This is a genomic window from Caballeronia sp. LZ062 (assembly GCF_031450785.1).
Classification (GTDB): domain Bacteria; phylum Pseudomonadota; class Gammaproteobacteria; order Burkholderiales; family Burkholderiaceae; genus Caballeronia.
Genome location: NZ_JARTWB010000002.1, coordinates 2,166,392 through 2,223,280 on the forward strand (window position 1 = coordinate 2,166,392; position 56,889 = coordinate 2,223,280).

Annotated in this window: 53 protein-coding genes and 1 other RNA gene (2 of these 54 only partly in view); 16 read left to right on the forward strand and 38 right to left on the reverse strand. The window is 64.0% G+C overall.

Features of this window, described 5'->3' with window-relative positions:
• The 10 genes from P9239_RS16110 to P9239_RS16155 all read left to right on the forward strand — a co-directional run.
• On the forward strand, positions 1 to 955 hold the 3' portion of the coding sequence (locus tag P9239_RS16110; protein ID WP_309752586.1) for a class I SAM-dependent RNA methyltransferase. 347 nt of this gene lie to the left of the window's left edge; the window shows 955 of its 1,302 coding nt (coding positions 348–1,302); its start codon lies off the left edge, out of view; it ends in the stop codon at positions 953 to 955.
• A gap of 116 nt (positions 956 to 1,071) precedes the next feature.
• The gene (locus tag P9239_RS16115) at positions 1,072 to 2,469 is read left to right on the forward strand and encodes an aminopeptidase P N-terminal domain-containing protein (protein WP_309752588.1); all 1,398 of its coding nucleotides are present in this window, start codon (positions 1,072 to 1,074) and stop codon (positions 2,467 to 2,469) included.
• A 10-nt stretch (positions 2,470 to 2,479) separates the two neighbouring features.
• Positions 2,480 to 3,679 (forward strand): UbiH/UbiF/VisC/COQ6 family ubiquinone biosynthesis hydroxylase, encoded by a 1,200-nt coding sequence (locus P9239_RS16120; RefSeq protein ID WP_309752590.1) that lies wholly within the window; start codon positions 2,480 to 2,482, stop codon positions 3,677 to 3,679.
• A 197-nt stretch (positions 3,680 to 3,876) separates the two neighbouring features.
• Positions 3,877 to 4,968, forward strand: a complete 1,092-nt coding sequence (gene dusB / locus P9239_RS16125) for a tRNA dihydrouridine synthase DusB (protein ID WP_309752592.1) — start codon at positions 3,877 to 3,879, stop codon at positions 4,966 to 4,968.
• Positions 4,965 to 5,198 (forward strand): Fis family transcriptional regulator, encoded by a 234-nt coding sequence (locus tag P9239_RS16130; protein ID WP_087643302.1) that lies wholly within the window; start codon positions 4,965 to 4,967, stop codon positions 5,196 to 5,198. Before dusB ends, P9239_RS16130 begins: the two co-directional genes overlap by 4 nt.
• Positions 5,199 to 5,261: 63 nt before the next feature.
• Positions 5,262 to 6,827 (forward strand): bifunctional phosphoribosylaminoimidazolecarboxamide formyltransferase/IMP cyclohydrolase, encoded by a 1,566-nt coding sequence (purH, locus tag P9239_RS16135; protein WP_309752595.1) that lies wholly within the window; start codon positions 5,262 to 5,264, stop codon positions 6,825 to 6,827.
• Between the two features lie 89 nt (positions 6,828 to 6,916).
• On the forward strand, positions 6,917 to 7,459 hold the full coding sequence (gene ruvC, locus P9239_RS16140; RefSeq protein WP_175939451.1) for a crossover junction endodeoxyribonuclease RuvC: 543 nt from the start codon (positions 6,917 to 6,919) through the stop codon (positions 7,457 to 7,459).
• A 24-nt stretch (positions 7,460 to 7,483) separates the two neighbouring features.
• Positions 7,484 to 8,065, forward strand: coding sequence for a Holliday junction branch migration protein RuvA (gene ruvA, locus P9239_RS16145; RefSeq protein ID WP_309752598.1), 582 nt, complete (start codon positions 7,484 to 7,486; stop codon positions 8,063 to 8,065).
• Positions 8,066 to 8,145: 80 nt separating this feature from the next.
• Positions 8,146 to 9,207 carry a Holliday junction branch migration DNA helicase RuvB gene (gene ruvB / locus P9239_RS16150; RefSeq protein ID WP_175939449.1) on the forward strand — a complete coding sequence of 354 codons (1,062 nt, stop codon included), beginning with the start codon at positions 8,146 to 8,148 and terminating at the stop codon, positions 9,205 to 9,207.
• Positions 9,208 to 9,210: 3 nt separating this feature from the next.
• Complete coding sequence (locus tag P9239_RS16155; protein ID WP_309752601.1) at positions 9,211 to 10,113, forward strand: oxygenase MpaB family protein; 903 nt, start codon at positions 9,211 to 9,213, stop codon at positions 10,111 to 10,113.
• Here the strand turns inward: P9239_RS16155 and P9239_RS16160 are convergent.
• The 3 genes from P9239_RS16160 to tyrS are packed head-to-tail and all read right to left on the reverse strand — an operon-like array spanning position 10,110 to position 12,473.
• On the reverse strand, positions 10,110 to 10,757 hold the full coding sequence (locus tag P9239_RS16160) for a histidine phosphatase family protein (protein WP_309752603.1): 648 nt from the start codon (positions 10,755 to 10,757) through the stop codon (positions 10,110 to 10,112). The genes P9239_RS16155 and P9239_RS16160 overlap by 4 nt on opposite strands.
• On the reverse strand, positions 10,754 to 11,212 hold the full coding sequence (gene dtd, locus P9239_RS16165; RefSeq protein WP_309752605.1) for a D-aminoacyl-tRNA deacylase: 459 nt from the start codon (positions 11,210 to 11,212) through the stop codon (positions 10,754 to 10,756). Before dtd ends, P9239_RS16160 begins: the two co-directional genes overlap by 4 nt.
• 4 nt (positions 11,213 to 11,216) lie before the next feature.
• Complete coding sequence (gene tyrS / locus P9239_RS16170; protein ID WP_309752607.1) at positions 11,217 to 12,473, reverse strand: tyrosine--tRNA ligase; 1,257 nt, start codon at positions 12,471 to 12,473, stop codon at positions 11,217 to 11,219.
• A 261-nt stretch (positions 12,474 to 12,734) separates the two neighbouring features.
• On the opposite strand from tyrS, the gene P9239_RS16175 reads away from it, so the two are divergent.
• Positions 12,735 to 13,865 carry an anhydro-N-acetylmuramic acid kinase gene (locus P9239_RS16175; protein WP_309754098.1) on the forward strand — a complete coding sequence of 377 codons (1,131 nt, stop codon included), beginning with the start codon at positions 12,735 to 12,737 and terminating at the stop codon, positions 13,863 to 13,865.
• 69 nt (positions 13,866 to 13,934) lie between these two features.
• Here the strand turns inward: P9239_RS16175 and erpA are convergent, their stop codons facing one another.
• The 3 genes from erpA to rplM form a co-directional block, all read right to left on the reverse strand.
• The gene (erpA, locus tag P9239_RS16180; protein WP_175939444.1) at positions 13,935 to 14,300 is read right to left on the reverse strand and encodes an iron-sulfur cluster insertion protein ErpA; all 366 of its coding nucleotides are present in this window, start codon (positions 14,298 to 14,300) and stop codon (positions 13,935 to 13,937) included.
• 198 nt (positions 14,301 to 14,498) lie between these two features.
• Positions 14,499 to 14,891, reverse strand: a complete 393-nt coding sequence (gene rpsI, locus P9239_RS16185) for a 30S ribosomal protein S9 (RefSeq protein WP_008351569.1) — start codon at positions 14,889 to 14,891, stop codon at positions 14,499 to 14,501.
• A gap of 10 nt (positions 14,892 to 14,901) precedes the next feature.
• Complete coding sequence (gene rplM, locus P9239_RS16190; protein ID WP_159835229.1) at positions 14,902 to 15,330, reverse strand: 50S ribosomal protein L13; 429 nt, start codon at positions 15,328 to 15,330, stop codon at positions 14,902 to 14,904.
• Between the two features lie 583 nt (positions 15,331 to 15,913).
• Here rplM and P9239_RS16195 point away from each other — a divergent pair.
• Positions 15,914 to 16,336 carry an OsmC family protein gene (locus tag P9239_RS16195; RefSeq protein WP_159835228.1) on the forward strand — a complete coding sequence of 141 codons (423 nt, stop codon included), beginning with the start codon at positions 15,914 to 15,916 and terminating at the stop codon, positions 16,334 to 16,336.
• Between the two features lie 59 nt (positions 16,337 to 16,395).
• On the opposite strand, the gene rnpB is transcribed toward P9239_RS16195, so the two are convergent.
• The 3 genes from rnpB to pyrC form a co-directional block, all read right to left on the reverse strand.
• Positions 16,396 to 16,808: RNase P RNA component class A (gene rnpB / locus P9239_RS16200), an RNA gene on the reverse strand.
• Positions 16,809 to 16,820: 12 nt separating this feature from the next.
• Positions 16,821 to 17,660, reverse strand: a complete 840-nt coding sequence (locus P9239_RS16205; protein WP_309752620.1) for a DUF3025 domain-containing protein — start codon at positions 17,658 to 17,660, stop codon at positions 16,821 to 16,823.
• An 11-nt stretch (positions 17,661 to 17,671) separates the two neighbouring features.
• Entirely contained in the window at positions 17,672 to 18,754 is a 1,083-nt protein-coding gene (gene pyrC / locus P9239_RS16210) for a dihydroorotase (protein WP_309752622.1), read from the reverse strand.
• Between the two features lie 214 nt (positions 18,755 to 18,968).
• Between pyrC and P9239_RS16215 the strand changes: the two genes are divergently transcribed.
• Positions 18,969 to 19,871, forward strand: a complete 903-nt coding sequence (locus tag P9239_RS16215; RefSeq protein ID WP_309752624.1) for a class II glutamine amidotransferase — start codon at positions 18,969 to 18,971, stop codon at positions 19,869 to 19,871.
• Between the two features lie 54 nt (positions 19,872 to 19,925).
• Here P9239_RS16215 and P9239_RS16220 read toward each other — a convergent pair whose 3' ends face one another.
• The 6 genes from P9239_RS16220 to P9239_RS16245 form a co-directional block, all read right to left on the reverse strand.
• The gene (locus P9239_RS16220) at positions 19,926 to 20,651 is read right to left on the reverse strand and encodes an amino acid ABC transporter ATP-binding protein (protein WP_309752626.1); all 726 of its coding nucleotides are present in this window, start codon (positions 20,649 to 20,651) and stop codon (positions 19,926 to 19,928) included.
• Entirely contained in the window at positions 20,648 to 21,325 is a 678-nt protein-coding gene (gene gltK, locus P9239_RS16225) for a glutamate/aspartate ABC transporter permease GltK (protein ID WP_309752628.1), read from the reverse strand. The genes P9239_RS16220 and gltK overlap by 4 nt, the downstream gene beginning before the upstream one ends.
• Positions 21,325 to 22,065, reverse strand: a complete 741-nt coding sequence (locus tag P9239_RS16230; RefSeq protein ID WP_309752630.1) for an amino acid ABC transporter permease — start codon at positions 22,063 to 22,065, stop codon at positions 21,325 to 21,327. The genes gltK and P9239_RS16230 overlap by 1 nt, the downstream gene beginning before the upstream one ends.
• A 69-nt stretch (positions 22,066 to 22,134) precedes the next feature.
• Positions 22,135 to 23,028 (reverse strand): glutamate/aspartate ABC transporter substrate-binding protein, encoded by an 894-nt coding sequence (locus tag P9239_RS16235; protein WP_309752632.1) that lies wholly within the window; start codon positions 23,026 to 23,028, stop codon positions 22,135 to 22,137.
• A 261-nt stretch (positions 23,029 to 23,289) separates the two neighbouring features.
• Positions 23,290 to 24,582 (reverse strand): Glu/Leu/Phe/Val dehydrogenase, encoded by a 1,293-nt coding sequence (locus P9239_RS16240; RefSeq protein ID WP_309752634.1) that lies wholly within the window; start codon positions 24,580 to 24,582, stop codon positions 23,290 to 23,292.
• A 109-nt stretch (positions 24,583 to 24,691) separates the two neighbouring features.
• Positions 24,692 to 25,663, reverse strand: coding sequence for a LysR substrate-binding domain-containing protein (locus P9239_RS16245; protein WP_250471245.1), 972 nt, complete (start codon positions 25,661 to 25,663; stop codon positions 24,692 to 24,694).
• A 281-nt stretch (positions 25,664 to 25,944) separates the two neighbouring features.
• On the opposite strand from P9239_RS16245, the gene P9239_RS16250 reads away from it, so the two are divergent.
• Entirely contained in the window at positions 25,945 to 27,333 is a 1,389-nt protein-coding gene (locus P9239_RS16250; protein ID WP_309752639.1) for an MFS transporter, read from the forward strand.
• 9 nt (positions 27,334 to 27,342) lie between these two features.
• Here the strand turns inward: P9239_RS16250 and P9239_RS16255 are convergent, their stop codons facing one another.
• Both P9239_RS16255 and P9239_RS16260 read right to left on the reverse strand, forming a co-directional pair.
• On the reverse strand, positions 27,343 to 27,546 hold the full coding sequence (locus P9239_RS16255) for a hypothetical protein (protein WP_309752641.1): 204 nt from the start codon (positions 27,544 to 27,546) through the stop codon (positions 27,343 to 27,345).
• Positions 27,547 to 27,668: 122 nt separating this feature from the next.
• Entirely contained in the window at positions 27,669 to 29,546 is a 1,878-nt protein-coding gene (locus P9239_RS16260; RefSeq protein ID WP_309752642.1) for an ABC transporter ATP-binding protein/permease, read from the reverse strand.
• A 214-nt stretch (positions 29,547 to 29,760) separates the two neighbouring features.
• Between P9239_RS16260 and P9239_RS16265 the strand changes: the two genes are divergently transcribed.
• A complete protein-coding gene (locus P9239_RS16265; RefSeq protein WP_309752644.1) occupies positions 29,761 to 30,156 on the forward strand; it encodes an acyl-CoA thioesterase in 396 nt (131 codons plus the stop codon).
• 20 nt (positions 30,157 to 30,176) lie between these two features.
• On the opposite strand, the gene P9239_RS16270 is transcribed toward P9239_RS16265, so the two are convergent.
• Positions 30,177 to 33,299 carry an EAL domain-containing protein gene (locus P9239_RS16270; protein WP_309752645.1) on the reverse strand — a complete coding sequence of 1,041 codons (3,123 nt, stop codon included), beginning with the start codon at positions 33,297 to 33,299 and terminating at the stop codon, positions 30,177 to 30,179.
• Between the two features lie 179 nt (positions 33,300 to 33,478).
• Positions 33,479 to 33,958, reverse strand: coding sequence for a nitrate reductase associated protein (locus tag P9239_RS16275; RefSeq protein ID WP_309752647.1), 480 nt, complete (start codon positions 33,956 to 33,958; stop codon positions 33,479 to 33,481).
• Positions 33,959 to 34,107: 149 nt separating this feature from the next.
• Here P9239_RS16275 and fdhD point away from each other — a divergent pair, with 149 nt between their 5' ends.
• Positions 34,108 to 34,935, forward strand: coding sequence for a formate dehydrogenase accessory sulfurtransferase FdhD (gene fdhD, locus P9239_RS16280; protein WP_309752648.1), 828 nt, complete (start codon positions 34,108 to 34,110; stop codon positions 34,933 to 34,935).
• A gap of 7 nt (positions 34,936 to 34,942) precedes the next feature.
• Here the strand turns inward: fdhD and P9239_RS16285 are convergent, their stop codons facing one another.
• The 19 genes from P9239_RS16285 to P9239_RS16375 form a co-directional block, all read right to left on the reverse strand.
• Positions 34,943 to 35,341: a lysozyme inhibitor LprI family protein gene (locus P9239_RS16285; RefSeq protein WP_309752651.1), complete on the reverse strand. Its 399-nt coding sequence runs from the start codon at positions 35,339 to 35,341 to the stop codon at positions 34,943 to 34,945.
• Positions 35,342 to 35,402: 61 nt separating this feature from the next.
• Entirely contained in the window at positions 35,403 to 36,164 is a 762-nt protein-coding gene (locus tag P9239_RS16290; protein ID WP_309752654.1) for an enoyl-CoA hydratase, read from the reverse strand.
• Between the two features lie 53 nt (positions 36,165 to 36,217).
• Positions 36,218 to 37,417 (reverse strand): acetyl-CoA C-acyltransferase, encoded by a 1,200-nt coding sequence (locus tag P9239_RS16295; protein WP_309752656.1) that lies wholly within the window; start codon positions 37,415 to 37,417, stop codon positions 36,218 to 36,220.
• Between the two features lie 24 nt (positions 37,418 to 37,441).
• Complete coding sequence (locus tag P9239_RS16300) at positions 37,442 to 39,871, reverse strand: 3-hydroxyacyl-CoA dehydrogenase/enoyl-CoA hydratase family protein (RefSeq protein ID WP_309752658.1); 2,430 nt, start codon at positions 39,869 to 39,871, stop codon at positions 37,442 to 37,444.
• Between the two features lie 120 nt (positions 39,872 to 39,991).
• Positions 39,992 to 41,779 (reverse strand): acyl-CoA dehydrogenase C-terminal domain-containing protein, encoded by a 1,788-nt coding sequence (locus P9239_RS16305; RefSeq protein ID WP_309752659.1) that lies wholly within the window; start codon positions 41,777 to 41,779, stop codon positions 39,992 to 39,994.
• A gap of 69 nt (positions 41,780 to 41,848) precedes the next feature.
• Positions 41,849 to 42,544 (reverse strand): TetR/AcrR family transcriptional regulator, encoded by a 696-nt coding sequence (locus P9239_RS16310; protein ID WP_309752661.1) that lies wholly within the window; start codon positions 42,542 to 42,544, stop codon positions 41,849 to 41,851.
• A 257-nt stretch (positions 42,545 to 42,801) separates the two neighbouring features.
• Entirely contained in the window at positions 42,802 to 44,079 is a 1,278-nt protein-coding gene (locus P9239_RS16315) for a phospholipase D-like domain-containing protein (RefSeq protein WP_404980086.1), read from the reverse strand.
• The gene (gene nudB / locus P9239_RS16320; protein ID WP_309752664.1) at positions 44,079 to 44,555 is read right to left on the reverse strand and encodes a dihydroneopterin triphosphate diphosphatase; all 477 of its coding nucleotides are present in this window, start codon (positions 44,553 to 44,555) and stop codon (positions 44,079 to 44,081) included. Before nudB ends, P9239_RS16315 begins: the two co-directional genes overlap by 1 nt.
• Before the next feature lie 102 nt (positions 44,556 to 44,657).
• The gene (gene aspS / locus P9239_RS16325; protein ID WP_309752666.1) at positions 44,658 to 46,460 is read right to left on the reverse strand and encodes an aspartate--tRNA ligase; all 1,803 of its coding nucleotides are present in this window, start codon (positions 46,458 to 46,460) and stop codon (positions 44,658 to 44,660) included.
• A gap of 88 nt (positions 46,461 to 46,548) precedes the next feature.
• Complete coding sequence (locus P9239_RS16330) at positions 46,549 to 47,211, reverse strand: DUF502 domain-containing protein (RefSeq protein ID WP_309752668.1); 663 nt, start codon at positions 47,209 to 47,211, stop codon at positions 46,549 to 46,551.
• 129 nt (positions 47,212 to 47,340) lie between these two features.
• On the reverse strand, positions 47,341 to 47,712 hold the full coding sequence (locus P9239_RS16335) for an FmdB family zinc ribbon protein (RefSeq protein WP_309752670.1): 372 nt from the start codon (positions 47,710 to 47,712) through the stop codon (positions 47,341 to 47,343).
• Positions 47,713 to 47,846: 134 nt separating this feature from the next.
• Positions 47,847 to 48,473, reverse strand: a complete 627-nt coding sequence (locus P9239_RS16340) for a methyltransferase domain-containing protein (protein ID WP_309752672.1) — start codon at positions 48,471 to 48,473, stop codon at positions 47,847 to 47,849.
• A gap of 43 nt (positions 48,474 to 48,516) precedes the next feature.
• Positions 48,517 to 50,091: a ubiquinone biosynthesis regulatory protein kinase UbiB gene (gene ubiB / locus P9239_RS16345; protein WP_309752675.1), complete on the reverse strand. Its 1,575-nt coding sequence runs from the start codon at positions 50,089 to 50,091 to the stop codon at positions 48,517 to 48,519.
• 22 nt (positions 50,092 to 50,113) lie between these two features.
• Positions 50,114 to 50,806 carry an SCP2 sterol-binding domain-containing protein gene (locus tag P9239_RS16350; RefSeq protein ID WP_309752676.1) on the reverse strand — a complete coding sequence of 231 codons (693 nt, stop codon included), beginning with the start codon at positions 50,804 to 50,806 and terminating at the stop codon, positions 50,114 to 50,116.
• Positions 50,807 to 50,963: 157 nt separating this feature from the next.
• Positions 50,964 to 51,956, reverse strand: coding sequence for a TIM44-like domain-containing protein (locus tag P9239_RS16355; protein ID WP_309752679.1), 993 nt, complete (start codon positions 51,954 to 51,956; stop codon positions 50,964 to 50,966).
• A 25-nt stretch (positions 51,957 to 51,981) separates the two neighbouring features.
• A complete protein-coding gene (gene ubiE, locus P9239_RS16360) occupies positions 51,982 to 52,713 on the reverse strand; it encodes a bifunctional demethylmenaquinone methyltransferase/2-methoxy-6-polyprenyl-1,4-benzoquinol methylase UbiE (protein ID WP_309752680.1) in 732 nt (243 codons plus the stop codon).
• Between the two features lie 82 nt (positions 52,714 to 52,795).
• Positions 52,796 to 53,206: a DUF971 domain-containing protein gene (locus tag P9239_RS16365; RefSeq protein ID WP_309752682.1), complete on the reverse strand. Its 411-nt coding sequence runs from the start codon at positions 53,204 to 53,206 to the stop codon at positions 52,796 to 52,798.
• A 20-nt stretch (positions 53,207 to 53,226) separates the two neighbouring features.
• Positions 53,227 to 53,661, reverse strand: a complete 435-nt coding sequence (locus P9239_RS16370) for an HIT family protein (protein ID WP_309752683.1) — start codon at positions 53,659 to 53,661, stop codon at positions 53,227 to 53,229.
• Between the two features lie 37 nt (positions 53,662 to 53,698).
• Positions 53,699 to 56,889, reverse strand: the 3' portion of a protein-coding gene (locus P9239_RS16375) for an FAD/FMN-binding oxidoreductase (protein WP_309752684.1). It continues 904 nt past the right edge of the window; 3,191 of the gene's 4,095 nt are visible here — the last part of the coding sequence; its start codon lies beyond the right edge, outside the window; its stop codon occupies positions 53,699 to 53,701.

Sequence of the window (56,889 nt, forward strand, 5' to 3'; positions counted from 1 at the left end):
CAAATCGCCGCTCAAGAGTCTCGAATTCACGACGCTGCGCGTGAAAGACGCCGTGTGCGACCGCCTGCGCGACCTGAGCGGCGCGCGCCCGAGCATCGACACGGCGCAGCCCGACGTGCGCGTCTTCGCGTTCCTCACGTTGAACGAGTGCACGCTTTATCTCGACACCTCCGGCGAACCGCTCTTCAAGCGCGGCTGGCGGCTCGACAAGGGTGCCGCCCCCCTGCGCGAGAACCTTGCCGCGGGCATTTTGCGCTTGACCGGATGGACGCCCGGCACGCCGCTCTTCGATCCGATGTGCGGCAGCGGCACGTTCCTCGCCGAGGCCGCGCAGACCGCGCTCAACATCGCGCCGGGCAGCGAGCGGCGTTTCGGCTTCGAAAAGCTCAAGCCGTTCCATCCGGGCATGTGGCAGAAGCTCAAGAACGCCGCGATCGAAGCAAAGCGCGCAGGTCGCGCGAACGCCGCGAACATCAATATCTTCGGCAGCGACATTTCCGGCGACATGCTCGGCAAGGCGCGTGCGAACCTGAGCCGCGCGGGTGTGCCGGAACTGTCGCTCAAGCAGGTCGATGCCCGCAACATGACGCCGCCCACCGACGCGCCCGGCATTCTCGTCGCGAATCCGCCGTATGGCGAACGCATCGAAGTGCGCGGACGCGGCCCGCGCGGCGAGATCCGCGACACGGCCCGTTCGCGCCGCGAGGACGACGACGCTTTCGCCCGCGCGCAGCCCGATCCCGCCGACACCGAATTCTTCGTCTCGTTCGGCAACGCGCTCAAGCAACGCTTTCCCGGCTGGCGCGCTTACGTGCTTACGTCCGACCGCAAGCTGCCCGGCATGCTGCGGCTGCGCGAATCGACCAAGACGCCGCTTTTCAACGGCGCGCTCGAATGCCGGCTGTTCCGCTTCGACCTCGTGGCGGGCAGCGTGCGCAACCGGGCAGATGACTAGACGCTGCGCAGGACGCTCCACTGCTTTCGGGCGAGTATGCCCCGCCTTTTGACGTCCGCCTACTAGGCCGAACGGCCTATTCGCGCGGCGTGTAGGCCGGCGCTACAATCGGGCGCATGAACTCAATCACCGAACTGGGCAGCCCGATTGCCGTCGATGTCTACCGCAGCCGCCGCGAGCGCGTGCTTGCGCAGTTGCGGGCGCAGGGCGGCGGCGTCGCCGTCCTCTCGACCGCGCCGGAAGTCATGCGCAACCGCGACACGGACTATGCGTTTCGTCACGACAGCTACTTCTATTACCTGACGGGCTTCAGCGAACCCGAGGCGACGCTCGTGCTGAACGCGAGCGCGCAGGACGGCGAGCCAGCGTCCATCCTGTTCTGTCGCGAGAAGAATGCCGAGCGGGAGACCTGGGAAGGCTTTCGCTACGGACCGGAGGCGGCCGCCGACGCATTCGGTTTCGATGCCGCCTTCGCCATCGGCGCGCTCGACGACCACATCCCGCGCCTTCTCGCGGACCAGCCCGCGCTGTTCTACGCGCTCGGCACATCGGCCGAACTCGACGCCACGGTCCGCCGCTGGCTCGACACCGTGCGCGCGCAGAGCCGCAGCGGCGTGCGCGCGCCGACGCGGGCGCAGCATCTGCTGCCGATCATCGACGAAATGCGGCTCGTGAAGGACGCGCACGAGATCGCGCTCATGCGCCGCGCCGCATCGATTTCCGCCGAGGCGCACTGCCGCGCGATGCGCGCTTGCCGCCCCGGCATGCGCGAGTACGAACTCGAAGCCGAGCTGCTTTACACGTTCCGGCGGCGCGGCGCGCAAGCGCCTGCGTATGGCTCCATCGTGGCCGCGGGCGCGAATGCTTGCGTGCTGCATTACCCGGCGGGCAATGCGATTCTGCGCGACGGCGATCTCATTCTGATCGACGCCGCCTGCGAACTGGACGGCTACGCATCCGACATCACGCGCACGTTTCCGGCAAACGGCCGTTTCACGCCGGCGCAGCGCGAGCTCTATGACATCGTGCTCGCCGCGCAATCCGCCGCCATCGACGCGACGCGCGCAGGCGTGGGTTTCGACGCACCGCATCAGGCGGCGGTCCACGTACTGTCGCAGGGTCTGCTCGACACCGGCATTCTCGACAAGACGAAGTACGGCAGCGCCGAGAACGTCATCGCGGAACGGGCCTATGCGCGCTTTTACATGCACCGCACGGGCCATTGGCTCGGCATGGACGTGCACGACGCGGGCGAGTATCGCGAGGCCGACGGTCCGCGCGATGAGCAAGGCGCGCGGCCTTGGCGCACGCTCGCCGCCGGCAACGTGCTGACTATCGAGCCGGGCCTGTACGTGCGCGCGGCCGAAGACGTGCCCGAGCGTTACTGGAACACAGGCATCCGTATCGAAGACGACGCGCTCGTCACGCCCGGCGGCTGCGAGCTGCTCACGCGCGAAGTTCCCGTCGCCGCCGACGAGATCGAGGCGCTCATGCGCGAATCCATCAGCCATTGAACCTCACGACATGAGCGACACCACCACGCAACCGCATTACGACTACGACATCGCCATCGTCGGCGCGGGGCCGGTCGGGCTTGCGCTCGCCGGGTGGCTCGCGCGACGCAGCGCGACCTCGCGGCTCTCCATCGCGCTGATCGACGCGCGCACGCCCGAAGCCGCCGCGAACGATCCGCGCTCGCTCGCGCTTTCGCACGGCAGCCGCGTGATGCTCCAGCCGCTCGGCTTTCCCGCCGACGTGACGCCGATCCGTCGTATTCATGTCTCCCAGCGCGGACATTTCGGACGCACGCTGATCGAGCACGACGAGCACGACTTGCCCGAGCTGGGTTACGTGGTGCGCTACGGCTCGCTCGTCGGCGCGCTCGCGAAGGCCGTGCGTGCGACTAAAGTCGATTGGCTCACCGATACGTCCGCCCTGCCGCCCTTGCAGGACAACGAAAGCGTGACATTGCCGCTGCAATCGGGCGGTGTCGAGCGCACGATCCGGGTGCGCGTGCTGGTCAACGCCGAAGGCGGGCTCTATCAGCAAGGTCCGCGCGATGTCGCAATCTCCACGCAGCGCCGGGCGCGCGATTACGGCCAGACCGCCATCGTCGGCACGGTGAGCGTGTCGGACCCGCAAGCCAATGTCGCGTGGGAACGCTTCACGAACCAGGGGCCGATCGCGCTTCTGCCCTGCGGTGGCCAGCGTCACGCGGATTACTCGCTCGTCTGGTGCTGCTCGCCCGATGAAGCCGCGCGACGCATGCAACTCGGCGACGACGCGTTGCTCGCCGAACTCGGCGTCGCGTTCGGCTCGCGTATGGGGCGCTTCACGCGCATCGTCGGGCGGGCTGCTTATCCGCTCGGGCTGACCGCACTCAACGCGCTGGTCGACCGGCGCACGGTCGCCATCGGCAATGCAGCGCAGACGCTGCATCCGGTGGCAGGTCAGGGCCTGAATCTCGGGCTTCGCGACGCGCAGGCGCTCTGCGACGCCCTCTCCGTCGACGGACCGCGCCCGCTCGCGCTCGCGCATTTCGCACAGCGGCGCGCGCTCGACCGGCGCTTCACCATCGGCGCAACGGATACGCTCGCTCGCATCTTCACGATCGATTTCGCGCCGCTCGCGGCCGCGCGCGGGCTGGCGTTGACCGCGCTCGAATTTCTGCCGCCGCTAAAAACGGCGCTCGCGCGGCAGATGATGTTCGGCCAGCGGCGCTAAATATCGGTGGCCGACGCGCGACTTATCCTCTATGGCCGCGTCGGCTTTCATAGAAGATTTAAACACTTGCACGCGATTGCTCTTAATTTCAGCACTCGCTTAGCGTTAAAATACGCGTTTCCCTTCCGCATTTCTGCATCCGTCTGACGCGACACGGCGCTTATTGCCGACCTTCGCCCGCTCGGTGCCTCCACGTCATGCCCACTATCGGTCCACACGTTCTGCGCAATAACCTGTTCGTCGCTCCGATGGCAGGCGTCACCGACCGGCCCTTCCGCCAGCTGTGCAAGCGCATGGGCGCGGGCTACGCGGTGTCGGAGATGGTCGCGTCGAACGCACAGTTGTGGAAGAGCGAAAAGACCATGCGCCGCGCGAACCACGCGGGCGAGGTCGAGCCAATCGCCGTGCAGATTGCGGGCGCGGACCCGCAGATGCTCGCCGAAGCCGCGCGTCACAACGTCGCGAACGGCGCGCAGATCATCGACATCAACATGGGCTGCCCGGCCAAGAAGGTGTGCAACGTCGCGGCGGGATCGGCGCTCTTGCAGAACGAACCGCTGGTCGCGCGCATCGTCGAGGCGGTGGTGCAGGCGGTCGGCGTCGGCCCGGACGCGGTGCCGGTCACGCTCAAGATTCGCACGGGGTGGAATCGCGAGAACAAGAATGCGCTGACCATTGCGCGGATCGCGCAAGACGCCGGCATCTCCATGCTCACCGTTCACGGACGCACGCGCGCCGATCTGTACAAAGGCGACGCGGAATACGAGACCATCGCAGCCGTTAAGGCGTCGGTGAGAATTCCGGTCGTCGCGAACGGCGATATCACGACGCCCGAGAAAGCGCGCCACGTGCTCGCGGCAACCGGCGCCGACGCCATCATGATCGGCCGCGCGGCGCAGGGCCGGCCGTGGCTTTTCCGCGAGATCGAGCACTTCCTTGCGACGGGCGAGCGCATGCCGCCGCCGCGCATCGACGAGATCCAGCAGGTCATGAACGAACACCTCGAAGACCACTACGCGTTCTACGGGGAGTTCACCGGCGTTCGGACTGCGCGCAAGCACATCGGCTGGTACACTCGCGGCCTTTCCGGCGCCAACACCTTTCGGCACCGGATGAATACGCTCGACACGACCAAAGAACAATTGTTCGCTGTCAACGAATTCTTCGACGCGCAAAAGGCGCTGTCAGACCGCCTCGTTTATGTCGACGAGGCCGGGGACGCCGACGAAGCGGCCGATGAAGAATCGTGCGGCGGACAGAACAACACAGACCGACTACTTGCCGCATGAGCAGACATAACATCGAACAATGCGTCCGCCAGAGCCTCGACAGCTATTTTCAGGACCTGGACGGCTCCAACCCGCACGACGTGTACGACATGGTGATCTCGTGCGTGGAAAAACCGATGCTCGAAGTGGTGCTCGAGCAGGCGGGCGGCAATCAGTCGCTCGCGGCCGAATATCTCGGCATCAACCGCAACACGCTACGCAAGAAGCTCCAGCAGCACGGATTGATTTGATTCTTCGGACCGGGCGCGCGCCTGGTTCCGGCCTGGTTATCCTTTCTGGTTTCAGTGTTCATCATGATCAAGCAAGCGCTCATCTCGGTTTCCGACAAGTCCGGCATCGTCGAATTCGCCCAATCGCTCTCGCAGCTGGGCGTCCGGCTTCTCTCGACCGGCGGCACGGCGAAACTGCTCGCGGACGCGGGTCTGCCCGTGACCGAAGTCGCCGACTACACCGGCTTTCCGGAAATGCTGGATGGGCGCGTGAAGACGCTGCATCCCAAGGTGCACGGCGGCATTCTCGCGCGCCGCGATCTGCCGGAGCACATGGCGGCGCTTGAAAAGCACGAGATTCCGACGATCGACCTGCTCGTCGTCAACCTGTATCCGTTCGTGCAGACGGTCGCCAAGGAACAGTGCTCGCTGGAAGACGCGATCGAGAACATCGATATCGGCGGGCCGACCATGCTGCGCTCGGCGGCGAAGAATCATCGTGATGTGACCGTCATCGTCGATCCGGCTGACTACGCCGCCGTGCTCAACGAAATGCGCGCGAACAACAACAGCGTCGGCTACGCGACGAACTTCCGGCTCGCGACCAAAGTCTTCGCGCACACCGCGCAGTACGACGGCGCGATCACCAACTATCTGACAAGCCTCACCGAAACGCTTCAGCACAGCGAGCGCAACACGTACCCCGCCACGTTCAATCTGGCGTTCGAGAAAGTGCAAGATCTGCGCTACGGCGAAAACCCGCATCAAAGCGCGGCGTTCTACCGCGATCTTTCGGTGCCCGCCGGCGCGCTCGCCAATTACGAGCAACTGCAGGGCAAGGAACTCTCGTACAACAACATCGCGGATTCGGACGCCGCGTGGGAATGCGTGAAGACGTTCGACGCGCCGGCGTGCGTCATCATCAAGCACGCGAATCCGTGCGGTGTCGCCGTCGGCGCGAACGCGCACGAGGCGTACTCGAAGGCGTTCCAGACCGATCCGACCTCGGCGTTCGGCGGCATCATCGCGTTCAATCGCGAAGTGGACGAAGCGGCGGCGCAGGCCGTGGCGAAGCAGTTCGTCGAAGTGCTGATCGCGCCTTCGTTCAGCGAAGCCGCGCGCGCCGTGTTCGCCGCGAAGCAGAACGTGCGCTTGCTGCAAATCGCGCTCGGCGACGGTCACAACGCGTTCGACCTCAAGCGCGTGGGCGGCGGCCTGCTGGTCCAGTCGCTCGATTCGAAGAATGTGCAGCCGCATGAACTGCGCGTGGTGACCAAGCGCCATCCGACGCCGAAGGAAATGGACGATCTGATGTTCGCCTGGCGCGTGGCGAAGTTCGTGAAGTCGAACGCCATCGTGTTCTGCGGCGGCGGCATGACGCTCGGCGTCGGCGCGGGCCAGATGAGCCGCGTGGATTCGGCGCGCATCGCGGGCATCAAGGCGCAGAACGCAGGACTCTCGCTCAACGGCTCGGCGGTCGCATCGGATGCGTTTTTCCCGTTCCGCGACGGCCTCGACGTCGTAGTGAACGCGGGCGCGACCTGCGTGATCCAGCCGGGCGGCTCCATGCGCGACGACGAAGTGGTCGCCGCCGCCGACGAGCACAACGTCGCGATGCTCCTCACCGGCACGCGCCATTTCCGCCATTAATCGCGCCGAGTTCATTTAGTATTGGCCTGTTTGCGCTCAGAGTCGCGCAAGCAGGCCATTTCAATTTGGACGAGCCGCATCGCGAACGAATGAGAATCCTAGGCATCGACCCCGGCCTGCGCGTGACGGGCTTCGGCATCATCGACATGGCGGGGCACTCGCTCAACTATGTGACGAGCGGCGTCATCAAGACCGCCGACGCCGATTTGCCTTCGCGCCTGAACACCATCTTCGACGGCATTTCGACGCTGATCCGCCAGCACAACCCGGATCAGGCGGCTATCGAAAAAGTCTTCGTCAACGTCAATCCTCAGTCGACGCTGCTGCTCGGGCAGGCGCGCGGCGCGGCCATTTGCGGGCTCGTCGCGAGCGGCGTGCCGGTCGCCGAATACACCGCGCTGCAATTGAAGCAGGCTGTTGTCGGCTACGGCCGCGCGACGAAGGAGCAGATGCAGCAGATGGTCGTGCGCCTGCTGAACCTTTCGGGCGTGCCGAGCACCGACGCCGCCGATGCCCTCGGCATGGCCATCTGTCACGCGCACGGCGGCACGGGGCTCGCGACGCTCGGCGGCATTGCGCCGTCGCTCGCGAAGAAAGGCTTGCGCGTGCGGCGCGGCAGACTCATCGGCTAAATCTTCTCTCACGACAACCCAAACATGATTGGTCGCATTGCCGGCGTTTTGCTGGAAAAAAATCCGCCGCACCTGCTCGTCGACTGCAACGGCGTCGGCTATGAAATCGACGTGCCGATGAGCACGTTCTACAACCTGCCGAACGCGGGCGACAAGGTCGTCCTGCTCACGCAGATGATCGTGCGCGAGGACGCGCATCTGCTCTACGGCTTTCTGACGTCGCAGGAACGCGCGACCTTCCGCGAATTGTTGAAGATCAGCGGCATCGGCGCGCGCATGGCGCTTGCGGTGCTTTCCGGCATGAGCGTGCAGGAGCTCGCGCAGACCGTGACGACGCAGGACAGCGCGCGCTTGACGCGCGTGCCGGGCATCGGCAAGAAAACCGCCGAACGCCTGCTGCTTGAACTGAAGGGCAAGCTCGGCGCCGATCTCGGCGCAATGGCAAGCGCCGCTTCACAGTCCGATCATGCGTCCGACATTCTTAATGCGCTGCTCGCGCTCGGCTATTCCGAGAAGGAAGCGCTCGCCGCCATCAAGAACGTGCCGGCGGGAACGGGCGTCTCGGAAGGCATCAAGCTCGCGTTGAAGGCGCTCTCGAAAGCCTGATTCTCCAGGCGCCTGGCGCTGTGCGCCACTAGGCCGTTCGGCCAGGTTCGCGGCGAGAAGGCTCGCTGTACAATCGACTTATGATCGAAACCGACAAACTCGCCGCCGAACGCATCATCTCGGCCACGCCCGTCTCGCCGAACGAAGAAGCTTTCGAGCGCGCGTTGCGACCGCGCCAGCTCGACGAATACGTGGGGCAGGAAAAGGTGCGCGGGCAGCTCGAAATCTTCATCGAAGCGGCCAAGCGGCGTTCGGAAGCGCTGGATCATGTGCTGCTCTTCGGTCCGCCGGGTCTCGGCAAGACGACGCTCGCGCACATCATCGCGCGTGAAATGGGCGTGAATCTGCGGCAGACGTCGGGGCCGGTGCTGGAGCGCGCAGGCGATCTCGCCGCGCTGCTCACCAATCTCGAAGCGAACGACGTACTCTTCATCGACGAGATTCATCGGCTCTCGCCGGTCGTCGAGGAAATCCTGTACCCGGCGCTCGAGGATTATCAGATCGACATCATGATCGGCGAAGGGCCGGCCGCGCGTAGCGTGAAGCTGGATCTTCAGCCGTTCACGCTCGTCGGAGCCACCACGCGTGCAGGCATGTTGACCAATCCGCTGCGCGACCGCTTCGGCATCGTGTCGCGGCTGGAGTTCTATAACGCGAATGAGCTTGCGCGCATCGTGTCGCGCTCAGCGTCGCTTCTGAAGGCGGACATCGTGCCGGAAGGCGCGCTGGAAATCGCGCGGCGCTCGCGCGGCACGCCGCGTATCGCGAATCGGCTGCTGCGCCGCGTGCGCGACTACGCGGAAGTGAAGGCGAACGGCAGCATCACGGCGGAAGTCGCGGATGCCGCGCTGAAGATGCTCGACGTCGATCCGGTCGGCTTCGACCTGATGGACCGCAAGCTGCTCGAAGCGATCCTGCACAAGTTCGACGGCGGGCCGGTCGGCGTCGATAACCTCGCGGCGGCCATCGGCGAAGAACGCGACACCATCGAAGACGTGCTGGAGCCGTATCTCATCCAGCAAGGCTATTTGCAGCGCACGCCGCGCGGGCGCGTCGCGACCTTGCTGACGTATCGGCATTTCGGCATCGCGGCGCCGGATGGCGGGCCAATCCGCGATCTCTGGGACGCGAACAACGGCTAGCGCATGTCGGATCAGGCAACGTGGGTCACGCGCTTACGGTCGTCGATTGCAGGCGGCATCACGAGTCTCACGACAGGCAGCGGGCCGACGCTCGATTACTCGTCGCCGCCGGGCGACCCAGGCCTCTTCGGGCCGGACACCATCTGCTGGAAAGTCCACGCCGATTTCACGTCGATGATGACGAGCGGCATCAGCGCGCTGCTGCTCCAGACGCTGCATCCGCTCGCGCTCGCGGGCGTCTGGGATCACTCCACGTTTCGCACGGATATTCTCGGCCGGCTGCGGCGCACGGCGACTTTCATCGCGGGCACCACGTTCGGCAACCGGCGCGACGCGCTCGCGCTGATCGAGCGCGTGAAGCGCATTCATCTCGGCGTGACGGGCACCGCGCCCGACGGCCGGCCATATCGCGCAAGCGACGCCGATCTTCTGACGTGGGTGCATGTGGCCGAAGTCACGAGCTTTCTCGAAGGCTATCTGCGGTATGTGAATCCCGGTCTGTCCGAGGCGGACCAGGACCGCTACTTCGATGAAACGGCGCTCGTCGCCCGTCTGCTCGGCGCCCGCGACGTGCCGACCACGCGCGCGCAAATCGACGCCTATCTCGCCGCGATGCGTCCGCATCTGCATGCAAGCGAGCGCACGCAGGAAGTCATTCGCGTGCTCAAGAGCGCGCCGACGCCGAGCGTCGTCATGAAGCCGGCGCGCGTGCTGGTGTTCAATGCGGGCGTCGATCTGCTGCCCGGCTGGGCGCAGGAGATGCTCGGGCTTTCGTCGCTGGCGCCGATGCGGCGCGTCATCGTGCGTCCCGGCGTGCGGGCGATGGCGCCGGTCGTTCGCTGGGCGCTCGTCAACGGTATTTCGAAGCGCGCGCGCCTGAGGGTTGCCGCGAAGAAGAACGACTAGGCTGTCTTGCGCAAGCTGTCGTCGGCGGTATCGGTGGCGAGATGTGAGACGTCGCCCCATGACACCACCGTCGCGTGGCCGCCGTCGTAATCCACCACGTTGACGCTGCAATTGAGCAGCGGCCAGTTGCGCGGCGCGTCGAGCGGCAGTTTCATCGCGAACCGGTAGATGCAGTCGAGCACGCCGCCGTGCGCCACGCACGCGACGCGGCCGCCCGGATGCGCGGCGACGATCGGCTCCATCGCGTGGATCACGCGGTGATAAAAGACGCGCAGCGATTCGCCGCCGGGCGGCGTGAAGCCCGGATCGCGCGTCTGCCATTCGACGTACTCTGCGGGAAACTTCCCGCTGATCTCGTCGCTGTCGTGGCCCTGAAACGCGCCGTAGTTGCGTTCGCGCAAGCCTTCGGACAAGCGCGGTTCGAGTCCGAGCGCATCGGCGAACGGGCGCGCTGTCTGTTGCGCGCGTAGCAGATCGCTGGTGTAGACGGCGTCCAGCCGCCCTTCCCGCGCAAGCCGCGCGCCGAGCTGTTCTGCTTGCTGCTCGCCATGCGCGGACAGCGAAATGTCGATATGCCCCTGGATGCGCTTGACGCGGTTCCAGTCGGTCTCGCCGTGGCGGATGAACACAACTTGCATCGTCATGGCCGCACCTGCAGCCAGAACGTGACCGGCCCGTCGTTGACGAGCGACACCTGCATATCCGCGCCGAACTCGCCGGTCTCCACAATCGGATGCTTCACCCGCGCCTCGCGCACGAAGTAATCGAAAAGCCGCCTGCCCTCGTCGGGCGGCGCGGCCGGCGTGAAGCTCGGCCGCAGTCCGCTCGATGTATCGGCGGCGAGCGTGAATTGCGACACCAGCAGCACGCCGCCCGCGCGCCCCGCGCCGTCGATGTTCTGCACGGACAGATTCATCTTGCCCGCGGCGTCGCTGAAGACGCGGTACGCGAGCATCTTTCCGAGCAGCTTGTCGGCGGCGGCTTCGGTGTCGCCGCGTTCCGCGCACACGAGCGCGAGCAGGCCCGCGTCGATGGCCCCGGTCACGCGATCGCCGACGCGCACGTCCGCGCGCCGCACTCGCTGGATGAGCGCGATCATCCGCTTACGCCGTCAGCGTGATGCGCGCGAAGCGGCGCTTGCCCACCTGCACGACGAACTCGCCCGGCTCGACCTTCAAACCCTTGTCGGACACCGTCGCGCCGTCGATCTTCACGCCGCCCTGTTCGATGTTGCGCAACGCCTCGCTCGTGGAAGGCACGAGCCCCGCCTGCTTCAGCAACTGGCCGATGGCAAGCGGCGCGCCCGCGAGCGTGACGGTCGGAATATCGTCCGGCACGCCGCCCTTCGCGCGATGGTTGAAGTCTTCGAGCGCGCGCTCCGCGTCCGCGGGCGAATGGAAACGCGCGACGATCTCCTGCGCGAGCATCACCTTGAAGTCGCGCGGATTGCGGCCGCCTTCGGCTTCCTGTTTGAAGCGCGCGATTTCTTCCATGCTGCGGAACGACAGCAGTTCGAAGTAACGCCACATCAGCACATCGGAAATGCTCATCAGCTTGCCGAACATCTCGGTCGGCTTCTCGCTGATGCCGACGTAGTTGTGCTTCGACTTCGACATCTTTTCGACGCCGTCGAGCCCTTCGAGCAGCGGCATCGTCAAGATGCATTGCTGCTCCTGGCCATATTGCTTCTGCAATTCGCGGCCGACGAGCAAGTTGAATTTCTGATCCGTGCCGCCGAGTTCGAGATCGGCGTTGAGCGCGACGGAGTCGTAGCCCTGCATCAGCGGATAGAGGAACTCGTGAATCGAGATGGGCACGCCGCTCTGGAAACGCTTGGTGAAATCTTCGCGTTCGAGAATGCGCGCCACCGTGTAGCGCGACGCCAGCTTGATCATGCCGTCAGCGCCGAGCGGCATCGACCATTCGCTGTTGTAGCGAATCTCGGTTTTTTCACGGTCGAGCACCAGCGACGCCTGATCGAAATACGTCTTCGCGTTCATTTCGATCTGCTCGCGCGTGAGCGGCGGGCGCGTGGCGTTGCGGCCGGACGGATCACCGATGAGCGACGTGAAATCGCCGATCAGGAAGATGACCTGATGCCCGAGGTCCTGCAACTGACGCATCTTGTTCAGCACGACCGTATGGCCGATGTGAATGTCCGGCGCGGTCGGGTCCAGCCCGAGCTTGATGCGCAGTGGCTTGCCGGTCGCCGCGCTCCGTGCGAGCTTCTGCGCGAATTCGTCCTCGATCAGCAGTTCGTCGCAGCCGCGCTTGGCGATCGCGAGGGCGGCGCGCACGTCGTCGGTGATCGGAAAGGCCTCGCGCGAGGGCGCGGAAGAAGCGTTGGAGTCAGTGGTCATGCTTGCGGCTTGTGATGTGGAAAGTTGCGATGGCGCCGTCACGGACGGCTTCGCGCGGAGCGCAATGGCTTGTTCAGGCTCACGATTTTACGCGATGAGGGCCGCATGCGGTCCGTTTGGCGCCATGCGCGCATCCGGCGGCGGCCGCGTGCGGTGGCTGCGTCTTAACGATCAGCGCGGATGCGCGGATAATCGCGCGTTGATGGACGAGCGACGACGAGCATCGACGAGGAGAAGAGCGTGGGGAAAAAGGCCGAAGCAATCGAACCCGGCAAGGCAGACGGCGTGTACTTCGGCCTGATGTCCGGCACGAGCATGGACGGCGTGGATGGCGTCGCGGTGCAGTTCGCGGCGGGCAAGCCGCCCGTCGTGCTCGGCGAGGCGCACGTGTCCTTCTCCGAGGGCCTGCGCGATGCGCTCTTCGCGCTGCAGGCGCCCGGCGACAACGAACTGGAACGCGAGGCGCTCGCCGCGAACGCGCTCGCCACGCGCTACGCCGTGTGCTGCCACGAATTGCAGAGCGTGAGCGGCTATTCGTCGACCAAGGTGCGCGCGATAGGCGTACACGGGCAAACGGTGCGGCATCGGCCGGAAAAGGGCTACACGCGGCAGATCAACAATCCCGCGTTGCTCGCCGAGATGACGAATATCGACGTGATCGCAGATTTTCGCAGCCGCGATGTCGCCGCCGGCGGTCAGGGCGCGCCGCTCGTGCCGGCTTTTCATGCGACGATTTTCGGCGCGAAGAACGAGACGCGCGTCGTCTGTAATCTCGGCGGCATCAGCAATATCACGGTTCTGGCGGCGAGCGGCGCGGTGCGCGGCTTCGATTGCGGCCCGGCGAACGCGTTGCTGGACGAATGGGCGCACCGGCATCTGAAGAAACCATACGACGACGGCGGCCAGTTCGCGGCGCGCGGCGAGGTCAACCGGCCGCTGCTCAACGCGCTGCTGGACGAGCCTTTTTTCGATGAAGCGCCGCCCAAGAGCACCGGGCGCGATCTGTTCAATCCGGCTTGGCTGGATGCGAAGCTCGCGCCCTTCTCGGCGCTCGCCCCCGCCGACGTGCAGGCGACGCTCACCGCGCTCACGGCCGTGACGGTCGCGCGAGAGATAGAGCGCCACGCATCCGACGCCCGCGCGGTCTACGTCTGCGGCGGCGGCGCGCGCAATCCGGTGCTCATGAGAATGCTGCAACAGGCGCTCGACGAAACCGGCGTCTCGGGCGTGCCCGTCATGACCACCGAGGCGCTCGGCGTACCGCCGCAGCAGGTCGAGGCATTCGCGTTCGCGTGGCTCGCGATGCGCTGCGTGGCGCGTGAGCCCGGCAATCTAGCGTCCGTGACGGGCGCGGCCGGTGAGCGCGTGCTCGGCGCGATCTATCCGCGCTGAGTTTTCTCGGCTGTGCAACGAAAAACGGAGCCCGAAGGCTCCGTTTCTACACAACCATTCGATCCGCGCTCAGACCGAGAACGACGAACCGCAACCGCACGTCGTCGTCGCGTTCGGATTCTTGATCACGAACTGCGCGCCGTTGAGATCGTCCTTATAGTCGATTTCCGCGCCGACGAGATACTGATAGCTCATCGAATCGACGAGCAGCTGCACGCCGCTCTTGTCCATCACGGTGTCGTCTTCGTTGATCTCTTCGTCGAACGTGAAACCGTACTGGAAGCCCGAGCATCCGCCGCCTTGCACGAACACGCGCAACTTCAGATCCGGATTGCCTTCTTCGTCGATCAACTGCTTGACCTTGTCCGCAGCAGCGTCGGTGAAGACGAACGGCATCGGCATTTCGGTCGTGGGGGTGTCGCTGACTGCGCTCATTGAACTCTCCAATTTAGCTTCTAGACGCTATTGTAGGGCTGATCTCAAAATCGTGCCGAAAGCCCATGGAATCAAGAGGCTATATGCAAATTCGACTGATTCCGGCAAATCGCGGCAATAGAAAAAGCCGCCGGCACCTTGCAGTGCGGGCGGCTTTCGCAGCAGCTTCGCCGGCAAAACCGGCGAAACCCGAAGCGATTAACGCTTCGAGAATTGCTTCCTGCGGCGTGCCTTGTGGAAACCGACCTTCTTACGTTCCACTTCACGCGCGTCACGCGTGACGAAGCCAGCGTTCGACAGTTGCGACTTGAGCGTTGCGTCGTAGTCCATCAGCGCACGGGTGATGCCGTGGCGGACCGCGCCTGCCTGACCCGTTTCGCCGCCGCCGTTCACGTTGACCTTGATGTCGAACGTGGTGGCGTGGTTCGTGAGTTCCAGCGGCTGACGCACGATCATCAGCGACGTTTCGCGCGAGAAATAGTCGGCGATGGGCTTGCCGTTGACGATGATCTCGCCCTTGCCCGACTTGATGAAGACACGAGCGACGGCGCTCTTGCGGCGGCCCGTACCGTAGTTCCAGTTACCGATCATGTGGGCTCCCTTAGATCTCGAGCGACTTGGGCTGTTGAGCCGTGTGCGGATGCGTGGCTTCAGCGTAGACCTTCAGCTTCTTGATCATCGCGTAGCCGAGCGGGCCCTTCGGCAGCATGCCCTTCACAGCCTTCTCGAGCGCGCGGCCCGGGAAACGCTCTTGCATCTTGCCAAACGTCGTTTCATAGATGCCGCCCGGGTAGCCCGAGTGACGGTAGTACTTCTTGTCCGTGGTCTTGTTGCCGGTGACCTTCAGCTTGCCGGCATTGACGACGATGATGTAGTCACCGGTGTCGACGTGCGGAGTAAATTCAGGCTTATGCTTGCCGCGAAGACGGCGTGCCACTTCGCTGGCGACACGGCCGAGAACCTTATCCGTCGCGTCAATCACGTACCATTCGCGCGTCACCTCTTCGGCTTTTGCGGAAAACGTCTTCATGATCGATCCAAAAATTAATCTGCCCTTTGCTCTTTACCTTGTTCGGTCCTGCTTATATGAGTGCGCTAAATGACTTTCCTTGCGCGTGCAGGCTCTCCCTGACTTCTCTCCGCGGGCGTGTGACGAAGAGAACTTTGAAGTATAGCGGGAAAACGCTCGCTGCGTCAAAGGGTTGCGGCTTTCGGGACGCAGACTGCAGCCGCCGCGCGGCGTGAAGAACGAAAAAAAGCCCGAGCATGTGAAGCTCGGGCTCAATCCACCTAGGAGGAGGTGGAGGAGACGCTGTAGGTTCGTCGACTGCGACAACCAATGGCCTGAGTATAGGCACGGCCATGCTGCAAAGCAAGAAGATTCGCATGATGAGAGTGAATTTCATAATGTGGTATCCACGTTCCGCTCGCAAGGGCGCGGCGCCGCTCATCCGGCGAGAACGCCGACTGTCCGCCCGCCACTCGTGGCTAAGCGGGGTCCGGCTCCCCGCCCGCGTCAATCGGAAAATGCGCGAACTCGTTCCACGATGACCGTTCGATGAACCGCTACAATGAAAGCTGTCTACAACGCGTCAAGCGGGCGGAGCCTGAGCATGGAATGCAAAGTGAGCTGGATGGGACAGGACGGCATGGCGTTCGCCGCCGAAACCGGTAGCGGTCATCTCGTCAACATGGACGGCGCGCCGGAAGGCGGCGGCCGTAACCTCGCGCCGCGACCGATGGAAATGGTCTTGCTCGGCACGGGCGGCTGCACCGCCTACGACGTCGTGATGATTCTCAAGAAAAGCCGCCAGGAAATCGAAGGCTGCTCGGTCACGCTCAAGGCCGAGCGCGCAAGCGAAGACCCGAAGGTGTTCACGAAGATCCACTTCCACTTCACGGTCACGGGCAAGAATCTGAACCCCGCGACAGTGGAACGCGCCATCAATCTGTCGCACGACAAGTATTGTTCGGCGTCGATCATGCTCGCCAAGACCGCGGAACTCACGCATTCGTTCGATATCGTCGAACGCTAAGCGCGTCGCAGAAAAAAGAGCCGGCGTCAGACATGACGCCGGCTCTTTCTTTTGAATGACGACAAAGCGGGCCGATAAGCCGGATTCTGTGCGCACGCCGCCCGAAGGCGAGCGCGCGTGGCAGCCATTCCTCTAGGCGCGCCATTGCTGACGCGCTCGAGCTTCCTACCCGCAGACGAACGGGGGCACCGTCCTGCATCCGTAGATGCGCGCCTGCCTATTTGGAATTGCTCCGGGTGGAGGTTACCGTGCCGGCACGTCTCGCGACGGCCGCGGTGCGCTCTTACCGCACCGTTTCACCCTTACCTGATCTCCGGACTTGCGCCCGAAGCCATCGGCGGTTTGCTTTCTGTTGCCCTGTTCCGCGTGTTGCCACGGATGGCCGTTAGCCATCACCCTGCCCTGCGGAGTCCGGACTTTCCTCGCCCTCGACGCTGATAAGCGCCGAAGCCGCGACTGCCTGGCCTGCTTTGCGACACCGATTTTAACATGCGGCTTTCGCGTGCTTCGCTGCGCCTGCCGCGATGCGCCGGCCGGCACGGAAGACGGACGGGTCGTCGTAGAACGCTGCGTCCGCGTTCGCATCGCACCAGCCTGGCACGCCCAGCACCGGCAGCGGCGCGAATGCGCGGCTCGCGGGCGGCTCGGCCATCAGACTGCGGGAAACGTGATCGTCGAGCACGGAGCGGCGGGCGGCATCGTCCGATGAAAAATAGGCGGCCGGCACTTCCACGATCCACGCGTGCCCCGTGCACGCCTTGTACGGCGCAACGAGTTTCTCCAGCAACGCGTGGCCGAAGATGCGCGCCTCGCACCGGCTGCCCCACGACGCGCGCCCCGCCAGGAACAACGCGCGCCAGTCGAAGCGGCGCAGCGCATCGGCGAGCGATGGGTCGGCGCACGCGAACAGCACCGCGTTCTCGTCGAAGAGTGTGAGCGCATCGCGCACGCCGCCGCGCGTCGGGCCGATGCCGAGCGCGTCGATCTGATCCGCCTGGCACGCGTTGAGCGCCGCCTTGATGCGCGGATACGCGAACCACATCAGGCCGTTGAAGAAATCGTGAAGATTGTGACGCGTCGGCACGCAGCCGGTCTTGGCAATATACGCCTCGTACGACGCGCCTTCCGGCAGCGATTCCTGCGCGACGAACCCGAGCGGCTCACCGCGCCCTGTAACGAGCACGGCTTGCGCGGCGTCGTCATTCAGCTCTTCGAGATAGCGTGCCGGACCGTCGAGCGCCGCCGCCTGCCATCGCGTGCCGCGCGGCGCGAGCGGTGCGAGCCACGGACGCGTCCAGTCGATCTCGTCGAAACGCGCGGACACCGCTGCAACCGTCAGGCCGATTCCACGAACCGCCAGCCGATCGACTCGCCGCCACGCAGCGGCACGATTTGCGAATCGCCTGCGGCGAACTCAGCGGGCAGCGTCCACGACGCGCGCTCGAGCGTCACCGTGTCCGCGCTGCGCGGCAAGCCGTAAAAGTCCGCGCCGTGGAAACTCGCGAAACCTTCGAGCTTGTCGAGCGCGCCGGCCTCGTCGAAGGCTTCTGCATAGAGTTCCAGCGCATGCAGCGCCGTGTAGCAGCCCGCGCAGCCGCACGCGTGCTCCTTTAGGCCCTTCGGATGCGGCGCGCTGTCGGTGCCGAGGAAGAAGCGCGGATTACCGGACGTCGCCGCCTCGACCAGCGCCACGCGATGCGTCTCGCGCTTGAGCACCGGCAAGCAGTAATAGTGCGGACGGATACCGCCGACGAGAATCGCGTTGCGGTTGTAAAGCAGGTGATGCGCGGTGATGGTCGCGCCGATCGTGCCTTGCGCTTCGCGCACATAATCGGCGGCGTCTTTCGTCGTGATGTGCTCGAACACAACCTTGAGCGCCGGGAAATCGCGGCGCAGCGGCGTCATCACGCGGTCGATGAACACCTTCTCCCGGTCGAATACGTCGATGTCGCTGTCCGTCACCTCGCCGTGCGTCAAGAGCGGCATGCCGACTTCCTGCATCGCTTCGAGCGTTTTTGCGCATTTGCCGAGCAGATCCGTCACGCCCGCGTCGGAATTCGTCGTCGCGCCGGCCGGATACAGCTTCACGCCGTACACGAAGCCGCTGTCTTTCGCGCGGCGGATCTCGTCGGGCGGCGTGTTGTCGGTGAGATAGAGCGTCATCAGCGGCTCGAAGTGCGCGGCCGCGCCTTCCTTCGGCAACGCGGCGATGATCCGTTCGCGGTACGCCGCGGCCATCCCGGTCGTCGTGACCGGCGGTTTCAGATTCGGCATGATGATCGCCCGGCCGAACTGGCGCGCGGTATGCGGGAGCACGGCGGCAAGCGTCGCGCCGTCGCGCACGTGCAAGTGCCAGTCGTCGGGGCGCGCCAAAGTGAGAGTCGTAGGCGAATCGGGCGATGCGGAAGTAGCGGACATGGCGTGATGACGGCGAGGACGTTGAGAGAAAGCGATTCGCAAGCAAGCACCTGCGCAGCGGCGGCATAGAACCGGAAAGAACCGCCGTGGAAATTCCACAACGGCGGCCGGGCGGCCACCGCGTTCGATTTTTTCGGGAATGCCCCGGTGATATGCTTGTCGGACGTATTGTAACAACCCGACTTCAGGGCTTTCGCCCGCCGCATCGAGCAACATGTGCCAACTTCTCGGAATGAATTGCGCCGAACCGACCGACGTGACCTTCTCGTTCACGGGTTTCGCCGCGCGCGGCGGCATGACGGATCACCACGCGGACGGCTGGGGCATCGCGTTCTTCGAGGACAAGGCGTGCCGACTGTTCATCGATCATCAGTCGTCGGCGAGTTCGCCGCTTGCCGAAATGGTCAAGCGGTATCCGATCAAGTCGAAGAACACCATCGCGCACATTCGCAAGGCGACGCAAGGGCATATCCTTCTGGAGAACTGCCACCCGTTCATGCGCGAGCTGTGGGGCCGGCACTGGATCTTCGCGCATAACGGCGACCTGAACGGTCACGCGCCGCAACTCACGGGCGTCTATCAGCCGGTCGGCACCACCGACAGCGAACTCGCGTTTTGCGCGCTGCTGCAAGGCTTGCGCCGCGCGTTTCCGTGCTCTCAGCCGCCGCTCGACGAACTCTTCGAGGCGCTCGCCACGCTCACGCGCGAGATCACGCAATACGGCGTGTTCAACTTCCTGATGTCGAACGGGCAGGCGCTGTTCTCGCATTGTTCGACGCATCTGTACTACCTCGTGCGCAGCTGGCCGTTTTCGACCGCGCATCTGATCGACGCGGACATGTCGATCGACTTCGCGAAGTACACGACGCCGGAAGACCGCGTCGCCGTGATCGCAACCTCGCCGCTCACCGATAACGAAGTGTGGACGCGCTTCGCCCCCGGCGACCTCGCGATGTTCCAGCAAGGCGCGCTCGCGCGCACGCTGAACATTCCGGTGCCCGAGGCAGTCGCGAGAAAGGCCGCCGAGCCGCTTGCGAAAGCGTGCGTCGGGTCCGCGCTGAAAATCGACGAGATCCGCACGACGGCGGCAGTCGAGTCGGAACTGGGCATCGAATAAAAAACGCGGCGCTTCTTTTCAGAAGCGCCGCGTTCTTTCGAGCGTTGCGAAAGCTCAGTGCAGGATCTTCGCGAGGAAGTCCTTCGCGCGGTCCGACTTCGGGTTCGCGAAGAACGCGTCCTTCTGGTCGTCTTCCACGATCAAGCCACGGTCCATGAAGATCACGCGATGCGCGACCTTCTTCGCGAAGCCCATTTCGTGCGTCACGCACATCATGGTCATGCCTTCCTGCGCGAGCTCCACCATCACGTCGAGCACTTCGTTGATCATCTCCGGATCGAGCGCGGAAGTCGGCTCGTCGAAGAGCATCGCGATGGGGTCCATCGAGAGAGCGCGCGCAATCGCGACGCGCTGCTGCTGACCGCCCGAGAGCTGCCCGGGAAACTTGTCCGCATGCGCGCGCAGGCCGACGCGATCGAGCAGCTTCAGGCCCTTCTGCGTCGCTTCGTCGTTCGAGCGGCCGAGCACCTTGATCTGCGCGAGCGTCAGGTTCTGCACGATCGACAGATGCGGGAACAGCTCGAAGTGCTGGAACACCATGCCGACCTTCGAGCGCAGCTTCGACAGATTCGTCTTCTTGTCCGTGAGCGACTGGCCGTTGATGCTGATCTCGCCCTTCTGGAACGGCTCCAGCCCGTTGACGGTCTTGATGAGCGTCGACTTGCCCGACCCCGACGGGCCGCACACGACGACGACCTCGCCCTTCTTCACTTCGGTCGTGCAGTCGGTGAGCACCTGAAACTGCCCGTACCACTTGGAAACATTTTTGATAGAGATCATCTTGCGACCTTTTTCTGAAGACCTTTGACGAGCGCCGACGCCGCCACGCACACCACGAAATAACATGCCCCGGCGAACAGCACCATTTCGACGATCGTGCCGTCGCGGTCGCCGATATTCGTCGCCGTGCGGAAGAAGTCCGCGAGACTGATCACATAGACGAGCGACGTGTCCTGAAAGAGCACGATCGCCTGCGTGAGCAGAAGCGGCACCATGGCGCGGAACGCCTGCGGCAGCACGACGAGTTTCATCGCCTGACCGTAGGTCATGCCGAGCGCGAACGCTGCGTTGACCTGCCCGCGCGGCACCGCCTGAATGCCGGCGCGAATGATTTCCGAATAGTACGCGGCTTCAAAAAGCGAGAACGCGACCATCGCCGATGCAAGGCGAATATCGATATCCGCCGACAGCCCGAGCACGTTCTGCAGCACCTGCGGCACGATCAGGAAGAACCACAGCAGCACCATCACGAGCGGGATGGAACGAAACAGCGTGACGTACGCGCCCGCGAACCATTGCAGCACCTTGATGCCCGAGAGCCGGAACAGCGCGAGGACCGTCCCCCACACGATGCCGACCACGATGGCGAGCAGCGTGATCTGCAGCGTGATGATGGCGCCCGTCCACAGCGTAGGCAGCGAGCCGATGACGCCACTCCAGTTGAACTGATGCATTACTTGCCTCCGATGTAGCCAGGCAGCCGCGTTTTCGCTTCGATCCAGCGCATGAGCAGCATCACGACCAGATTGATGAGCATGTACGCCAGCGTCACCGCGATAAACGATTCATAGGTCTGCGCGGTGTAGTCCACGAGCTGACGCGCCTGCGCCGACAGATCGAGCAGACCGATGGTCGAAGCCACCGCCGAATTCTTGAACACGTTCAGGAATTCCGACGTGAGCGGCGGCACGATGATGCGATACGCCACCGGCATCAGCACGTAGCGATACGTCTGCCATTGCGTGAAGCCCATCGCGAGGCCCGCGTTGCGCTGTCCGCGCGGCAGCGCGCTGATGCCCGAGCGCACCTGTTCGCACACGCGCGCGCCGGTGAAGAGCCCGAGACAGATGATCGACGACGAAAAGAACTGCGCGGAAGGCGGCAGTTGCTTGAACCAGTTGCCGATGGAAGGCGGCAGCAACTCCGGTATCACGAGATACCAAATGAAGAACTGCACGATCAGCGGGATATTGCGGAAGATCGCGACATAGACGGTGCCGATGCCCGCCAGCGTGCGATTCGGGACCGTGCGCAAGATGCCGAACAACGAGCCGACCACGAGCGCGATCACCCAGGCCGCGAGCGACACGGTAATCGTCACCCAGAAGCCGGAGATCAGCCAGCCGAGGTAAGTAGTGGGCTCGCCGGTGGAAACCGGACTCAGCAGAATGCCCCAGTTCCAGTGATAAGACATGGACTCACTCCAAAAAGAAACGGAAGAAGCAAGGCTCCTTCCGTCTCGTTCGTTCTTTACCCGAACCGGTTAGTCGATTGCCTTGTCATTCGGGCTCTTGAACAGAGCCTTCATGTCGTCGCTTTCCGGGAAGTTCAGGTTGAGCCCCTTCGGAGGAATCGGGCTTTCGAACCACTTCTTGTAGATCTTGTCGGCTTCGCCCGACGTCTCGACCTTCGCAATCGCGTCGTCGACCACCTTCTTGAACTCGGGGTCGTTCTTGCGCATCATGCAGCCGTATGCTTCATGCGACTGCGGTGCGCCGACGATCACGAAATCGCCCGGATTGTTCGACTTGGCGCGCTCGCCGGCGAGCAATGCATCGTCCATCATGAACGCGACAGCGCGGCCCGTCGACAGCGTCAGGAACGACTCGCCGTGATCCTTCGCGCTGATGATGTTCATGCCCATGTTCTTTTCCTGATTCATCTTGCGAAGCAGGCGCTCGGACGTGGTGCCGGCGGTCGTCACGACGGTCTTGCCCTTCAGGTCGGCCCAGTCCTTCACGCCGGAGTCCTTCTTGGTCATGAGGCGCGTGCCGATCACAAAAATGGTGTTCGAGAAAGCCGCTTGCTGCTGGCGCTCGGCGTTGTTCGTGGTCGAGCCGCATTCGATGTCGACGGTGCCGTTCCCCACGAGCGGAATGCGGTTCTGCGACGTCACCGGCGTCAGCTTCACCTTCAGGTTCGGCATGTTCAGCTTCTGCTTGACCGCTTCCACGATCTTCAGCGCGAACTCCTGCGAATAGCCGACCACGTTTTGCTTGTCGTCATAGTACGAGAACGGAATGGACGATTCGCGATGCCCCAGCGAGATGACACCCGTGTCCTTGATCTTCTTGAGCGTGCCCGCGTCCTGGGCGTAGGCGCCCGTGGCGAAAATTCCCAGCGCGGCGACGAGCAGCGCAGCCTTTTTAACCTTCATGTGTTCGATCTCCTGTGGCGAAAAACCGGGGCCAAGTTTAGCAGGGTAATAATTCTGAAAGAATGATCGTTAACCGGTGTTCGTCGCATTTTAGAGACGGCCGGTGCAACCGAGTGCAACTCCGCGTAGGCGCGCATATTACGCGAAATTGATAAAAAAAGTGGCGGCGTTCCGAGGGAACGCCGCCACTTTTATGGGGAGGTGGCGCGGCTGCAACGCCGCGCCTCGCCGCGCTTTCGATGCACGCGCTTTTGCATGCGATCAGGGGTACAGGCCGCGCATTTCGCGCGCCATCAAAATGCGCGTGCACGCGACGATAAACGCCGCCGTGCGCACCGAAACCTGCTGCTCGCTCGCCACTTGCCACACCGCTGCGAACGCTTCACGCATCACGCGCTCCAGGCGCTGGTTGATCTCGTCTTCCGTCCAGAAGAAGCTGGAGAAGTCCTGCACCCATTCGAAGTACGAGACGGTCACGCCGCCCGCGTTCGCCACGACGTCCGGAATCACGAGGACGCCCTTATCGTGAAGGATGTCGTCGGCGGCGGTCGTGGTCGGGCCGTTCGCGCCTTCGACAATGATCTTCGTCTTGATCTTCGGCGCGTTCTGCTCGGTGATCTGCCCTTCCAGCGCGGCCGGAATCAGGATGTCGCTCTCGATGGTCCAGAACTCGTCCTTCGAGACAGGGTCCGCGCCCGCGAAACCGCCGACGCCGCCGTTCTTCGCGACGTGATCGGCAAGCGCGACGGTATCGATGCCCTTTGAATTGAACAGCGTGCCCGTGTGATCCTGCACCGCGATCACGCGCGCGCCGGCTTCTTGGAAGAGACGCGCCGCGATTCCGCCGACGTTGCCGAAGCCCTGCACCGCGATGCGCGCGCCTTCGATCTCCAGCCCGACGCGCCGCGCCGCTTCCGTGCCGACGACGAACACGCCGCGCCCCGTCGCTTCCTTGCGGCCGAGCGAGCCGCCCAGCGAGATCGGCTTGCCGGTCACGACGCCGGTTGCCGTCTGGCCCTGGTTCATGGAGTAGGTGTCCATCATCCACGCCATGATCTGCTCGTTCGTGTTCACGTCGGGCGCGGGAATATCCGTGTTCGGCCCGATGATGATGCCGATTTCGCTCGTGTAGCGGCGCGTCACGCGCTCCAGCTCGCCGCGCGAGAGCGTGCGCGGATCGACGCGGATGCCGCCCTTCGCGCCGCCGTACGGCACGTTCACCGCCGCGTTCTTCACCGACATCCACGCGGAAAGCGCCATCACTTCGGAAAGCGTCACGTCCTGGTGGTAACGTACGCCGCCCTTGCCCGGACCGCGCGACGTGTTGTGCTGCACGCGATAGCCTTCGAAGTGGGCGACCGTGCCGTTATCCAGTTCGATGGGGCAATCGACGATCAGAATGCGCTTCGGGCGCTTGAGGGTTTCGAGCCAGCGCGAGAGAGAGCCGAGGTACGGCGCCACGCGATCGACCTGCCGCAAGTAGTTCCCCCAAGGGCCGAGATCGTCGGCGTGCAAATACGAGGGAATGGCATGGTCAAGCTTCGGAGAGGACATTGATGCTCCAGCGGTTTGTGGAATACATCAATTGTCGAAAAACGGCGTTTCCAAATCCAATGCCGTTTCCTTATCCGGTCATGCGTTTCTTGCATAACATCGCGAAGCCTTAGGCGGCGGGCGTTTCGGTCGATGCCTTCAGCAGTTCTTCGCCGACTGCGTCCCATAGCGCACGGACGAGCGCCTGACGCGGATCGTCGCCTTGCGAAGCCATCTTGTCGCGATACAGGCGGATCTCCATCGTCAACGTGAACTGACCCGCAGGCGTGCCGCGTGTTCCCCGGTCCAGCCGGATGAGCCGCCCTTCCTCGACCGCGTCTTCGACCGCGCTATGCGGCAGAAACGCGACGCCGTGTCCCGCGAGCGCCATCGCCTTGAGACCTTCCGCCATATCCGTTTCATACACTTTGTCCAGATGCAGACGCGCGGGCGCCGTCGCGATGATCACCTCGGTCATGCGGCCAAGGTAAGCGTTGGGCGTGTACGAGAGATACGGCACAGGCGCATCGGCGCTGGCGGGCAGCGTATAGCGCGCACGACCCGCCTTGTTCGGCGCGGAGAACGGGCTGATCGGTTCGAGACCGAGCGTGAGCATGTCGTAGCGGGCGGGATCGAGCGCGACCGGATGACTCGGATGGTGATAACCCATCACGAGATCGCAGCCTCCTTCGACGAGCGAGAGCACCGCGTCATGCACATTGAGCGCGCGCAGCCGCGTGCGGATGCGTCCGAGCCGCGCCTCGATATGCTGAAGCCAGCGCGGAAAGTACGTGAGCGAGAGCGTGTGCGGCACCGCGAATTCGATCGTCGCCGCCGGCGCGCCGCCCTGCCCGCGCAACAGCGTGCGTGCTTCGTGAAACTGCGAGAGCATCGCGAGCGCCTGCTCGTAGAACACCTGTCCGGCTTGCGTTAGCCGCGTCGGATAGACGGACCGGTCGATCAGTTCAGTGCCGAGCCACGCTTCGAGCGCCTGGATGCGCCGCGAGAAAGCGGGCTGCGTGATATGGCGAAGCTCGGCCGAGCGGCTGAAGCTGCGCGTCTCCGCGAGCGAAACGAAGTCTTCGAGCCATTTGAGTTCCATGCTGGAGTCGCGCCGTGCCGCGCCGAATGCGGGAAGCAGGCATTTTAGCGGGCGCCGCTCTGTCCGATGTATCAAGCGAAGGCTTGCCGCACCACGCGCACGCATGGCGCACGGGCGAGGTGCGGCTTCTGTCTTGGCCCGCTCGCTTGCTCTGTCCTTGCCGAGCCGCGCCTGCATTGAGGCACGTGGCATCGAGGCAGATTGGCATGATGCTTGCAAAAATCCGGGCCGCCGTGAACACAACGCCTCAGGCGCGCACATCGCCCACACCCGGAATCTTCATGTCCAATCTCATCGCATCGCTCAAGAGCGGCAACTGGCGCTCGCTTCTCGCCTGCTTCCTCTACTTCGATACGGGCTTCACCGTCTGGGTGTTATACGGGCCGCTTGCGCCGTTCATCGGGCGCGACCTGACGATGTCGGCGGCGCAACAGGGCTTTCTCGTCGCAGTGCCGGTGCTGGCCGCCGCGATTCTGCGCGTGACGCTCGGCAATCTCTATCAATCGACCGATGGCCGACGCGTCGCGCTGATGGGCGTGCTGCTTTCGTCGATTCCGTGCATCGTGCTGCCGCTCGTTCCGGGCGTGCCGTCGTATGCGCTCTTGCTGGTGCTCGGCGTGTTCCTCGGCATGGGCGGCGCGAGCTTCGCGGTCGCGTTGCCGATGGCCGGCAGCAACTATCCGCCGAAGGTGCAGGGACTCGTGCTCGGTCTCGCGGCGGCGGGCAACATCGGCGCGGTGCTCGACGGTTTCCTGTTCCCGCATCTCGCCGACGCGTTCGGCTGGAAGGTATCGACCGCCGCAGCGCTGCCGCTGCTCGCCATCACGGGCGCGGCGCTTTTCGCGTGGGCATCGGACGCAGGCGAGAAGACGGGCAGCACGTTGCGCGCGCTCTCGAGCTTCACGGTGACGCTCGTGAGCCTCGTCGTGCTCGTGCTGGCCGTGCATGGCGGCGTGTTCGGCACGGGCCGCACGGGTGTCTTGCTGCTGCCGGTGATTGGCGCACTGATCGCCATTGCCGTGCTGCCGCGCCGCTATCGTTCCGTGCTCGGCGAACGCGACACGTGGGTCATCATGCTCATCTACAGCATCACCTTCGGCGGCTTCGTCGGAATGTCCTCGTACGTGACGCTGTTGCTGACCTCGCTCTATCAGATGCCGAAGCTCGAAGCAGGGCTCTTCATGTCGCTGCTCGCGTTTCTCGGCGCGATCGTGCGGCCGTTCGGCGGCTATGTGGCGGATCGCGTGACCGGCGTGCGTGCGCTGCTCGTGCTGCTCGCGGTGATCGCCGCCGCCGACTTTGCGTTCGCTATCTGGATGCCGCCGGTCGCGGGCGGCCTCGGTTTGCTCGTGTGTCTGTATCTCGCGTTCGGGCTCGGCAACGGCTCCACGTTCCAGCTCGTGCCGCATCGCTGGAAGGGCAAGACGGGGCTGCTGTCGGGCATCGTCGGCGCGGCGGGCGGCATCGGCGGCTTCTATCTGCCGGTCATCATGGGCATGGCGAAGGAAAGCACCGGCAGCTATCAGATGGGCTTCGCGACGTTCGGCGTGCTCGCGACCTGCGCGTTCGGCGCGCTATTCCTGCTGCGTTCGCAATGGCTGCGGTGGTCGGCAACGTCGGCGCAAGGACACGACGCCGTCGCGCTCAACGGCGTACATGCGATGGAGTGAAGCGGCACTTTATGGCCGGCGATTGCTGTCGATCGCCGGCCAGCGCGCGAAGGCGAAGACCCACAGCATGACGAAGTTCACGATGAGCAGCAGTCCGGTGAGCACCCACCAGCCGGAATGTCCGGTGCGCTTCACGATGCGCACGTACGGGTAGATCGTCAGCACGCAAAAGACGATAACGATCAGCCAGTGCCAGATGCTCGAACTTTCCATGCTTTCCTCGCAGTTCTCGTGGTCCCGACGTTACGGTACGCACGACTAATTAATTCCGCGAGAAATATATAGCAGCTTCGGCTAGTCGCGGCCCAGGCGACCGCGACCTTCACACTTTTTGCTCAAACCTTCGCCGCATCGTCCTGTTCGACAACGGGCTCGACCGTCCGCTGCTGTTGCAACGCCCACATCTGCGCGAAGAGCCCGCCTGCTCGCAGCAACTCGGCGTGCGTGCCACGCTCGACCACGCGCCCGTGATCCATCACGATGATCTGCTCGGCATGCACGACCGTCGATAGCCGGTGCGCGATGATGAGCGTCGTGCGCTCCCGCGCAATGGAGTCGAGTTCGCGCTGAATGGCGCGCTCGGACTTTGAGTCCAGTGCGGATGTCGCTTCGTCGAAAATCAGGATCGGCGGGTTCTTCAGAAGCGTGCGCGCGATCGCCACGCGCTGCTTCTCGCCGCCCGAGAGCTTCAGTCCGCGCTCGCCGACAGTCGTCTCATAGCCCGCCGGCAACGCCTCGATGAAGTCGTGGATGTGCGCTGCCCGCGCCGCCGCCATCACTTCGTCGCGGCTCGCGGAAGGCCGTCCATAAGCGATGTTGTAGTAAATCGAATCGTTGAAGAGCACGGTGTCCTGCGGCACGATGCCGATCGCCGCGCGCAGCGAATCCTGCGTCACATCGCGAATATCCTGCCCGTCGATTACGATCCGCCCGCCCGTCGCGCGGTCCAGATCGTAGAAGCGGAACAGCAGCCGCCCAAGCGTGGATTTGCCCGATCCGCTGTGGCCGACAACCGCGGTCGTCGTGCCCGCCGCGATGGTGAAATCGACACCATGCAGAATCTGCCGCGCCGGTTCATAAGCGAAACTCACATTCTCGAAGCGCACCTCGCCGCCCGTCACCGAAAGCGGCTCTGCGTTCGGCGCGTCCGGCACTTCGCGGCCCGCGCCGAGCAGCGTGAACATGCGGTCCATGTCGGTCAGCGCCTGCTTCAGTTCGCGATACACGACGCCGAGAAAATTCAGCGGAATATAAAGCTGCAACATGAACGTGTTGATGAGCACGAGATCGCCGAGCGTGAGCCGCCCCGCCATCACGCCCTGCGTCGCGCGCCAGAGGATGAACACGAGCCCCGTGCCGATGATCGTCTGCTGCCCGAAGTTGAGCATGGAGAGCGACCGCTGCGACTTGATCGCAGCTGCCCGGTAACGCTGCAGATTCTCGTCGTAGCGGCGCGTTTCCCATTCTTCGTTGCCGAAGTATTTCACCGTCTCGTAGTTGAGCAGCGAATCGATGGCGCGCGAGTTCGCCTTCGAATCCAGCTCGTTCATCGTGCGGCGATAGTGTGTGCGCCACTCCGTCACTTTCACCGTGAACGCGATATACGCACACAGCGCGATGAACGTGACGATGGCGTAATACGCCTCGTACTTCGTCACGAAGAACGTAAGCACGAGCCCGACTTCGACGAGCGTCGGCAAGATGCTGTAGAGCGAATACGAGACGAGTTGCTGAATGCCGCGCGTGCCGCGCTCGATGTCGCGCGACATGCCGCCCGTCTGCCGCTCCAGATGAAACCGCAGCGACAGCGAATGCAAATGCCGAAACACTTTCAGCGCGAGTTGCCGCACGGCGCTTTCGGTCACTTTAGCGAAGAGCAGTTCGCGCAGTTCGGTGAAGAGCGAAGTCGAGAGCCGCACGCCCGCATACGCGATGACGAGCAGCCCGATTCCGCCGATCAGCACGATACCGGGCGCGTCGTGCGCGCGGCCGAGCGCGGTGAGATGCTGCACGGAGGCGAGACTATCGACGATGCGCTTCATCACGATCGGCACGCCGAGGTTCGCGACCTTCGCGCCGATCAGACACGTCAGCGCGAACGCGACGCGCCATTTGTAAGTGGTGAGATAAGGCAGCAGGGAGCGGATCGTCTGCCAGTCGTTGCGCGGACCTTGTGCAACCGGACCGGGCTCGGTATTGGAGTAGCGGCGCATGTATTGGAGTGGGTAAGGCGCGTTGCGCGCGGCGCGGGGACGCCTTTTGCTTGTCTTTTAGCGGGCGCACGCCGGCGCGTGCCCGTACAATTCGTCGAACGCTGGGGCGCCAAGGCGCGGCCTATGCTGATCACCATGCATTGTCGCAGAAGGATCGGGGCCACGCTCGCGGCCGCCTTCCGCGCGAAACCACGACGTCAACCGGGACCTTTTCATGCCGCAAGATTCGAAGCTTCCTCAGAAACCCGTCGCGCTGCGCGTGGTGCCGCAACCTGCCGACGCCAATGTGCACGGCGACGTCTTCGGCGGCTGGATCATGGCGCAAGTGGACATCGCGGGCTCCATTCCGGCGAGCCGCCGCGCGAACGGCCGCGTCGCGACCATCGCGGTCAATTCGTTTCTCTTCAAGCAGCCGGTATTCGTCGGCGATCTGTTGAGCTTCTACGCGGATATCGTGAAAACCGGCAATACGTCGATCACCGTCTCGGTCGAAGTCTTCGCGCAGCGCATGAGTCTCGCGGAGGAAGTCGTGAAGGTGACGGAAGCGACGCTCACCTACGTCGCCACGGACCACGACCGCCGCCCGCGCGCACTGCCCGCGCTGGATTGAACGCGCTCGACTAAACGCGCTCAGTTTGCGAGCACGCCGTGACGCAGCAAGCCGGGAATGGCTTCCTGCGGCATCGGGCGCGAGAACAGATAGCCCTGCATCTCGTCGCAATCGCGCTCGCGCAGAAAATCATGCTGCGCCGGCGTCTCGACGCCTTCCGCGATCACCTGCAATTCCAGCGAATGCGCAAGCGCGATGATCGCCGAGGTGATCGTTTCGTCGTCGCCCGACGAGCCGATATCCGCGACGAAAGACCGGTCGATCTTCAGCCGATGCACCGGGAAACGCTTCAGATACGACAGGCTCGAATAGCCGGTGCCGAAGTCGTCGATGGCAATGCCGATGCCGAGCGCCGATAGCTCGGAGAGCATCATCACGGCGTCCTCAGCGTTGCGCATGATCGCGCTTTCGGTCAGTTCCAGTTCCAGATAGTGCGGCGCAAGGCCGGTTTCCGCGAGCACGGACGTCACCAGCGTCGCGATATCGCGCTGCTGAAAATGCCGCGCCGACAGATTCACCGACACGCGCGCGGGCGGCAGTCCCGCATCCTGCCACGCCTTGTTCTGGCGGCACGCTTCGCGCAACACCCATTCCGACAGCGGCCCGATCAGCCCGCACTCTTCCGCGACCGGAATGAACGCGGCCGGCGACATGAGCCCCTCGTCGGGATCGCGCCAGCGCACGAGCGCCTCGATCCCGACGATCGCGCCGGTCGCCATATCCACTTGCGGCTGATAGTGCAGCAGGAATTCGCCGTCGCGCAGCGCGCGCCGCAGACGCCGCTCCATATCCAGCCGCGCCCCGACGATCGCGTTCATCTCCGGCTGATAGAACTGATAGGTATTGCGGCCGAGATCTTTCGCACGGTACATCGCGATATCGGCTTTCTTCAGCACGGTTTCGGCGTCGTCGCCGTCTTGCGGGAAGAGGCTCGCGCCCATGCTGCAACCGACGTAAAGCTCCGTTTCGTCGAGCCGGATCGGCTCGGAGATCGTCGCGCGCGTGCGTTCCATCCACGCGGTAAGGCCGGCCTCGTCGGTCAGATCGGGCAGCACGATCACGAACTCGTCGCCGCCGTGGCGCGCGACGGTATCGCTCGAACGCGCCGAGCGCGAGAGCCGCTCGCCGATCACCGCGAGCAGCCTGTCGCCGACGCTGTGTCCAAGGCTGTCGTTCACGTTCTTGAAGCCGTCGAGGTCCATGAACACGACCGCGATCTGCGAGTTGCGCCGCCGCGCCTGGTCGATGGCATGTTGCAGGCGGTCGCGCAGCAGATTTCGGTTCGGCAGGCGCGTGAGCGTGTCGTAATTCGCCTGATATTCGAGCTGCTCCTGATAGTTCATCAGATCGGTCACGTCGTTGATGATGCCGATGTGATGGGTCGTATGTCCCTGCGCATTCGGCACCGGCGCGACGAAAAGCTGATTCCAGAAGAGCCCGCCGTCCTTGCGATAGTTGCGCAGCACGACGCTCGCTTCCGCGTTCACGGCGAGCGCGCGGCGAATCGACGTCAGCCCTTCCTGCTCGCCGTCCGGGCCGTGCAGGAAGCGGCAATCGCGGCCGATCACTTCGCTCGGGTCGTAGCCCGTGATGCGCTTGAACGCCGGATTCGCGTACTCGATCACATGCGCGCCGTTCACCACGCCGGTGATCAGAATGGCGTTCACGCTCGCGTCGAGCGCGCGGCTTTGCAGACGCAGCGCGAGTTCGGCGCGCTTGCGGTCGGTCACGTCGTGATAGGAGCCGAGCACGCCGATGGTCGCGCCTTCGCCATCCATCAGCGGCAGCTTGCTGATGACGACCGTATGCAGCGTGTCGCCGACGAGCACGTCGTGCTCGTGATGCATCTTCGGCACGGTGGTGAGAACCACTTCCTGGTCGTCGGTGCGGATCATGTCGGCGGCGGCGCTCCACGGCAGTTCGTAGTCTGTCTTGCCGACGATCTGCTCGTTGTACGCGAGCCCCGCGTCGCGCGCGAATGCGTTGTTGCAGCCGAGATAGCGCAGATCGCGGTCCTTCCAGAACACGCGCTGCGGAATGTTGTCGATGATCGTTTCGAGCATCTCGTTCGAGCGGCGGGCCTCGGCTTCCGCATTGATGCGGTCGGTCACGTCGTTCGCCAGCATGAAGAGGCCCGGCCGGTTCGAATACGTGAGCGCGTGGTGCGAGACGTCCGCGCTGATGGTCGCACCATCGCGATGCCGGTAGCGCCACACGCCGCTGGAACGCTGGCCGCGCGTCGCGCGCTCGCCGGCTTCGCCCGTCTCGCCTTCGCTGCGCGCAAGCCGCGCCGCGAAGCGGTCGAAGTCGTCGGCGACATGGAGATCGCGCAGCGTCATTTCCATGAACTCGGCTTCGGAATACCCGTAATGCTCGCTCGCCGCCGGATTCACCGCGACGAAGCGCATGGTTTCGCGGTCGACGATCCACATCGGCACCGGATGCGCCTCGAACATGCTGCGAAAACGCTCGTTTCTGCGGTGCTTTGCCCGCGCAAGCCCGATCTTTTCGCGCGCCGACCGCTCGTGGCTCAAGAAGAGCGCGATGAGCGCGCCGCTGCCGAGCAGCATCGTGAACGCGAGCAGCAGCATCGCGCCGCCCGACGCGCGCGCGGACCGGTCGAGCGCCGCCGTGGTTGCCGTGTCGATGCGGTCTCGCAGCGCCGCCAGTTCCTCATCCACCGCCTGCTGGTCTTCTGAGAGAAGCACGAACGCGGTGTCGGCCCACGCGCGGGATTCATCGGCGCTTGCCCGGCGCGTGCGCTCGTCCGCGAGACTCGCGTCGGAGCGCATGGCGGCTGCGCGCGCGGCGAGTGCGTCGAAAGCGCCGCCTGCGCCGGGTTGCATCGCGAATTGCGCGCGCAGGCCGCTTTCGAGCGCGTCGAGATGCTTTTCGCGCGCGTCGTGCTGCGCGGCGGGTTCCGCGATCCCCGTCGCTTCGAAGCGGCTCAGTTGCGTGAGCGCCTCGCCAAGCGCGCCGCGGTAGGCGGCCAGATCGCGCAGCAGGCTCATCGAGCGAAGCGTGCTCGCATTGGTCGCGCGCAGATCGACGATCCGCTCGCAGGCGACGAATGCGTTCGCGCCCAGCGCGGCCAGCACGACGGCGATGTTCACGAGAAATCGCCCGGAGAGGAAACGAGTCATGAGCGGCAAGCGGTTCCTTTGCTGCGGTGGCCGCGCCGCCAGCGTCATGCGCGCGCCCACGCAAAAGCGCGGCGCGAACCCTCTGGCTCGCACCGCGATTGATGGATAACGCGGATAACGGCAGGTTTCGCGCAGGCTTTAGGGGTGCGCGCGAAGATTCACCCGTTCATCCAGCGCGCTTATTCCGCGAGCCCGAACTCGCGCATGGCGGGCAGGAAGTCGTGATTGAGCTTGTCGGTGTTGCGCGAAAGTTTCGCGAGCGCATAGCGCTGAAAGCGGTCGAGCGCGGCCCAGCGCGACAGGCTAGGCGCGCTCAGTCCCGCCAGGCTGCTCTGCCGGATGACGGCTTCCGGCACCGCGTCGGCGTGGTTCCAGACGGGATCGGCGTCGCGTTCGATTTTCTCGGGCGCGGCGTTCGCGTGCGTCTTCAGCATTTCTTCGAGCGCGAGATCGAAGTTTTTCTCCAGTTCGACCTCGTCTTCGACCGGAAAGCGCGCGAGCAACACGCGATCGTCATACGGAAGCATCTGCCACTGATCGAGCGTGATGCGCATACCGAAGCGGTCGAGATTGAAACGCACCGAGAGCGGAATGAAGCGCAGATTGTCCGAGGATTCGACTTCGAACGCGAAGAGACGAGCGGTATCGTAAAGTCCCATGGCGATAGCCTCATTGGAGTGAGGGGCGCGCGCGGGCGCGCATCGCCCGCTTAAGTTATTGTAGGGCTTGGTACTGGGCTGGAACCGTGCAATCAGCAGGTTCAGTGAGCAATCCTCATGCCCGCGCCGTGCCGTGTTTGGAGATCAAGGTGAACCCACTGGAAAGTGATGAGCAGCCGGGCTACGTCGAACGGCGCGTGCGAAGACATCGCGGCGGCGAAAGCGCTGTCGCAAACGATAACGTCGGACAGGAATGGCCCGTTGCGCTCGTCTACAACGGCATTTCGCACGCGGTGATGATGTGCACGCCGCGAGACCTCGAAGCGTTCGCCGTGGGCTTCTCGCTGACCGAAGGCATCGTCGAGCGTGGCAGCGACATCCAGGATATCGAAGTCTATTACCGTGACGACGGCCACACGCTGCCGCATGCCGAAGTGCATCTGCAAGTGGTGCAGCAGGCGTTCGCGTCGCTGAAAGACAAGCGTCGCGCGCTCGCGGGGCGCACGGGTTGCGGCGTGTGCGGCATCGAGAGCATCGACTTGCTGGACCTTCGGCCTGAGCGCGTGCCGGATACCGGCTTCCTCGCGCGTCTCGCGCCGGATGCGATCGAGCGCGCGGCGCGCGGGTTGCCGGCGCATCAGCAGTTGACGAAGCTCACCGGCGGACTGCATGCCGCCGCCTGGTGCGATGAAAGCGGCGCGGTGCGCTACGCGTTCGAAGACGTCGGCCGTCACAACGCGCTGGATAAGCTCATCGGGCAACTCGTGCTGCGCCGCGAAGATACGACGCAGGGCTTCGTGTTCCTGTCGAGCCGCGCGAGCTATGAACTCGTGCGCAAGTCGGCGCGCGTCGGCGTGCCGATGGTCGCGACTATTTCCGCGCCGACGTCGCTGGCGATTGCCATCGCGAAGCAGGCGGGGTTGCGGCTCGTGAGTTTCGCGCGGGAGGGGGGGTTTGTGGAGTATGAGGTGGAGTGAGCGCCGCTCACTGACCGCCGCAGGACACGTCGCCTTCCTTGCAATGCAACTGCGCGGCGAGATGCGCGGTTTGCGCTTGCGTCAGCTTTTCGACGCACATCGCGTTTTCCATCGAATTGCTGCTGCCGCCGCGCGTGCCCATGGTGTCGAACGCGCATTGCGCGTCGCGCCATGCGAGCCACGCGCGCTGTGCCTTGCGCAATTGCTCCGCGCCGTCTTTGCTCACCTTCGAGAGCAGCGCGCGGTAGGTGTCGTTGAGCTTCTGGTCGGCGGCTTTCAATTCCCGGCCTACGCACTCGTTCATGGCCATTTGCGTGCTTGCGTTGTTCATGCACGCCGACGAGTCCGCCCACGCGGGCACGGCCGCACAAAGAAGCGTTGCGAGAAGAAGCGGCTCGAGTCGCATGGAACGTGTCTCCGCGTGAACGACATCGACTGCGTGCCGCTTTGTCAGCGGCACGGCACAACTAAAACCGACTAAAATCCGCCTTCCGCTTCTCCAAAAACGCGGCAAACGCCTCGCGCGCCTCCGGTCCTGCAAGCATCCGCGAGAAATGCGCCGCCTCTTCTTCCATCCGCGCGGCCACTTCGTTGCGTTGCTCGCTTTTCATCAGCGCCTTCGTCGTTTTGAGCGATGACGCCGGCAGCGCCGCCAACCGTCTCGCACGCTCGAACGCATAGGCATCGAGCTCTGCCGCATCGATCGCGCCGTTGACGAAGCCCATGCCGATCGCTTCATTCACATCGAACGCTTCGCCTAGCAGCAGCTTTTCCGCCGCCCGCTGATAACCCGCGATGCGCGGCAGCAGCAAACTCGACGCCGCTTCCGGACAGAGCCCGAGCTGCACGAACGGCAGCGAAAACTTCGCGTTCTTCGCGGCATAGACGATATCGCAGTGCAAAAGCATCGTCGTGCCGATGCCCACGGCCACGCCCGACACCGCCGCGACGATAGGCTTCGGCATGCCGCTCAGGCGTCGCAGTAACTGGAACACGGGCGCGTCGAGACCCTTCGGCGGATCGTTCAGGAAGTCTTCGAGATCGTTGCCCGCGCTGAACGCGCCGCCGTTGCCGCGCAGCAAAACGGCGCGCACCGTCGGATCGTTCTCCGCTTCATATAGACCGTCGGCCATTTCCTGATACATGGCCGCCGTGATGGCGTTCTTCTTCTCGGCGCGATTCAGCACGATGCTCAACACACCTTGCGCGCGTTCGATAACGATATCCATGCGGCGTCTCCTTATTGTTGGCCCGCGAGCGACGCCGCCCGCGAGCCGCCCGATTACATCCGCTCGAAAATGCCCGCCGCGCCCATGCCGGTGCCGACGCACATCGTCACCATGCCGTACTTCAGGTTGCGGCGGCGCAGCCCGTGGATCACCGTCGCCGAACGAATCGCGCCCGTCGCGCCGAGCGGATGCCCGAGCGCAATCGCGCCGCCGAGCGGATTGAGCTTCGACGTGTCGAGTCCGAGGTCGTTGATCACGGCGAGCGATTGCGCCGCGAACGCTTCGTTCAGTTCGATCCAGTCGAGATCGTCCTGCGTCAGACCCGCGTTCTTGAGCGCGGCCGGAATCGCTTCCTTCGGCCCGATGCCCATGATTTCCGGCGGCACGCCGCGCACCGCGAAGCTCACGAAGCGCGCGAGCGGCGTCAGATTGAACTGCTTCAGGATCTTCTCGGAGACCACGATCAGCGCTCCTGCGCCGTCGGAAGTCTGCGAGCTGTTGCCCGCCGTCACCGATCCCTTGTTGGCGAACACCGGGCGCAGTTTCGCAAGCGTGTCGAGCGACGTGTCCGCGCGCGGGCCTTCGTCGAACGCAACTTCGCGCGCATTCACGCGGACTTCGCCCGAAGCGAGGTCCGGGAAGCGTTCGTTGAGCGTATAGGCGGCGATCTCGTCGGCGAATTCGCCCGACTGCTGCGCGGCCAGCGCCTTGCGATGCGACTCCACCGCGAACGCGTCCTGCGCCTCGCGGCTCACTTTCCAGCGTTCCGCGACGCGTTCGGCGGTCAGGCCCATGCCGTACGCAATGCCGATGTCCTCGCTGCGCTCGAAGATATGCGGCGACAGCGACGGCTTGTTGCCCATCATCGGCACCATGCTCATCGACTCGCAGCCGCCCGCGAGAATCGCATCCGCCTCGCCGACACGAATGCGGTCCGCCGCCATCGCGAGCGCGGTGAGACCCGACGCGCAGAAGCGGTTCACCGTGACGCCGCCGACCGTCTGCGGCAGTCCGGCGAGCAGCGTGCCCATGCGCGCGACGTTCAGGCCCTGCTCGGCTTCGGGAATCGCGCAGCCGACGATAGCGTCTTCGATCACGGCCGTATCCAGCCCCGGCACCTGCGCCACCGCAGATTTGATCGCGTGGACGAGCAGCTCGTCCGGGCGCGTGTTCTTGAACACGCCGCGCGGCGCCTTGCCGATCGGCGTGCGGCTCGCGGCGACGATATATGCTTCCTGCAATTGTTTGCTCATAACCAGCTCCGATAGTCCGCGCGCTCAGTTGCGAACCGGCTTGCCGGTCTGCAACATGCCCATGATCCGTTCCTGCGTCTTTTGCGTGCCGAGCAGTTCGATGAACGCGCGGCGTTCCAACGCCAGCAGCCATTCCTCGTCGACGAGACTGCCGCCTTCCACGTCGCCGCCGCACACTACTTCCGCGATACGGCTCGCGATCAGGAAGTCGTGATCGCTGATGAAGCGGCCATCGCGCATATTGACCAGCGACGCCTTGATGGTCGACAGCGCGGAACGCCCGGCCACGGGAATCTGCTTCGCGCGCAGCGGCGCGCGGTAGCCGGAATCCGCAAGCGCGCGCGCTTCCTTCTTCGCGATATCGAGCAGCTCGTGCACGTTGAAGACGATCGTGTCCGACGGCTTCAGATAGCCCATCGCGCGTGCTTCGAGCGCCGAGCCGGAGACCTTTGCCATCGCGGCGTTCTCGAACGGCTTCTGCAGGAACTTGAGCAAGTCGCTCGTCGCGTTCACAGCGCTCGCGGCCTCGGCTGCGCGCAACGCGGCTTCCTTCAGCCCGCCGCCCGCCGGCACGAGACCCACGCCCACTTCCACGAGCCCGATATAGCTTTCCACATGCGCGACGCGCTTCGCCGAATGCAGCATCAGTTCACAGCCGCCGCCGAGCGCAATGCCCGACACAGCGCACACCACCGGCACGTTGGCGTACTTCACGCGCATCATGCTGTCCTGGAACTTCTTGACGAACGGCTCGATGCCTTTCGCGCCGCCCATCATGAACGCTGGCATCGCCTCCTCGAGATTCGCGCCCGCCGAGAACGGGCCGCCCGGCGCGCCGAGCGTGAGCGAAGTCGGCTGCCAGATCACCACGCCGCGGTATTCCTTCTCCGCGAGTTCGATGGCCTGCGTGAGGCCGTCGAGCACGCCGGGACCGATGGTGTTCATCTTCGTCTTGAACGAGACGATCACCACGTCGCCGTCGTCGCGGTCGAGCCACGCGCGCACGCTGTCGGTTTCGAAGAGCGTCTTGCCGTAGGTCTTCGGATCGGCGCCGCTTTCACCGACGAGCGGCGCGCGGAACACTTGCTTCTGGTAGACCGGCAGCGTCGAGCGCCCGATGAAACGGCGAGCCTGCGGCGACCACGAGCCTTCGTTCGTGTGTACGCCGCCTTTCTCGGCGACGGGGCCGTCGAGCACCCAGGCGGGCAGCGGCGCTTTCGAGAGCGCCTTGCCCGCGTCGATGTCTTCCTGCACCCACTGCGCGACTTGCTGCCAGCCCGCCGCCTGCCAGCTTTCGAACGGTCCCTGGTTCCAGCCGAAGCCCCAGCGGATCGCGAGATCGACGTCGCGTGCGTTGTCCGCGATCGATTCGAGATGCACCGCGATGTAATGGAACACGTCGCGGAAAATGGCCCAGAGGAACTGCGCCTGCTTGTTGTCCGTCTCGCGCAGGAGCTTGAGGCGCTCGGCCGGCGGGCGCTTCAGAATGCGGCCGACGAGTTCGTCCGCCTTCGCGCCCGCTTCGACGTATTGCGCCGTTTGCGGGTCGAGCACCTTGATCGCCTTGCCTTCCTTGCGATAGAAACCCGCGCCCGTCTTCTGCCCGAGCGCGCCGTTCTTCACCAGTTCGGCGAGCACGGGCGGCGTGGCGTAGACGGAGAAGAACGGATCGTCCGGCAAGTTGTCCTGCATCGTCTTGATGACGTGCGCCATCGTGTCGAGACCGACGACATCCGCCGTGCGGAACGTCGCGGACTTCGCGCGGCCGAGGCGCGCGCCGGTCAGGTCGTCCACTTCGTCGAAACGCAGGCCGAACTTCTGGCTTTCGGCGATCACGGCGAGAATCGAGAACACGCCCACGCGATTCGCGATGAAGTTCGGCGTGTCCTTCGCCCGCACGACGCCTTTGCCGATCACGCTCGTCAGGAAAGTTTCAAGCTGGTCGAGAATCTCGGGCTTCGTCGATTCGGTCGGAATCAGCTCGACCAGATGCATGTAGCGCGGCGGATTGAAGAAGTGCACGCCGCAGAAACGCGCTTTGAGTTCATCGGAGAAACCGTGCGACAGCTCGGTGATCGACAAGCCCGACGTATTGCTCGCGAAGATGGCGTGCGGCGCGATGTGCGGCGAGACCTTCTTGTACAGGTCGTGCTTCCAGTCCATGCGCTCGGCGATCGCTTCGATCACGAGATCGCATTCGGCTAGACGCGCGATGTCGTCTTCGTAGTTCGCGGGCTCGATGTACTGCGCGTCGTCCTTCATGCCGAGCGGCGCGGGCGAGAGCTTCTTCAGATTCTCGATGGCCTTGAGCGCGATGCCGTTCTTCGGGCCTTCCTTCGCGGGAAGATCGAAGAGCAGCACGGGCACGCGCGCGTTGATGAGATGCGCGGCGATCTGCGCGCCCATCACGCCTGCGCCGAGCACGGCGACTTTGCGGATGTTCAGGGTGCTCACGGGAAAGCCTCCGTATGAGTTTTGCTTGTCTGCCGGCGGCGCAGACCAATGGAATGCGCCGCGCGGCCTTTGATTGGATGTCGCAGTTCGGAGAGTCGAACTACCGCCTTCGGCTCGCGTTCAGAACAAGGCTTCGTCGTAGTCCATCATCGGCTTCGCGCCCGCGCGCGCGGCGCGGATGGTCGAAGCCGTTTCGGGCAGGAGCTTCGCGAAGTAGAAGCGCGCGGTTGCGAGCTTCGCCTTGTAGAACGCATCGCCGGATGCGGCGTTGTCGAGCGCCACGCGCGCCATGCGCGCCCAGAAGTACGAGAACACCAGATGACCCACCGTGCGCAGATACGGCACCGCCGCCGCGCCCACTTCGTCCGGATTCTGCATCGCCTTCATGCCGATTTCCATGGTGAGCTTCTGCACCTTCTCGCCGATATCCGCGAGCGGGTTGATGAACTCCTGCATCTCCGGCTTCACGCCTTCTTCTTCGACGAAGTCCGTCACGAGCTTGCCGAAACGCTTCAGCTTCGCGCCCATGTCGCCGAGAATCTTGCGGCCGAGCAGGTCGAGCGCCTGAATGGAATTCGTGCCCTCGTAGATCATGTTGATGCGCGCGTCGCGCACGTACTGCTCCATGCCCCATTCGGAGATAAAGCCGTGGCCGCCGTAGATCTGCATGGCGAGGTTCGTGCCTTCGAACGCGTTGTCGGTCAGAAACGCCTTGATGACCGGCGTGAGCAGCGCGACAAAATCGGCGGCTTCGCGGCGCGCGGCTTCGTCTTCGTGCGACAGTTCCTTGTCGATGTTGAGCGCGGCCCAGTACGCGAACGCGCGGCCCGCTTCGGCATACGCCTTCTGCGTGAGCAACATGCGGCGCACGTCCGGATGCACGATGATCGGATCAGCGGGCTTGTCCGGCGCTTTCGGGCCCGTGAGCGAGCGCATCTGCAGGCGCTCTTTCGCATAGACGAGCGAGTTCTGATACGCGACTTCCGTCAGCCCCAAACCCTGCATGCCGACGCCGAGACGCGCCGCGTTCATCATCACGAACATGGCGTTCAAGCCCTTGTTCGCTTCGCCGACGAGCCAGCCTTTCGCGCCGTCGAGATTCATCACGCAAGTGGCATTGCCGTGAATGCCCATTTTGTGCTCGATCGAGCCGCACTTGATGCCGTTGCGTTCGCCCGGTGCGCCGCTCGCATCCGGAATGAACTTCGGCACGATGAAAAGCGAAATGCCCTTCGTGCCGGCCGGCGCGCCGGGCAGCCGCGCGAGCACCAGATGGACGATGTTCTCGGCCATGTCGTGTTCGCCGCTTGAAATGAAGATCTTGGTGCCGGTGAGCGCGTAGGAACCGTCGGCATTCGGCTCGGCTTTCGTGCGCAGAATGCCGAGGTCCGTTCCGCAATGCGGTTCGGTCAGGCACATCGTGCCGGTCCATTCGCCCGAGACGAGTTTCGAGAGATACGTCGATTTCTGCTCCGGCGTGCCGTGCGCGTGCAGGCATTCGTATGCGCCGTGCGAGAGGCCCGGATACATGGTCCACGCCTGGTTCGCCGAATTGAGCATCTCGTAGAGCGCGTTATTGACGAATGCGGGCAGCCCCTGGCCGCCGTATTCGGGATCGCAGCCGAGCGCGGGCCAGCCCGCCTCGACGTACTGGCGATACGCCTCTTTGAACCCCGCCGGCGTTTTCACGACGCCGTCGCCCTCGTAGGTGCAACCTTCGCGGTCGCCGCTCTGGTTCAGCGGAAACACGACTTCGGAGCAGAACTTGCCGGCCTCTTCGAGCACCTGGTTGATGGTGTCCGCGTCCAGCTCGGCATGCTTCGGCATGCGCTTCAGTTCGGCTTCGACGTTCAGCAGTTCGTGCAGCACGAACTGCATGTCGCGCAGAGGGGCGGCGTACTGTCCCATGAGTCTCTCCAGTGTCTTCCAGCTTGCGTCGCGCGCCGCCGAACCCTTGGGACGATTCGATCGGCGCCGCTAACGGCTGTCCGTTTGATGCGAAGTTAGATTCGTCGCCGCACTCGTGGCTGCGTGGGTGGCCGGCTCGCTGGTTTCGCGGCCGCCGCCATCGGCAGACGAGTGCGACGTCTGATATGAAACGATCGTTTTCTCCAGCGCGTCCCGCGTCAGTTGCACCGCTTCCGGCAGATGCAGGAAACGCGCGTCGTGATGCAGGCCGAGCGTGAAGCTGTACAACTCGAAGAGCATCAGCTTCGGGTCCGTCTCCGGCTTGAGATGCCCTTCCTCCTTCGCCTGACGAATGGCCCGCAAAAGCGCCTCACGCCAGGTTGTCACGCTGTGGACCAACTGCTCGCGCACCGCACTCGCCGCGCGATCGTCGTATTCCACCGCGCCGCTGATGTAGATGCAGCCGGTGGTCACTTCCTCGATGCGCTTTTCCATCCAGCGGCTCATCATCGCGCGCAGTCGCGGCAGGCCGCGCGGTTCCCGCAAGCTCGGGAAGAACACTTCGTCTTCGAAGCGGCGGTGATACTCGCGCACCACTTCCACTTGCAGATCTTCGCGCGAACCGAAGTGCGCGAACACTCCGCTCTTGCTCATCTGCATCCGCTCGGCCAGAAGGCCGATGGTCAGTCCTTCGAGTCCGTCCCTGCTCGCCAGATCCAACGCTGCGTCGAGAATCGCGGCCCGCGTCTGTTCGCCTTTTCGCATGATCCCACCGTCCTCTCGTGACCCCATTGAAATCGAACGGCCGTTCTATTATTGTGGCCGGTCGCTGCTGGAACAAGCAAATTTTTAGAAAGCAGTTTCTAACTGCCGCAGCAATCAATAGGGCAAATCCTATTTTTGCCCGTCCTATTGTCCTTTTTTACGCGCGGCGTGCTTCTAAGTGACTTCCCGACTTCCCATTTGATGGGAGGATGTTGACGTCTGGCAAGCACATTAATCGGCCAGCAGTAATTGGGCCGTCAATCGTATTGTCCGATCGTGATGAGCTTCATCATCAATCGGTAGCTGTTGTAGGCGAGCCAACTGAGTAATCGCTCACTTACCGGGCGCGACGCGTAGTGTTTTTCGTCGATGCGACTGCCTTCGTCGAAGGCCCGCAGAATGGCGTCGTGCAAGCCGGCGATCTCCGCGTGGTTCACGAGCACCATGTTCGCCTCGTTGTTGAGCACGAGCGAAAGCGCGTCGAGATTGGACGAGCCGATGGTCGCCCAATCGGCGTCCACCACCGCGACCTTGCCGTGCAGCATGGTCTTCTCGTATTCGGCGATGCGAACGCCGTTCTTCAGCAGATTGCCGTAGAGGAACGGCGTCGCGTAATCGAGCGCGACGAATTCCTTGCGCCCGATCACGAGCGACACGCGCACCCCGCGCCGCGCCGCGAAGACGAGCGCGCGGCGCAGCTTGCGGCCCGGCATGAAGTAGGGGTTGGCGAGCAGCACTTCGCGCTCCGCATGGGCGATGGCGCGCAGATACGCCTTCTCGATGGCCCGGCGATTCAGCAGGTTGTCACGCGCGACGAACGCGACGCACGGCTGGTCGACCGCGTGAATTTCGCCAAGCTGCGCGCGGCGCCGCGCGCGCATCGCGCGCCGCGTGTTCCAGCGGTTCGGCTCCTGCTGCGGCTCGCAGGCCGGCGAGCGCAGCTCGTGCGGCTTGACGCCGAGGCGGATGCGTTCCCATTGCAGATCGAACGCGTTGTGCACGTCCGTGACCACGGGACCTCGCGCCTCCATCGCGAAGTCCCAGCGCGGCTCGGGCAGGCGTGTGCCGTTCTGGTCGTAGTCGTCGACGATATTGATGCCGCCGCAAAACGCGTATGTGTTGTCGATGAGCGCGAGCTTGCGATGCGTGCGCGAGAAGCCGAGCGGCCCGAAAAGCAGGTGAGGATTGTAGATTCGATGCTCTACTCCGCCCGCCTTCCACTGGTCGAACATCGGCAGATTGCCGTCGGTGCCGACGCCGTCGGTAATGACACGCACCGTGACGCCGCGCGCAGCCGCGCGCAGGAGCGCGTCCGAAACGGCGCGGCCGGCGTCGTCGTTCGCGAAGATGTAGGTCTCGAGCGAAACCGTGCTGTGCGCGCCGTCGATTCGGTCGATCAACGCAGGAAAGAACTGCGCGCCGCTCTTGAGAATGCGGACCTGGTTGCCCGCAGTGAAGCAGAAACGCGGTGGACGCCGCCCCGAGAACAACGCCTGGCGCAGTCGCTTGAAGCTGCGCCGCGGCCGCACACCGATCATCGGCTATGCGCCGCGAGGCGCTCGGGCAATTGAAGAATCGCTTCGCGGTTGGACCACGAAAAGCATCGGTCGGCGGCTTCGCGCAACGGCAGCCAGAGATGCGACGTGTGTTCGCGCGGCGCGAGCGTCACTTCGAGACAGTGCGGCACACAGAGACTGAACTGGTGTTCGGTGTTGTGCGTGATGCCTTCGGCGTAACGGTGCCGCCACTGCGGGTAGATTTCGTACTGAATACTGTGATGCCAGTCCAGCAGCGCGGCTTGCGGCACAAGCGGACTGCCGACGACGATGCCCGTTTCCTCCTGCACTTCGCGCGCGGCGGTTTCTTCGAGCTGCTCGTCGATGCGGTCTTTCGATCCCGTCACCGATTGCCAGAAGCCCGGGTGATCGGCCCTCTCGATGATGAGCACATCGAGGTCGGGCGTATGAATCACGACCAGCACGGATTCGGGGATTTTCGGTGGCTTCTGCATGACCATGTGAACGTGCGCGTTGTCTCGTATCCGGCAACGACTGTAGCGCAAAAAACGAAAAAGGCGCACTCGGCGCCTTTTTCGTCACAACATTAGCGACGCTTATTGCGTCTTTTGTTCGGGCTGCCGCAGACGGATGTGCAACTCGCGCAACTGGCGCTCGTCCACTTCGCTCGGCGCTTGCGTGAGCAGGTCCTGCGCGCGCTGCGTCTTCGGGAACGCGATCACGTCGCGAATCGAATCGGCGCCGGACATCAGCGTCACGATGCGGTCCAGACCGAACGCGATACCGCCGTGCGGCGGCGCGCCGTATTGCAGGGCGTCGAGCAGGAAGCCGAACTTCAGACGCGCTTCTTCCGCACCGATCTTCAGCGCACGGAAAACCTTGCTCTGCACGTCTTCCTGGAAGATACGCACGGAACCGCCGCCGATTTCCCAACCGTTCAGCACCATGTCGTACGCCTTCGCGAGGCAGCGGCCCGGATCGGTTTCGAGGTATTCGAGATGCTCGTCCTTCGGGCTCGTGAACGGATGGTGCGCGGCCACGTAGCGGTTCTCTTCCTCGTCATACTCGAACATCGGGAAGTCGATGACCCACAGCGGCTTCCAGCCGGTTTCAAGCAGGCCGTTCGCCTTGCCGAATTCCGAATGGCCGATCTTCAGGCGCAGCGCGCCGAGGCTGTCGTTCACCACCTTCGTGCGATCCGCCGCGAAGAAGATGATGTCGCCGTCTTCCGCGCCCGTGCGCTCCATGATGGCGGCGAGCGCCGCATCATGCAAATTCTTGACGATTGGGCTTTGCAGACCGTCGCGGCCCTTCGTCTTGTCGTTGACCTTGATCCACGCCAGGCCCTTCGCGCCGTAAATGCGCACGAATTCCGTGTAACCGTCGATATCGCCGCGGGACAGTTCGCCGCCCTTCGGCACGCGCAGTGCAGCCACGCGGCCGTCCTTCGAGTTCGCCGGCATGCTGAACACCTTGAAGTCGACGTCCTTGACCGCGTCGGTCAGGTCGGCGAATTCGAGCTTCACGCGCAGGTCGGGCTTGTCCGAACCGAAACGGCGCATCGCTTCCGAATACAGCATGACCGGGAATTGTTCCGGCAGCGCGACGTCCATCGTCTCCTTGAAAACGTGGCGGATCATGTTTTCGAACAGATCACGGATTTCCTGCTCGTTCAAGAACGACGTTTCGCAGTCGATCTGCGTGAATTCCGGCTGACGGTCCGCGCGCAAGTCTTCGTCGCGGAAGCACTTGGTGATCTGGTAGTAGCGGTCGAAGTTCGCGACCATCAGCAATTGCTTGAACAACTGCGGCGATTGCGGCAGCGCGAAGAACTGTCCCGCGTTCACGCGCGACGGCACGAGGTAATCGCGCGCGCCTTCCGGCGTGCTCTTGGTCAGCATCGGCGTTTCGATGTCGATGAAGCCTTGCGCGTCCAGATACTTGCGCACTTCGATCGCCACGCGATAGCGCAGGCGCAGGTTCTTCTGCATCTGCGGACGGCGCAGGTCCAGCACGCGATGCGTGAGGCGCGTCGTTTCGGAGAGGTTGTCGTCGTCGAGCTGGAACGGCGGCGTGACCGACGCGTTCAGCACGTTCAGTTCATGACACAGCACTTCGATCTTGCCGCTCGTCAGATTGGCGTTGACCGTGCCTTCCGGACGATTGCGCACGACGCCCTTCACCTGCACGCAGAACTCGTTGCGCACGCCCTCGGCCACCTTGAACATCTCGGCGCGATCCGGATCGCAGACGACCTGGACGAGCCCTTCGCGATCGCGCAAGTCGATGAAGATAACGCCCCCGTGGTCGCGGCGGCGATGCACCCAGCCGCACAGCGAGACGGTTTGGCCCAGCAGGGCTTCGGTCACCAGACCGCAGTATTCAGATCGCATCGACATGATGTTGTGTCTTTCGTTGTTCGTTGATGAACGGCTCGCGTGCGGATCGCGCTCTTCGTCGGCTCGATTCGCGGCACGCGCGCCGGCATTACATCGGCGGCTCGGTGGGGCGGCGGGCGGGCGCGACCGACAGCGGCGCGCTCGGCGCGGGGGCGACCACGCCCATCGAGACGATGTACTTCAGTGCGGCGTCGACGGTCATATCCAGTTCGACGACCTCGCTCTTCGGCATCATCAGGAAGAAGCCGGACGTGGGGTTCGGCGTGGTCGGCACGTAGACGCTCACGTGGTCTTCCTTCAGATGGTTCAGCACGTCGCCGCCGGGAATGCCGGTAAGAAACCCGATGGTGTACGAGCCCTTGCGCGGATATTCCACCAGCAGCGCCTTGCGAAATGCATTGCCGCTCGACGAGAGCAGCGTGTCCGAGACCTGCTTCACGCTCGTGTAGAGCGGCCCGACGACCGGGATATGGCGAAGGATCGCGTCCCACCAGCCGACGAGTTTCTGCCCGACGAAGTTCTGCGTAAAGAGGCCGACGACAAAGATGAACGCGAGCGTGAGCAGCGCGCCCAGCCCCGGCAAGTGGAACCCGAAGACACGCTCCGGCTGCCACGCGGACGGCAGAAGGAGCAGCGTCTGATCCATGGTTCCGATCACGAGGCCGAGCACCCACAGCGTGATGGCGAGCGGCACCAGCACGAGCAGGCCGGTAAGGAACACGGATTTCAGCGTAGTCTTTTTCGTGGTCACGTTGTTGTCGCTAGGGTGACGGGCGTCGGGTTGGCCGCGATCCGCGCGCGGACGACGCGCGCGCTGGCAGCGGTACAGGACGGATGCACAGCCGGCGCGATAGTTCGCGCCGTGCATTACGCGTGCGCTTCAGGCGGCGCTGGAAGGCGTCGAGGGTGTCGACGGCGTCGAGGTGCCAGCATCGGGCGCGGCGCTCTTCGGCGCCGCATCGGACGATGACGCAGTGCCCGCTTTCGCGCTATCGCCGGAATTCGAATCGCCCGACCCCGACGCGGCCTGCGCGTTGTCGCCCGACTTGGGCGCGGCGGAGCCGTTGCTGCCGCCGCGGAAATCGGTGACATACCAGCCGGAGCCTTTCAACTGGAAGCCTGCCGCGGTCACTTGCTTGGAAAACGCGTCCTTTCCGCAGGCGGGACATTGCGTGAGCGGTGCGTCGCTCAACTTCTGAAGCACGTCTTTTTCGTGGCCGCAGGATGCGCAGCGGTATGCGTAAATCGGCATGGCACTCTTCCTACAATGATCTGTCGACGCTTGCAAAGCCTTGAATTATAGCCGCAAACCGGCACCGGCCCGCCATTTTCGGCCGGCCCGGCGCCGTTGGGCTTTCGCGTCAGATGGGGCCGAAACCGGCGAATTCAAGCGCGCCGCCACGTCAGCCAGCGTTCGCGCCCGGCAAAGACCGGTATGGAGCCGCTGACTTCATGGTCGTCGATCAATTCGAAATGCGGGGTGAGGAGCGCGTCGAGTTCACTTCGCTCGATGCCGAACGGTGGCCCTTTCGGCGTCGCGCCGATAAAAAAGAAGCCCGCGAGCAGCGCGCCCGGCCGCGCGAGCGCGGCCATGCGCTGCGCGTAGTCGGGCCAGCGGTCTTTCGGCAGCGCACAAAGAAAAGCGCGCTCGTAGATCCAGTCAGGCGCGAATGGCGGCTGATACGCGAAGAAGTCAGCTTCTTCGACGACCTCCGCGTGCGCGCCCAGCTGCGCACGCGCCGCCGCGACGGCGCTTGGCGAAAAGTCGATGGCCCGCACGGTCATGCCGCGCTCAGCCAGATACGCGGCCTCGTAGGCGTTGCCGCAGCCGGGAATCAGCGCCCGCGTGCTCGCGGGCGCGGGCAGATCGGACACGAACGTGCGGAACGCATCGGGCACGCCCGCCTGATCCCACGGCGTGAAGCGCCGATCGAAGCGTTCGTCCCAGAAGCCGGGCGAGTTCGGATCGCGGTTGTCGAACGAGGGAACGTCGGCGTTGCTCGAAGTGCTCATCGGATTTCCTCGTACCGGCACGGAAGACGCCGGCCCGCCGTGCTCAAAGGTGGCCCATCCAGAATTGCGCAATGACGACGCCCGCGCCCGCGACCACGGCAATTCCGACGACGAGCAGCGTCATCAGCAGCCGATTCGTGCGCTTCTGCTCCGCGAGCAGTTGGCGCATGGTTTCGTCGTTGTTGCCGCGCGGCGCGTCGTGGCGCTCTGCAAGCAGATGATGAATCAGGCGCGGCAGCTGCGGAATCGTCTTACTCCACTGCGGCGCTTCCATTTGCAGGCGCTCGTACCACCCGCGCCAGCCGATCTGCTCGTTCATCCAGCGTTCGAGGTACGGCTTCGCGGTTTTCCACAAGTCGAGTTCCGGATCGAGCGAACGCCCCAGCCCTTCCACGTTCAGCATCGTCTTTTGCAACAGCACGAGCTGCGGCTGAATCTCGACGTTGAAGCGGCGCGAAGTCGAAAAGAGCCGCATCAGCACCTGTCCGAGCGAAATGTCCTTGAGCGCGCGGTCGAAGTACGGCTCGCAGACCGCGCGAATCGCGCTTTCGAGTTCCTCGACACGCGTGCTCGGCGGCACCCAGCCGGATTCGAGGTGCAACGTCGCGACGCGGTGATAGTCGCGCTTGAAGAACGCGAGAAAGTTCTGCGCGAGATAGTTCTTGTCGAAGTCCGACAGCGCTCCGACGATGCCGAAGTCGAGCGCGATGTAGCGCCCGAAGGTCGCCGGATCGAGGCTCACCTGAATGTTGCCCGGGTGCATGTCCGCGTGAAAAAAGCCGTCGCGAAACACCTGCGTGAAGAAAATCTCGACGCCTTCGCGCGCGAGCTTCGGAATATCGACGCCAGCCGCGCGCAGCGTCTCGACCTGGCTGATCGGCACGCCGACCATGCGTTCCATCACGAGCACGGCGGGCGCGGACAGGTCCCAGTACATCTCCGGCACGAGCAGCAGATCGAGCCCCTGGAAATTGCGACGCAACTGGCTGCCGTTGGCCGCCTCGCGCATGAGATCGAGTTCGTCGTGCAGATACTTGTCGAATTCGGCGACGACTTCACGCGGCTTGAGCCGTCTGCCGTCCGGCCACAGACGCTCGGCCCAGATCGCGATATCGCGCAGCAGCGCGAGGTCCGAATCGATCACCGGCAACATGCCCGGCCGCAATACCTTCACCGCAACGGACTTGCCCGCGTGCTCGCCGTGCTTGATCTTCGCGAAATGCACTTGTGCGATCGACGCGCTCGCCACCGGCACGCGCTGGAAGTCGTCAAAGAGTTCGTCGATCGGCGCGCCGAGCGACTTTTCGATGATCGAAACGGCAACGTCGGAATCGAACGGCGGCACGCGATCCTGCAGCTTCGCGAGTTCGTTGGCGATATCCACGGGCAACAGATCGCGCCGCGTCGACAACACCTGACCGAATTTCACGAAGATCGGCCCCAGGCTTTCGAGCGCGAGGCGCAACCGGATGCCGCGCTCGATATCGAAGCGACGGCCGAAGGTCGTCACGCGCATGAGGTAGCGCACGCGGCGATCGTTGATGCCGCTCATGACCAGTTCGTCGAGGCCGAAGCGGACAATCGTGAAGAAAATCTTGAGGAAACGCAGAAAACGCATGGTCGGAGTTCGCTTCAGCTCGTTATTTGCGCGAGTCGCGCGCGGACTCGCCGCCGGTCCGCGCTGAGGCGCCGCGGGCCGACTCTTGTTGTTCGATCCGTTCGATGCGCTTTTCGACGCGCGCGAGCGCATCGCGCGCTTGCGACAACTCGGCGTTGAATGCGTCGAGCGCGCTCTTGCGCACGAGTTGCGGGCGCTCGTCCAGCAAATACTCGGCCACGGAATCCAGCAGGTTGCGCCCGGTGCGCTGAGCCTGCGCCTGCATCGTCCGCGCGATCATGCCGATGCGATGCGCGGGCGCATCGCCGATCACGCGCGACAAATCTTCTTCGGGGTCCCAGCGCAAATGCTCGGCGAGCTTCGCGAGCGTCGTCGCGAACTCGGCATCGCCTTCGATGCGCACGTGCTTCATGACCGCCGCCTGACCGCCTTGCAGAAACGCTGGAAGCGCATCGAACGGCACGGCGATGCTGACGTCGAAATGGCCGGCTTGCGTCTCGCTCGTTGCGGCGAAAAGCCCGTCCGACTGCGCGACGAGCGCGATCACGAACGGCGCGCACGAGAGCCTCACGCACTTGCCGGCGTAGGGCTGAACGCGTTCGCGCGCCCATGGCTCGCGCGCGAGCAGATGGTTCACGACAGCCGCGAACGCCCCGGACGCGGTCTTGACGGCAGGATCTACAACGGAGCGGGAAGGTTCGTGTGCGTTCGTCATCGGCTCTGAGATGAAAAAACCCGCGCAAGCGGTCGCTCGCGCGGGTTCTATTCTACGGTCTAGGCAAACTCCGCGAACGCGGAGGCGCTTCTCCACGCGCACCTCGCCGGCGGCGTGCGGCGCAATGCCGCCGTGCGGGCGTGCGCGGCGCGCGCGCTCAATTCACCTGCTGGATGCCGGCCAGCAGCCAACCTTCGTTGCCGGACTTCTGCTTCGACAGATTCCAGATTTCGACGAAGGGCTCGGCCGCCACCCCTTCGGATTCGCGAATCAGCCCGTGGAAGCGGACGCTCGCAAGATACTCGGACGCGCGATCTTCCACGCCGAGCACGTCGGCGTTCAACTGAACCACGTCCGTGCGATTCGGCGCGCCGCCGCGTGCGTCGATGTCCAGCTTCACCTCAGCGAACATTTCGGGCGTGGTGAATTCGCGGATGTCGTTGACGTTGCCGCGGTCCCACGCGTCCTGCAGGCGCACGAAGTACACCTTCGCGTTACGCACGAACGCTTCGGTGTCGAAACCCGCCGGAACGTTCGCGGGCGCCGCCTGCGTCGCGGGCGAATCGATATAGTCCGCGCCGAAGCCCGCGGGCTGCGACGCGCGCGGCGGTTCCTGATTCAGACCGCTGCGCGCCGATGCGCCGTAAGGCGACGCGCCCGCGCCCGCATAGGCCGGCGTGGCACCGCCGTGACGCTTGCGCATGAAGAAGCGGAACAGCATGACGGCCGCGAGCACGATCAGCGCGATCATGATCATGTTGGCCATGGCGCCGGCGAACGCGCCGCCGAGCCCGAAGTGCGACAGCAGCGCCGCGATGCCGAGACCGGCGGCCAAGCCGGCGATCGGCCCGAGCCAGCGATTGCGCGCTGGCTGCGCGGCGGCGGGCGGCGCGGCGGGCGCGGGCTGCGCGCGCTGCGGCTGCATGGACTGGCTCGGCTGCATGGACTGCGACGGCGGCGTCGCCTGATGCTGCTGCGTGGCCGTGGCCGACTGGCGGCCCATGCTGCGGCCACCGCCCATGCGACGCGCCTCGGCGTCGTCAGCGAAGATCGCGCCGGCCGTGATAACGCCAGCCAGCGCCAAGATTCCGGCCTTTCTGAACAGCGTGCTCAGAAATCCCCGGGGATGGGGTGTGCGCGAATCGGACATATCGAATCCTTTAGAGAGTGGAACATCAAAATTTTGTCCCGACGTGTAACGCTACCACGCCACCTGACAAATTGTAATATTCGACTCGATCCAGTCCTGCTTGTTCCATCATCGTCTTCAACGTTTCCTGGTCCGGGTGCATGCGGATGGATTCGGCCAGATAGCGATAGCTGTCCGCGTCTTTTGCGACCTTGTCGCCGAGCCAGGGCAGAATCTTGAAGCTGTAAATGTCGTACGGCTTCTTAAGCGGTTCCCACACTTTCGAGAATTCCAGCACGAGCAAACGGCCGCCCGGCTTGAGCACGCGGTACATTTCGGCCAGCGCGCGCTCCTTGTGCGTCATGTTGCGCAGACCGAAGGCCACCGTCACCACATCGAAGTAGTTGTCCGGAAACGGAATCTTCTCCGCGTCGCACAGGAGCGTCGGGGTGATGACGCCCTTGTCCAGCAAGCGGTCGCGGCCCACGCGCAGCATCGATTCGTTGATGTCCGTGTGCCAGACCTCGCCTGTCGCGCCGGCCTGCTTGGCGAACGCCATCGCCAGATCGCCGGTGCCGCCCGCGATGTCCAGCACCTTGTAGCCCGAGCGCACCTTCGCCTGCCCGATCGTGAAATGCTTCCAGATGCGATGCAGCCCGCCGGACATCAGGTCGTTCATCAGGTCGTAATTGCTCGCGACGGAGTGGAACACGCCCGCCACCTTGCTCGCCTTTTCCTGCTCGTCGACCGTTTCGTATCCGAAGTGGGTCTTGCTCATTGCGCTCGTTCCTCGCATGTTGTTCGTATCTGCCTGCGCAATCGTCGCGCCGGCCTGCGGCTTTATGCCGCGCATCGTTCATTCAGTGACAGTGGCCGCCCGCCGGCTTCGTGGGCATCGGCGCATCGCGGTCGATGCCGGCGGCTTGCAGCTTGGTCAGATAGTCGCGCCAGCGGTCGTCCTGTTTCGTCGCGAGATCGTAAAGGATGTCCCACGAGTAGATGCCGGTATTGTGCCCGTCCGAAAAATTCAACTGCAGCGCGTAATGTCCGACCGGCTCGACGCCCGTAATGGCGACCTCACGCTTGCCGGTCTGCAGCGTTTCCTGCCCCGGCCCGTGGCCCTGTACTTCGGCGGACGGCGAATAGACGCGCAGCAGTTCGAACGGCACGCGATACGACTCCTTTTCGCCGTATTGCAGTTCCAGCACGCGGGATTTTGAATGCAGAACGACGCCGGTGGGAATCGGCGTCGTCGATGTCAGTCCGCTCATGGTGAGCCTTATCTTGAAAGTTAGTGTTGGCCGAACGCCTGATTCAGCTCGCGGCGAATGGCTTCGCTCAGGAGCGTCGCCTGCGCGCGGCGCTTGGCGAGCTGCGCCTCGGACACCGTGCGCTGGCGCGGCGCCCAGACGGGCAACGGAAAACGGGAATCGTTGGAAAAACGTGGAATGACGTGCCAATGAAGATGCGGCACCTGATTGCCGAGGCTCGCCAAATTGATCTTCTCGGGGACGAGCACGCGACGAATGGCGCGTTCGACGCCGTTGACGGCGGTCATCACGCGCAAGCGGTCGGCATCGGCCAGGTCGGACATTTCGGCAACATGCGCGCCCCAGATGACGCGGCAAAAGCCGGGCCAATCCGGCTCGTCGGCGAGGACGACGCGCAACGCGTCGTCCGCCCAGAGCACTTCGCCGCCGTCTTCACGGCAAAACACACAGTCCATCTCAAACCTCTAGCGAATCAAAACCTCGATTTCGCTATTACACCAGCACGCGCTCGATACCGCCATTGTTCGCGCGCTCGACGTACTGTTCCATCCAGTTTTCGCCGAGCACCTTGCGCGCCATTTCCACGACGATGTAGTCCGCCTCGACGTTGGCGTCCTCGTTATAGCGCGAGAGCCCTTGCAGGCACGACGGGCAGCTCGTGAGAATCTTCACGTCCGTGCCTTCGGTCTGCGCGCCGTCGCCCGCCGAGAGCACGGAGCCAGGCGCTGCGCCCGCGGTGCCTGCCGACGCGTTCATCGGATTGATCGCGTTCGAGCCGGCAACGGACGTGAGCGGAATGCCGCGCAGATTGGCCGCGCCCTTGCGCACTTCCTCTTCCTTGCGGAAGCGCACCTGCGTCGCGATGTCCGGGCGCGTGACCGCGAACGTGCCCGACTCGCCGCAGCAGCGATCGTTCTTCTGAATCTTGTAGCCGTCGTTCTGCGAGCCCATCAGATCGTTGACGAGCTTCACCGGATCGACCGTCTTGATCGGCGAGTGGCAAGGATCGTGATACATGTAGCGCGTGCCCTTCACGCCCTCCAGCCGGATGTTTTTCTCCAGCAGGAACTCGTGAATGTCGATGATCCGGCAGCCGGGGAAGATTTTCTCGAATTCATAGCCCGCCAGCTGGTCGTAGCACGTTCCGCACGACACCACGACGGTCTTGATATCGAGATAGTTCAGCGTGTTCGCCACGCGATGAAACAGCACGCGGTTGTCCGTGACGATCTTCTCCGCCTTGTCGAACTGGCCCGCGCCGCGCTGCGGGTAGCCGCAGCACAGATAGCCCGGCGGCAGCACGGTCTGCACGCCCGCTTCCCACAGCATCGCCTGCGTCGCGAGGCCGACCTGCGAGAACAGCCGCTCCGAGCCGCAGCCGGGGAAGTAGAACACGGCTTCCGAATCCACGGTCGTCGTCTTCGGATTGCGGATGATCGGGACAATCTTGTTGTCCTCGATATCGAGCAGTGCGCGCGCCGTCTTCTTCGGCAGATTGCCCGGCATCTTCTTGTTGACGAAGTGGATCACCTGCTGCACGACGGGCGGCTTGCCGGTCGTCGAAGGCGGATGCGCGGTCTGCTTCTTGACGATCTTCTTGAGCACGTCGGTGCCCAGGCGCTGCGCCTTGTAGCCGACGCCCATCATCGCGGTGCGCGCGACGTTGATGGTCTGCGGATTCGTCGCGTTGAGGAAGAACATGCCCGCCGCGTTGCCCGCGTTGAACTTCTTCTTGCCCATCTTGCGCAAGAGGTTGCGCATGTTCATCGACACGTCGCCGAAGTCGATCTTCACCGGGCACGGCGTCGCGCATTTGTGGCAGACGGTGCAGTGATCGGCGACGTCGTTGAACTCGTCCCAATGCTTGATGGACACGCCGCGGCGCGTCTGCTCTTCGTACAGAAACGCTTCGACCAAGAGCGACGTCGCGAGAATCTTGTTGCGCGGGCTGTAGAGCAGGTTCGCGCGCGGCACGTGCGTCGCGCAGACCGGCTTGCACTTGCCGCAGCGCAGGCAGTCCTTGATGGAATCGGAGATCGCGCCGATATCCGACTGCTGCATGATGAGCGATTCATAGCCCATCAGCCCGAACGACGGCGTGTACGCGTTGCGCAAGTCCGCGCCTTCCAGCAGCTTGCCTGCGTTGAAGCGCCCTTGCGGGTCCACGCGCTTCTTGTACGCGCGGAAATCGCCGATTTCCTCGTCCGTCAGGAATTCGAGCTTCGTAATGCCGATGCCGTGCTCGCCGGAAATCACGCCATCAAGCGAACGCGCGAGCTTCATAATGCGCGCGACCGCGTGATGCGCGTCCTGCAGCATCTCGTAGTTGTCGGAATTGACCGGAATGTTCGTGTGGACGTTGCCGTCGCCGGCGTGCATGTGCAGCGCCACGAACACGCGGCCCCGCAGCACTTGCTTGTGGATGGCCTGCGCTTCGTCGAGGATCGGCTTGAATTCGCCGCCGTTGAAAATCTGGCGCAACTCCGCGCGAATTTCCTGCTTCCACGAAATGCGCAGCGTGCGATCCTGCGCGAGATGGAACACCGTGGCGTCCGGCTGCACGTCCACGCGATCCGCGAACTTCTCCGCGAACGCCTCGTAGCCGAGCGTCACCAGATAGTGCTGCGCCTCGCGCAGCGGCAAGTCCAGCTTCTCGCCGACGAACGTCCAGCGTTCGCGCACGCGCTTGAGCAGATCGAGCGCTTGTTGCACGCGGTCTTCGAGCAGTTCGGCGCTCGGGATTTCGTTTGCGTCGTCGCTCTTGCCGAGCGGCAGCTTGCCGTTGCGGAAGAACGCTTCGAGCGCATCGAGCAATTGCAGCTTGTTCTTGATCGACAGCTCGATGTTGATGCGCTCGATGCCGTCCGTGTATTCGCCCATGCGGTTGAGCGGAATCACGACGTCTTCGTTGATCTTGAACGCGTTCGTGTGCTTGGCGATCGCGGCCGTGCGCGAGCGGTCGAGCCAGAACCGCTTGCGCGCTTCCGCGTTCACCGCGACGAAGCCTTCGCCGCTCTTGCCGTTCGCCATGCGGACGACTTCGGACGTGGCCTGCGCGACGGCATCGGCGTCATTGCCGACGATATCGCCGATCAGCACCATCTTCGGAAACGCGTTGCGCTTGCTCTTGGTCGCATAGCCGACCGCGCGCAGATAACGCTCGTCGAGGTGCTCGAGGCCCGCGAGAATCGCGCCGCCCTGCTTCGACGTTTCGAAGAGGTAATCCTTGATCTCGACGATGCTCGGAATCGCGTCGCGCGCCTGCCCGAAAAATTCGAGGCAGACGGTGCGCGTATGCGCCGGCATCTTGTGCAGAATCCAGCGCGCGGACGTGATCAGGCCGTCGCAGCCTTCCTTCTGCACGCCCGGCAGTCCGGACAGGAACTTGTCGGTCACGTCCTTGCCGAGCCCTTCCTTGCGGAACGTGCGGCCGGCAATGTCGAGGTTTTCGCTGCGGATCAGCTTTTCGCCGGGCGCGCGATTGCCGTCGAACCAGTCGAGCCGGAAGCGCGCCACTTCGACGTCGTGAATCTTCCCGCAGTTGTGATCCAGACGCGTGACTTCGAGCCAGTTGCCTTCCGGATCGACCATGCGCCACCAGGCGAGGTTGTCCAGAGCCGTCCCCCACAGCACCGCTTTCTTGCCGCCCGCGTTCATGGCGACATTGCCGCCGACGCACGACG

Coding starts and splice junctions, on each gene's coding strand:
- P9239_RS16115 (WP_309752588.1), top strand. CDS start 1,072: ATGAACTCAATCACCGAACTGGGCAGCCCGATTGCCGTCGATGTCTAC.
- P9239_RS16120 (WP_309752590.1), top strand. CDS start 2,480: ATGAGCGACACCACCACGCAACCGCATTACGACTACGACATCGCCATC.
- dusB (WP_309752592.1), top strand. CDS start 3,877: ATGCCCACTATCGGTCCACACGTTCTGCGCAATAACCTGTTCGTCGCT.
- P9239_RS16130 (WP_087643302.1), top strand. CDS start 4,965: ATGAGCAGACATAACATCGAACAATGCGTCCGCCAGAGCCTCGACAGC.
- purH (WP_309752595.1), top strand. CDS start 5,262: ATGATCAAGCAAGCGCTCATCTCGGTTTCCGACAAGTCCGGCATCGTC.
- ruvC (WP_175939451.1), top strand. CDS start 6,917: ATGAGAATCCTAGGCATCGACCCCGGCCTGCGCGTGACGGGCTTCGGC.
- ruvA (WP_309752598.1), top strand. CDS start 7,484: ATGATTGGTCGCATTGCCGGCGTTTTGCTGGAAAAAAATCCGCCGCAC.
- ruvB (WP_175939449.1), top strand. CDS start 8,146: ATGATCGAAACCGACAAACTCGCCGCCGAACGCATCATCTCGGCCACG.
- P9239_RS16155 (WP_309752601.1), top strand. CDS start 9,211: ATGTCGGATCAGGCAACGTGGGTCACGCGCTTACGGTCGTCGATTGCA.
- P9239_RS16160 (WP_309752603.1), bottom strand. CDS start 10,757: ATGACGATGCAAGTTGTGTTCATCCGCCACGGCGAGACCGACTGGAAC.
- dtd (WP_309752605.1), bottom strand. CDS start 11,212: ATGATCGCGCTCATCCAGCGAGTGCGGCGCGCGGACGTGCGCGTCGGC.
- tyrS (WP_309752607.1), bottom strand. CDS start 12,473: ATGACCACTGACTCCAACGCTTCTTCCGCGCCCTCGCGCGAGGCCTTT.
- erpA (WP_175939444.1), bottom strand. CDS start 14,300: ATGAGCGCAGTCAGCGACACCCCCACGACCGAAATGCCGATGCCGTTC.
- rpsI (WP_008351569.1), bottom strand. CDS start 14,891: ATGATCGGTAACTGGAACTACGGTACGGGCCGCCGCAAGAGCGCCGTC.
- rplM (WP_159835229.1), bottom strand. CDS start 15,330: ATGAAGACGTTTTCCGCAAAAGCCGAAGAGGTGACGCGCGAATGGTAC.
- P9239_RS16195 (WP_159835228.1), top strand. CDS start 15,914: ATGGAATGCAAAGTGAGCTGGATGGGACAGGACGGCATGGCGTTCGCC.
- pyrC (WP_309752622.1), bottom strand. CDS start 18,754: ATGTCCGCTACTTCCGCATCGCCCGATTCGCCTACGACTCTCACTTTG.
- P9239_RS16215 (WP_309752624.1), top strand. CDS start 18,969: ATGTGCCAACTTCTCGGAATGAATTGCGCCGAACCGACCGACGTGACC.
- P9239_RS16220 (WP_309752626.1), bottom strand. CDS start 20,651: ATGATCTCTATCAAAAATGTTTCCAAGTGGTACGGGCAGTTTCAGGTG.
- gltK (WP_309752628.1), bottom strand. CDS start 21,325: ATGCATCAGTTCAACTGGAGTGGCGTCATCGGCTCGCTGCCTACGCTG.
- P9239_RS16230 (WP_309752630.1), bottom strand. CDS start 22,065: ATGTCTTATCACTGGAACTGGGGCATTCTGCTGAGTCCGGTTTCCACC.
- P9239_RS16235 (WP_309752632.1), bottom strand. CDS start 23,028: ATGAAGGTTAAAAAGGCTGCGCTGCTCGTCGCCGCGCTGGGAATTTTC.
- P9239_RS16240 (WP_309752634.1), bottom strand. CDS start 24,582: ATGTCCTCTCCGAAGCTTGACCATGCCATTCCCTCGTATTTGCACGCC.
- P9239_RS16245 (WP_250471245.1), bottom strand. CDS start 25,663: ATGGAACTCAAATGGCTCGAAGACTTCGTTTCGCTCGCGGAGACGCGC.
- P9239_RS16250 (WP_309752639.1), top strand. CDS start 25,945: ATGTCCAATCTCATCGCATCGCTCAAGAGCGGCAACTGGCGCTCGCTT.
- P9239_RS16255 (WP_309752641.1), bottom strand. CDS start 27,546: ATGGAAAGTTCGAGCATCTGGCACTGGCTGATCGTTATCGTCTTTTGC.
- P9239_RS16260 (WP_309752642.1), bottom strand. CDS start 29,546: ATGCGCCGCTACTCCAATACCGAGCCCGGTCCGGTTGCACAAGGTCCG.
- P9239_RS16265 (WP_309752644.1), top strand. CDS start 29,761: ATGCCGCAAGATTCGAAGCTTCCTCAGAAACCCGTCGCGCTGCGCGTG.
- P9239_RS16270 (WP_309752645.1), bottom strand. CDS start 33,299: ATGACTCGTTTCCTCTCCGGGCGATTTCTCGTGAACATCGCCGTCGTG.
- P9239_RS16275 (WP_309752647.1), bottom strand. CDS start 33,958: ATGGGACTTTACGATACCGCTCGTCTCTTCGCGTTCGAAGTCGAATCC.
- P9239_RS16285 (WP_309752651.1), bottom strand. CDS start 35,341: ATGCGACTCGAGCCGCTTCTTCTCGCAACGCTTCTTTGTGCGGCCGTG.
- P9239_RS16290 (WP_309752654.1), bottom strand. CDS start 36,164: ATGGATATCGTTATCGAACGCGCGCAAGGTGTGTTGAGCATCGTGCTG.
- P9239_RS16295 (WP_309752656.1), bottom strand. CDS start 37,417: ATGAGCAAACAATTGCAGGAAGCATATATCGTCGCCGCGAGCCGCACG.
- P9239_RS16305 (WP_309752659.1), bottom strand. CDS start 41,779: ATGGGACAGTACGCCGCCCCTCTGCGCGACATGCAGTTCGTGCTGCAC.
- P9239_RS16310 (WP_309752661.1), bottom strand. CDS start 42,544: ATGCGAAAAGGCGAACAGACGCGGGCCGCGATTCTCGACGCAGCGTTG.
- nudB (WP_309752664.1), bottom strand. CDS start 44,555: ATGCAGAAGCCACCGAAAATCCCCGAATCCGTGCTGGTCGTGATTCAT.
- aspS (WP_309752666.1), bottom strand. CDS start 46,460: ATGTCGATGCGATCTGAATACTGCGGTCTGGTGACCGAAGCCCTGCTG.
- P9239_RS16335 (WP_309752670.1), bottom strand. CDS start 47,712: ATGCCGATTTACGCATACCGCTGCGCATCCTGCGGCCACGAAAAAGAC.
- P9239_RS16340 (WP_309752672.1), bottom strand. CDS start 48,473: ATGAGCACTTCGAGCAACGCCGACGTTCCCTCGTTCGACAACCGCGAT.
- ubiB (WP_309752675.1), bottom strand. CDS start 50,091: ATGCGTTTTCTGCGTTTCCTCAAGATTTTCTTCACGATTGTCCGCTTC.
- P9239_RS16350 (WP_309752676.1), bottom strand. CDS start 50,806: ATGACGAACGCACACGAACCTTCCCGCTCCGTTGTAGATCCTGCCGTC.
- P9239_RS16355 (WP_309752679.1), bottom strand. CDS start 51,956: ATGTCCGATTCGCGCACACCCCATCCCCGGGGATTTCTGAGCACGCTG.
- ubiE (WP_309752680.1), bottom strand. CDS start 52,713: ATGAGCAAGACCCACTTCGGATACGAAACGGTCGACGAGCAGGAAAAG.
- P9239_RS16365 (WP_309752682.1), bottom strand. CDS start 53,206: ATGAGCGGACTGACATCGACGACGCCGATTCCCACCGGCGTCGTTCTG.
- P9239_RS16370 (WP_309752683.1), bottom strand. CDS start 53,661: ATGGACTGTGTGTTTTGCCGTGAAGACGGCGGCGAAGTGCTCTGGGCG.